The sequence below is a fragment of the Nocardioides hungaricus genome (assembly GCF_054782915.1).
The window spans coordinates 1-55,082 of sequence record NZ_BAAGRO010000006.1; the positions used below are offsets into that span (position 1 = coordinate 1).

The window sequence follows — 55,082 nt, forward strand, 5'->3', positions numbered from 1 at the left end:
TGAAACCAAAGAGGTCCGAACCCACACCTCATGGGTTCGGACCTCCGGGATGTCCTGAGACATCACAAGGGCGCCTCCGGCAGGATTCGAACCTGCGGCACCTGGTACCGGAAACCAGTGCTCTATCCCCTGAGCTACGGAGGCATCGCCCCGCCGTGACGGGGCTGCGCAGAACCCTACAGCCGACCCGCGAGGACCGTGCAATCGGCTGGGGCGTCCCATCGGGGATATCGGTGCGACCGACCGTGAGAGCCGCCGATACCCTGGGCCGGTGACTCCCGAGCAGCTCTCCACCGCGATCGTCGACGTCCTGACGACCCTGTCCGGCGAGGGTGCGATCACCCTGCCGGACGGCGTCCCGGCGAGCGTGACGGTGGAGCGCCCGCGATCCAAGGAGCACGGCGACTACGCGACCAACGTGGCGCTCCAGCTGGGCAAGAAGGCCGGCCTGAACCCGCGGACCTTCGCCGAGCTCGTCCGGGCGAGCCTGCTGCAGGCCGACGGCGTCGAGGCCGTCGACATCGCCGGGCCGGGCTTCCTCAACATCTCGGTGTCCGCCGGCGCTCAGGGCGTCGTGGCGGCGCAGGTGGTCGCGGCGGGCGCGGCGTACGGCGCCAACGACTCCTTCGCCGGCGAGAAGGTCGACCTGGAGTTCGTGTCGGCCAACCCCACCGGGCCGCTCCACCTCGGCGGCACCCGCTGGGCAGCGGTCGGCGACGCGCTGGGCCGGATCTTCGAGATGTCCGGCGCGGACGTCACCCGCGAGTACTACTTCAACGACCACGGCGCCCAGATCGATCGCTTCAGCGGCTCGTTGGTGGCGGCGGCCAAGGGCGAGCCGGCGCCCGAGGACGGCTACGGCGGGCAGTACATCCACGACATCGCCGCGGCGGTCCTGGCCGAGCACCCCGACGCCCTCGAGGCAGCCGATCCCCAGGAGGTCTTCCGGGCCGCGGGCGTCGAGATGATGTTCGCCCAGATCAAGCAGGATCTGCACGAGTTCGGCGTGGACTTCGACGTCTACTTCCACGAGGACGACCTGCACCGGAGCGGCGCCGTGCAGCGTGCGGTCGACCGGCTCACCGAGCTCGGCAACACCTACGAGAAGGACGGCGCGCTCTGGCTCGCCACCGAGAAGTTCGGTGACGACAAGGACCGGGTGATCATCAAGTCCGACGGCCACGGCGCCTACCTGTCCGGCGACCTCGCCTACTACCTCGACAAGCGCGAGCGCGGCTTCGACCGCTGCTTCATCATGCTGGGCGCGGACCACCACGGCTACGTCGGCCGGATGATGGCGATGTGCGCTGCGTTCGGCGACCAGCCGCACGTGAACCTCGAGATCCTCATCGGCCAGATGGTCAACCTGCTCAGCGACGGCGCTCCGCTGCGGATGTCGAAGCGGGCCGGGACCGTCGTCACCATGGAGGACCTGGTCGAGGCGATCGGCGTGGATGCGAGCCGGTACGCCCTGGCCCGCTACTCCACCGACGTGAACATCGACATCGACCTCGAGCTGTGGGCCAAGGCGACCAACGACAACCCGGTCTTCTACGTGCAGTACGCCCACGCCCGCACCTGCCGGATGGTCGAGAACGCCGCCGACCTCGGCATGGCGCTCGCCGACGCGGTCGCGGCCTTCGACCCGGCGCTGCTCTCCCACGAGCGGGAGGGAGATCTGCTGCGGGCGCTGGCGGAGTTCCCGCGCGTCGTCATCGCGGCTGCCGAGCTCCGGGCGCCGCACCGGGTCGCGCGCTACCTGGAGGATCTCGCCGCGGTGTTCAACAAGTGGTACGACACCCGCGAGTGCCGGATGCTCCCGCAGGGCGACGAGCCGGTCGCGCCGATCAACCAGGCCCGGCTGGTGTTGACGGTCGCGGCGCGCACCGTGCTCGCCAACGGCCTCGGCCTGCTCGGCGTCTCCGCCCCGGAGCGGATGTGAACCTCACCCCATGACCCACGAGGCCGGCTGGGCGCACGCGCCCGGCGCGCTGCGCGGCCCGTCGTGGCTGCGCCAGCCGAGCGATCCCAACGCCCTCGTCCCCCAGCTGTGGTCGCAGACCGCGCACAAGGTCGCCGGCGAGCTGCACGTCGGCGGGCTGGCGGTCCCCGAGCTGGTCGCGAACGTCAACACGCCGGCGTACGTCCTCGACGAGGCCGACTTCCGGGCTCGGGCCCGTGCGTTCCGCGAGGCGTTCTCGGCGTACGACGTCTTCTACGCCGGCAAGGCGTTCCTCTGCACGGCGGTCGCGCAGTGGGTGCAGGAGGAGGGGCTCAGCCTCGACGTCTGCTCCGGCGGCGAGCTCACGGTGGCGCTGCGTGCCGGCTTCGACCCGGCGCGGATCGGCTACCACGGCAACAACAAGTCGCCGATGGCGCTGCGCCGCGCGGTCGCCGCCGGGGTCGGGCGGATCATCGTCGACTCCTTCGACGAGATCGAGCGGCTGGAGTCGATCGCGGCGGAGGGGGTCTCGACGGGCTCGACCACCGGGACGGCGCGGGTGATGGTGCGGGTCACCGCGGGCGTGGAGGCGCACACGCACGAGTACATCGCGACCGCGCACGAGGACCAGAAGTTCGGCTTCTCGATCACCTCGGGCGACGCGTTCGAGGCGGTCCGCCGGCTCCAGGAGGCGCCCGGCATCGAGCTGCTCGGCCTGCACTCCCACATCGGCAGCCAGATCTTCGACTCCTCCGGGTTCGAGGTGGCCGCCCGCCGGGTGCTCGCGCTCCAGGCGCGGGTCTCCGACGAGCTCGGCGTGACGCTGCCGGAGCTGGACCTCGGCGGCGGCTTCGGCATCGCCTACACGACCCAGGACGACCCGTCCGACCCGGCGCAGCTCGCGACCGAGATGAGCAAGATCGTCGAGCACGAGTGCCGCGCGCTCGGCATCCCCGAGCCGCGGCTGTCGATCGAGCCCGGCCGCGCGATCGTCGGCCCGGCGATGTGCACGGTCTACACCGTCGGCACCGTGAAGGAGGTGCGGCTCGACGGCGGCGCCGTGCGCACCTACGTGAGCGTCGACGGCGGCATGAGCGACAACATCCGCACCGCGCTGTACGACGCCGACTACTCCTGCACGCTCGCCAACCGCGCCTCCGACGCGGCGCCGGTGCTCTCGCGCGTGGTCGGCTCGCACTGCGAGGCCGGCGACATCGTCGTGAAGGACGAGTTCCTCCCCGGCGATGTGGCTCCGGGCGACCTCGTCGCGGTCCCCGGCACCGGCGCGTACTGCCGCTCGATGGCCTCCAACTACAACCACTTCCTCCGTCCGCCGGTGGTCGCGGTGCGGGACGGGGTCGCGCGGGTCGTCGTACGCCGCGAGACTGAGGACGACCTGCTGGCTACGGACATGGGTGATCGGTGATGGTGTCTCGACAGGCTCGACAACCGGGTGTCGCGCTCAAGGTGGCAGTGCTGGGCTGCGGCTCGGTGGGCTCCCAGGTGGTGCGGCTGCTCGGCGAGCAGGCCGGCGACCTCGCCGCGCGCGTCGGCGCCCCGATCGAGCTGGTGGGCGTCGCCGTACGCCGCCTCGACGCCGCCCGCGAGGTGGAGGTGCCCGAGGGGCTGCTGACCACGGACGCGACGGGCCTCGTCGCCCGCGAGGACGTCGACCTCGTGGTGGAGGTGATCGGCGGCATCGAGCCGGCCCGCTCGCTGATCCTGGCCGCCCTCGAGAGCGGCGCCTCGGTCGTCACGGCCAACAAGGCGCTGCTCGCCGAGGACGGCCCGACGCTGTTCGAGGCTGCCGCGAAGGCCGGCCGCGACCTCTACTACGAGGCCGCCGTCGCCGGCGCGATCCCGATCCTGCGCCCGCTGCGCGAGTCGCTCGCCGGCGACCGGGTCACCCGGGTGCTCGGCATCGTCAACGGCACCACGAACTTCATCCTCGACAAGATGGACACCACCGGCGCCGGGTTCACCGAGGCGCTGGAGGAGGCCCAGGACCTCGGGTACGCCGAGGCCGACCCGACCGCCGACGTCGAGGGCTTCGACGCCGCCGCGAAGGCCGCGATCCTGGCCTCGCTCGCCTTCCACTCGCGGGTGACCGCCGCCGACGTCTACCGCGAGGGCATCACCGAGGTCACCGCCGCCGACGTGCAGTCGGCCGTGGAGATGGACAGCGTCGTGAAGCTGCTCGCGATCGCGGAGCTCAGAGCCGGATCGGGGGGAAACGACAGCGTCGCCGTGCGCGTGCACCCCGCGATGATCCCGCGGTCGCACCCGCTGGCGTCGGTGCGCGAGGCGTTCAACGCCGTCTTCGTCGAGTCCGAGGCCGCCGGGCAGCTGATGTTCTACGGCCCCGGCGCGGGTGGCGCCCCGACGGCGTCCGCGGTCCTCGGCGACCTGGTGACGGTCGCCCGCAACCGGCTCGCGGGCACCCGCGGCGCCGGCGAGTCGGCGTACGCCGACCGCGCGGTGCTGCCGATGGGGGAGACCGTCACCCGCTACCACGTGGCGATCGACGTCGACGACCGCGCGGGCGTGCTCGCCGCGGTCGCGACCGCGTTCGCCGAGCACGGCGTCTCGATCCAGACCGTCCGGCAGGAGGGCCGCGACGACGACGCGCAGCTCGTCGTCGTCTCGCACGAGGCGACCGACGCGCAGCTCAGCGCGACCGTCGAGCACCTGCGCGGCATGGACATCGTCCGCGAGGTCACCTCGGTGATGCGCGTCGAAGGAGCGTCCGAGTGAGCCGGACCCGCCAGTGGCGGGGCGTCATCGAGGAGTACCGCGACCTGCTGGAGATCCCCGAGGGCACGGCCGCCGTCACCCTGCGCGAGGGCGGCACCCCGCTGGTGTTCTCGGAGTGGCTCTCCGGCCGCACCGGCGCCGAGGTCTGGCTCAAGGTCGAGGGCGACAACCCGACCGGCTCGTTCAAGGACCGCGGCATGACCGCGGCCATCTCGGTCGCCAGGCACGACGGCGCCGAGGCGGTCGTCTGCGCGTCGACCGGCAACACGTCCGCGTCGATGGCGGCGTACGCCGCCAAGGCCGGCCTCAAGCCGCTGGTGCTGGTGCCCGAGGGCAAGATCGCGGCCGGCAAGATGGCGCAGGCGATCCTGCACGGCGCCCAGGTGATCATGGTGCGCGGCAACTTCGACGACTGCCTGGCGATGGCCAAGGGGCTGGCCTGGGACTACCCGGTGGCGCTGGTGAACTCGGTGAACCCGGTCCGGCTCGAGGGCCAGAAGACCGCCGCCTTCGAGATCGTCGACTTCCTCGGCGACGCCCCCGACTTCCACCTGCTGCCGGTCGGCAACGCCGGCAACATCTCGGCCTACTGGCTCGGCTACACGCAGTACGCCGACGCCGGCGTCGCCACCAGGAAGCCGGTGATGCGCGGCTTCCAGGCCGAGGGCGCGGCGCCGCTGGTGACCGGCGAGCCGTTCCCCGACCCGGAGACCCGCGCGACCGCGATCCGGATCGGCAACCCCGCCTCGTGGAAGCTCGCCGAGGCGGCCCGCGACGAGTCCGGAGGCCGGTTCGCCTCGGTCAGCGACGGGCAGATCCTGGCCGCGCAGCGCGAGCTCGCCTCCCGCGACGGAGTCTTCGTCGAGCCGGCCTCCGCCGCCGGCATCGCGGGTCTGCTCCAGGAGCTGGCCGGCGGCGAGTCCTACCGCGGCTCGACGGTCGCGATCACCGTGACCGGCCACGGGCTCAAGGACACCGCCACCGCGCTCGAGGGCTTCGCCGAGAGCGGTGGCAGCATCGTCGACACTGTCGTGGACGCCGACGTCGCCGCCGCGGCGGCCGCCGCCGGGCTGGCGTGAGCGCCGCATGAGCAGGTTCGTCGAGGGCCCGGTCCGCGTCTCGGTACCGGCCACGTCGGCCAACCTCGGCCCCGGGTTCGACTCGCTCGGCCTGGCGCTCTCGCTGCGTGACGAGCTCGCCGCTGAGGTCACCGGCGCCGGGCTCGAGGTGGTCGTCCGGGGCACCGGCGCGGGCGCCGTACCTCTCGACGAGTCGCACCTGGTGGTCCGCTCGATGCGAGCCGCCTTCGACCTCGCCGGGGTGCAGCCGCCCGGGCTGCGCCTGGTCTGCCGCAACCTGGTCCCGCACGCCCGCGGCCTGGGCTCCTCCTCGGCCGCGATCGTCGGCGGCGTCGTGCTGGCCCGCGGCCTGGTTGCCGGCGGGACGCTGCTGGTCGACGACGACGCGCTGTTCCGCCTCGCCGCCGAGATCGAGGGCCACCCCGACAACGTGGGGGCGGCGTTCCACGGCGGCCTGGTGATCTCGGGGCGCGAGGACGGGTTCTACGCCGTGCCCTCGCCGGTCGACCCGCGGATCGAGACGGTGGTCTTCGTGCCGCCGAACCCGGTCTCCACCGAGGTCGCCCGCGGGCTGCTGCCCGCCGAGGTCCCGCACGCCGACGCGGCCGCCGACGCCGGGCGTACGGCGCTGCTCGTGGCCGCCCTCGCCGGGCAGCCCGAGCACCTGCTGCCCGGCACCCGCGACTACCTGCATCAGGAGTACCGCCGTCCGGCGATGCCCGAGTCGCTCGCGCTCGTCGACGCGCTCCGGGCCGACGGCGTCGCCGCGATCGTGTCCGGCGCCGGCCCGACGGTGCTGGCGTTCACCGACGCCTCGTCGGCGTCCGGCCTGCGCGACCGCTGTCCGCCCGGGTGGGCGGCGCAGCACCTCGCCGTCGATCGCGACGGCGCGCGGATCCGGTAGCGATCGCGTGTCCCGGCGGGGACGGGTGTATCGTGGGCGCGCGCCCGAGATCCTCGGTGCGCCTCCTCCCTCGCTCAGGTGCGACTGCTGTCGCGCACCCGTGGCTGCCCTTCTGAACGGGTCGTCCCGGTGGGCGGGGAGCTGACCATGGAGCCGCCGGCCCGAGGCCGGTTCGGCTGAGTACGTGGGAAGGACTCACGTGACGGAAACCATCGGATCCACCACCGGCGACGCCGACGCTCCCCAGGAGAGGCCCGCGAAGAGGCGCGGTGGCGGACTCAACTCCATGCTCCTCGCGGAGCTCAAGTCGATGGCCGCCGGCCTGGGGATCCCGGGTGCGGGATCGATGAGGAAGGCCCAGCTGGTCGAGGCGATCAAGGCCCGCCAGTCGGGCGGCGACAAGCCCGCCGAGCCCGCCGGGAAGGGGCCCGCCGAGAAGAGGCCCGCGCGGGAGCCCCAGCAGCGCGAGGACGAGCCCGAGCGCCAGCAGGCGAGGCCGAAGCAGGACAAGCAGCCCCAGCAGGACGAGCAACAGGGCAGGCAGCCCCAGCAGGACAAGCAGCCGGACAAGCAGCCGGACAAGCAGCCGAGCCAGCAGCAGGACGACGGCCAGGAGGGCGACGCCGGCAGCCGCCGCAATCGCCGCCGCCGGGGCCGTGACCGCACGACCGGCGGGGGCGAGCAGCGTCCACGCGGTGGCCGCAACGAGCCGGACACCACGATCCTCGACGACGACGTCCTCGTGCCGGCGGCGGGCATCCTCGACGTGCTCGACAACTACGCGTTCGTGCGCACCAGCGGCTACCTGCCCGGCTCCGAGGACGTCTACGTCTCGCTGTCGATGGTCCGCAGGTACCGCCTGCGCCGCGGCGACGCGATCGTCGGCCAGGTGCGCCAGCCCCGCGATGGCGAGCGCAAGGAGAAGTTCAACCCGCTGGTCCGCATCGACAGCGTCAACGGCGCCGACCCGGAGGTGGCCAAGTCGCGGGTGGACTTCTCCAAGCTGGTCCCGCTCTACCCCGCGGAGCGGCTCCGCCTCGAGACCGGCCCGGACAACCTGATCGGCCGGGTCGTCGACATCGCCGCCCCGATCGGCAAGGGCCAGCGCGGCCTGATCGTCTCGCCCGCGAAGGCCGGCAAGACGATGATCCTGCAGTCGATCGCGAACTCGATCACGACCAACAACCCCGAGGTCCACCTCATGGTGGTGCTGGTCGACGAGCGGCCCGAGGAGGTCACCGACTTCCAGCGCTCGGTGAAGGGCGAGGTCATCTCCTCGACGTTCGACCGCCCGGCCAGCGACCACACGATGGTCGCCGAGCTCGCCATCGAGCGGGCGAAGCGGCTGGTGGAGCTCGGCCACGACGTCGTCGTACTCCTCGACGGCATCACCCGCCTCGGCCGCGCGTACAACCTCGCGACTCCGGCGAGCGGCCGGATCCTGTCCGGCGGCGTCGACTCCGCGGCGCTGTACCCGCCGAAGCGGTTCTTCGGCGCGGCCCGCAACATCGAGAACGGCGGCTCGCTGACCATCCTCGCCACGGCCCTCATCGAGAGCGGCTCGAAGATGGACGAGGTGATCTTCGAGGAGTTCAAGGGCACCGGGAACATGGAGATCCGGCTGCGCCGGGACTTCGCGGACAAGCGGCTGTTCCCGGCGATCGACGCCGTGCAGTCCGGCACCCGACGCGAGGAGCTGCTGATGAGCCAGGAGGAGCTCCAGATCGTCTGGAAGCTCCGCCGGGTGCTGTCGTCGCTGGACGGCCAGCAGGCGCTGGAGCTGCTGCTCGAGCGCCTGAAGAAGTCCTCGACGAACATCGAGTTCCTCATGCAGGTGCAGAAGACGACACCGACGCCGAGCACCAGCCGGGAGGAGTAGGAGGTCCCGCCAGTAGGTGATCGCCTGCTGCGCGCCCTACCGGCGGAACCTCTCAATCTCCGGACGAAGTACGACGGGAAGGGCCGCACCGGCCGGTGCGACCCTTCCGCCTCGCGGGGCGACGGATCGGGGTTACGCTGCGAGTCGCAACATCGATGAAGGGGGACAGCGTGGCGCGGATCCTGGTCGCGGACGACGACGTCGACATCCGCGAGCTCGTGGAGTTCAAGCTCTCGACGCTCGGGCACGACGTGGTGGCGGTGTCCGACGGGGCGGCGGCGATCGACGCGTGCCAGGCCGAGCGCCCGGACCTGGCCGTCCTCGACGTGATGATGCCGGGTGTGTCCGGGCTGGACGCGATCCGGGCGATCCGCGCCGACCCCGCCCTCGCCGATCTGCCGGTCATCCTGCTGACCGCCCGGGCGCAGGAGTCCGACGTCGAGACCGGCTTCGACTCCGGTGCCGACGACTACATCACCAAGCCGTTCAGCCCTCGCGAGCTGGCCTCGCGCGTGCAGGCGCTGCTCACCCGCTCGAGCTGACCCGCCCGGCTGACCCGCTCAGCTGAGCCATTCCCGAGATTCCGGGCCACCTCCGGCGGTACCCTGCCGCGAGGGGGTTGGGCCGCTGAGGGGGGTTGGCGTCATGAATGGAGGGCGTCCGGTCGCACGGCTGGTCTCGCCGGTCATCGTGCGTCTCGGGGCGATGGTGGCCGCGATGGCGGCGATCGCGGTGATCGGCGTGGTCGTGTCGACCATGGCCGTCACCTACCTGACCCGTGAGCTCCAGCCGGCCGCAGCGGCCAACCAGAACGTCTACCAGGACCTCACCGACATGTCGGCCGCCGTCGCGGCGTGGAGCGGCAGCGGCCAGAGGCCCGCACAGGACGACTACGAGCAGGCGCTCACCCGGCTGCCCGCCGACCAGACCGAGGTGCGCCAGTTCGCCCAGGGCGACAACGAGCTCGAGCTGCTCGTCGTCCGCCAGGAGCGGGTCGCCCGCGAGTGGATCGAGGGCTACGCCCAGCGGCTGATGGACGCCGAGGGCGGTACGCCGGCCACGGCCCAACAGGCCCGTGCGGGCAGCCAGCTCTTCGACGGCGTCCGCAGCGCGCACCAGGCGACCACCGCGGCGTTCGACAGCCGGGTGCGCCAGGCGAGCACCGACGCGTCGTTCCGCCTCAAGGGCACCATCCTCGCCGTCATGCTGCTCGCCGGCGTCAGCTGGTACGTCGTCTCCCGCTCGCGCCGCCGGCTGACCGCCGAGCTGACCGAGCCGCTGCTGGCGCTGGAGCAGGTCGTCTCGCGGATGGCCAAGCGCGACCACGAGGTGCGCGCGCAGCTCTCCGGGCCGAAGGAGGTCCGGGCGGTCGCGGCCTCGCTCAACGAGTTCGCCGACGGCCAGGCCCGCGCCCGCGCGGTCGAGGGCCGGATCCAGAGCGAACTGCGCAGCCTCGACACCGCCCGCGACGACTTCGTCTCGAACGTCTCCCACGAGCTGCGCACGCCGCTCACCACGATCGCCGGCTACCTCGAGATGGTCGCCGAGGAGTTCGAGGACGCGATGCAGCCCCGGCACGAGCGGATGCTCGAGGCCACCCGCCGCAACGTCACCCGGCTCAAGCAGCTCATCGACGACCTGCTCGCGCTGTCGAAGGCCGAGGGCCGCAGCAGCGACATGGGGCCGATCGACCTGGCCCTGCTGGTCCGCGAGGTCGTCACCGACGTCCGGATCACGGCCGCCCGCCGGGGCATCCACGTCCGCGTGGACACCCCGGACGACGTCGTACCCGTGATCGCGGACCGCGCCATGCTCCACCGGGCGTTCCTGAACCTGGTCACCAACGCGGTGAAGTTCAGCCGCGACGACGGTGCGGTGGACGTGATCGTCACCGGCTCCGGCGGCACCGTCGAGGTCGAGGTGACCGACCGGGGGATCGGCATCCCTGTCGGCGAGATCGACCGGCTCGGCACCCGCTTCTTCCGGGCGTCGAACGCGGTCTTCAACGAGATCGCCGGCACCGGCCTGGGCCTGCGGATCATGCAGACGATCATCGACCGGCACGAGGGCGACGTCGTCATCGAGTCGGTCGAGGGCGAGGGCACCACCGTCCGGGTCCGCCTCACCCTGCACCCCGACGCCCTGCCCGCCCCGCTCCCGCACGAGCTGGTCGCCGCCGAGGAGGCCGCCGCCGCGCTCGGCGAGGCCGACGCCGAGCTCGACCCGTCCGTGCCGCGGATCGTGCCGGCGTTCCCACGTCGCATGTAACGCCGGGTTATCCCTTGTCCCCACGGTGTTGCAACACCGTGGGGACAAGCAGTAACCCGGCGTTACAGCTGGCGGACGCACCGGGAACAACGCCGATTACCTCGGCGTTCGACCCCGTGACACAATCGTGTGCTGGCTCCGGTTCACGCCGACTCGTCAGGGACGAGGCGACCCGGCGCCGATGAGAGGACACCATGAAGAAGGACATCCACCCGGAGTACGTCGAGACCCAGGTGACCTGCACCTGCGGCGCGTCGTTCACCACCCGCAGCACCGCGACCTCCGGCACCATCCACGCCGACGTCTGCTCGCAGTGCCACCCGTTCTACACCGGCAAGCAGAAGATCCTCGACACCGGCGGCCGCGTGGCCCGGTTCCAGGCCCGCTACGCCAAGAAGGCCGCTGACGCCAAGAAGTAGCTCCCTTCGAGCGCCGGCTCCTGCCCCTCGGGCGGGGCCGGCGCTCGTCGTCTCTCCAGCCGTCGGCACGCAGGGAGGTCCGATGTTCGAAGCCGTCGAGGGCATGCTCGCCGAGCACGCCGAGCTCGAGCAGCGCCTCGCCGCGCCCGAGACGCACGCCGACGCGCGCCTGGCCAAGCGGCTCAACCAGCGCTACGCCGCCCTCTCGTCGATCATCGGCGCCTGGCGCGCCTGGCAGCGGCTGGACGACGACCTCGAGGCCGCCCAGGAGCTGGCCGCCGAGGACACCGAGGACTCCGCGTTCGCCGAGGAGGCCGAGGCGCTGACCGCCCGCCGCCACGAGGCCGAGGAGCGGCTGCGCCGGCTGCTGGTCCCGCGCGACCCGGCCGACGACAAGGACGCCATCCTCGAGGTGAAGTCCGGCGAGGGCGGCGAGGAGTCGGCGCTGTTCGCCGGCGACCTGCTGCGCATGTACACCCGCTACGCCGAGGCGCGCGGCTGGAGGGTCGAGGTCCTCGACGCGGCCGAGTCCGACCTCGGCGGCTACAAGTCGGTCACCGTGGCGGTCAAGGCCAAGGGGGCTGGTCATTCGGGAGGGGCCGAGCCCGGCGAGGCGCCGTACGCCCTGCTCAAGTTCGAGGGCGGCGTGCACCGCGTGCAGCGGGTGCCCGTCACCGAGTCGCAGGGCCGCGTGCACACCAGTGCGGCCGGCGTGCTCGTGCTGCCCGAGGCCGAGCAGGTCGACGTGCAGATCGACGAGAACGACCTGCGCATCGACGTCTTCCGCTCCAGCGGCCCCGGCGGCCAGAGCGTGAACACCACCGACTCCGCCGTGCGGATCACCCACCTGCCGACCGGCATCGTCGTGAGCTGCCAGAACGAGAAGTCCCAGCTGCAGAACAAGGAGCAGGCGCTGCGCATCCTCCGCTCGCGGCTGCTCCAGGCCGCGCAGGACGCCGCCGCCGCCGAGGCCGGCGCGGCCCGACGCAGCCAGGTGCGCACCGTGGACCGCTCCGAGCGGATCCGCACCTACAACTTCCCGGAGAACCGGATCTCCGACCACCGCACCGGCTACAAGGCCTACAACCTCGACCAGGTGCTCGACGGCGACCTCCAGCCGGTCCTCGACTCCTGCGTCGACGCCGACCTGGCCGCCCGGCTCGAGACGCTCGAGTGACCTCGCGCCGGTCGCTCCTCTTCGAGGCGGTCGCCCGGCTGCGCGGGGCCGGCGTCGCGAGCCCCGAGCACGACGCGGCCGAGCTGCTCGCCCACGTCCTCGGCACCACCCGGGCCGGCCTGGCCCTCGTCGACGACGTCGGCCCCGCCGCCGCGGAGCGGTACGCCGCCCTGCTGGATCGGCGTGAGGACCGCGAGCCGCTGCAGCACCTGACGGGCGTGGCGTGGTTCCGCCACGTCGAGCTCGCCGTCGGCCCCGGGGTCTTCGTGCCGCGGCCCGAGACCGAGCTGCTCGCCGGCTGGGCGATCGAGCACCTGGTCTCGACCGGCTCGACCGACGGGGGAGTCGTGGCCGACCTGTGCACCGGGTCCGGCGCGATCGCGAAGGCGGTCAAGGACGAGGTCCCGGGGGCCGAGGTGCACGCGGTCGAGCTGAGCGAGGAGGCCCTCGCCTGGGCCGCGCGCAACCTGGCCGGCACCGGCGTCGACCTGCGCCGGGGCGACCTCGCGACGGCGCTCGACGACCTCGCCGGCGCCGTGGACGTGATCACGTGCAACCCGCCGTACGTCCCCCTCGAGGCGTGGGAGTCGGTCGCGCCCGAGGCCCGCGACCACGACCCCCACCTGGCGCTGTTCTCCGGCGCCGACGGCCTCGACGCGATCCGGGTGCTGGCCGACCGCGCGGCGGCGCTGCTGCGGCCCGGGGGCGTGGTCGGCTGCGAGCACGCCGACGTGCAGGGCGAGTCCGCGCCCGCGGTGTTCGCGGCGACCGGCCGGTGGGCCGACGTACGGGACCATCGCGACCTGGCAGGTCGGCCGCGCTTCACGACCGCTCGACTGGCACGATGACGTCTGTGACGAGCGACCGCTACCCGACCGGCACCGACGAGGAGCGCGAGGAGGCCGTCGAGGCCGCCACGCTGGCCGTGCAGCGCGGCGAGCTCGTCGTGCTGCCGACCGACACCGTCTACGGCGTCGGCGCCGACGCCTTCGACCCGGCCGCCGTCCGCGCGCTGCTCGTCGCCAAGGGCCGCGGCCGCGAGATGCCGCCGCCGGTGCTGGTGAGCTCCGCGACCACGCTCGACGCGCTGGCGACCCGGGTCCCGGGCTACGCCCGAGCGCTGGTCGAGGAGTTCTGGCCCGGTCCGCTGACCCTGGTCTGCCACCAGCAGACCTCGCTCCAGTGGGACCTCGGCGATACTCGCGGCACGGTCGCCGTCCGGATGCCCGACCACGAGGTCGCCCGCGAGATCCTGGAGCGCACCGGCCCGCTCGCGGTCAGCTCCGCCAACAAGACCGGCCTGCCGGCCGCCACCGACGCCGACCAGGCCGAGCAGATGCTCGGCGAGGACGTCGCCGTGATCGTCGACGCCGGCCCCGTGGACGGGCCGGGGGGAGAGGCGTCGACGATCGTCGACTGCACCGGCAGCCAGGGCCGGGTGCTGCGCCGCGGCGCCCTCTCGCTCGAGCAGCTCAACGCCGTCCTCGAACCCCTCGGCGCCACCCTCACCGACGAAGGCTGAGGCGTTGCGCGAGTACCTCCTCGTCTTCCTCGTCTCCGCGGCGGCGACCTACCTCCTGACGGTGATCGCGCGGGAGATCGCGCTGCGCACCGGGGCGGTCGCGAAGGTCCGCGACCGCGACGTGCACGCGGTGCCGATCCCCTACCTCGGCGGCCTGGCGATGCTCGGCGGGTTGGTGACGGCCTACGTCGTCGCCCGCCAGCTGCCGTTCCTCTCGACCAGTCAGCAGTTCGTGTTCCGCGACGCCGGCATCGTGCTGATCGCCGGGGCGCTGATCTGCGCGGTCGGGGTGCTCGACGACCTGTTCGAGCTGGACGCGCTCACCAAGCTCGGCGGGCAGGTGCTCGCCGCCGCCTTCCTCATCGCGTTCGACATCCAGTACTACTTCGTTCCGCTGGCCGACACGACCCAGTTCTCCATCGACCCGGCCCAACGGGCGCTGCTCACGGGCTTCGTGGTCGTGGCGACCGTGAACGCGGTCAACTTCGTCGACGGCCTCGATGGCCTGGCCGCGGGCGTGGTCGGCATGGGCGCCGCCGCGTTCTTCCTCTACTGCTACCAGCTCTCGAGCTCCAACAACCTCTCGCTCGCGACCACCGGCGCGCTGCTGAGCGCCGCGCTGGCCGGCGCGTGCGCCGGCTTCCTGCCGCACAACTTCCACCAGGCCCGGCTGTTCATGGGGGACAGCGGGTCGATGCTCATCGGCCTGGTGCTCTCGGCCAGCGCGGTGACGCTCACCGGCCAGTTCTCGGCCGGCCAGATCACTGCCGGCGCCGCCGGGTCGCAGGCCAGCCTGCTGCCGACGCTGCTGCCGCTGCTGCTGCCGATCTCGATCCTCATCGTCCCGATGCTCGACCTGGTCCTCGCCGTCGTACGACGGACCTGGGGCGGCCGGTCCCCGTTCGCGCCCGACAAGCAGCACCTGCACCACCGGCTGCTCGAGATCGGGCACTCCCACCGCCGCGCGGTGCTGATCATGTGGATGTGGGCCGCCCTGGTCGCCTTCGGCACCGTGCTGATCAGCCTCCACAGCGACGACACGTGGATGTGGGTGTCGCTGTCCGCGATGGCTCTGCTGACCGTCACGACGACGTTCCTGCTGCCCCGGCTGCACCGGCCCGGCGCCCCCGCCGGCGGGCCGACCTCCGGTCCCTGAGCTGCCGGTCGACCTGGACAGGTGGCGTTGGATCGTTCCGTTTTCCGCCCGCCCGGACCTTGTGCTAGTTTTCACAAGCGCTCCCGAACCCGTTCGGGGCCCTGCACCGATCACCAGTAGAAACGGCCGCCGCCATGACGACCGAGACCGCCAGAGCACCCCGGGACCCGGGGACCCGCGCGCTGGTCCGCGCGGCGCTGGTCTCGGCGGCGGTCGGCCTGATGCTCACCCTCGTCGCCGCTCTCGGGCGCGGCTCCGCGGCCGCCTGGGGCGCCCTCGTCGGCACGCTGCTCGTCGTGGCCGTCTTCGCCTTCGGCTCGTTCTCGGTGAACCTCGTCGCGACCGTCCTCCCCTCCGCCGCCCTGCTCGTGGCGCTGCTGACCTACACGCTCCAGGTCGTCGTCATGGGCCTGGTCTTCGTCGGCCTGTCCGGCTCCGGGCTGCTCGACGGCGACCTCGACCGGCGCTGGCTGGCCGGCAGCGTGATCGCCGGGACCGTCGCCTGGCTCGCGGTCCAGATCGGCGTCGCCACGACGCGCCGGATCCCGGCGTACGACCTGCCCGAGCGCGACCTCGCCAGGCTCGGCATCCGCCGAGGGGAGGGGAGTGCGAGATGATCGGCCGCGGCTGCTATCGTCCGGGTCGCCATGAGTCAGCAGGATCCGCCGACTGCTCCTCAGGACGACCGCCCCCGGGGGGATCCGTGGCACGCGTTCGGGTACGTCGTGTCGGGGGTCGCCTGCTACGGCTTCCTGGGGTGGCTGCTGGACCGCTGGCTGGGCACCGGCTTCCTGGTTGCGGTCGGCATCCTCGCCGGAGCCGGACTCGGCATCTACCTCACGTTCGTCCGGTTCAACCGGGCGCAGCCCGACCAGAGCCCCACCACACCGGACCAGAAGTGAACCCGAAGTGCCTGAAGTGAAGGAGAGCCCGTGACCAACGCAGCCTGGGTGGTGCGCGCGGAGGGCGGCGGCTTCACGCCGCCCGGTCCCGCGGACTTCAACCTGCCCGCGATCGGTGGCGGCGGCAGCTCGTACTCCTTCTTCAGCCAGGAGTTCGTCGCCGGCGTCACCAAGCCGATGCTCCAGCTGGTGCTGGCCGCGGTCCTGGTCTTCGGCGTCTTCTACCTGGCCTCGCGCCGCCGCGCGATGGTCCCCGGCAGGCTCCAGTTCGCCGGTGAGGGCGCCTACGGCTTCATCCGCAACTCGATCGGCCGCGAGATCCTCGGCAGCCACGACTTCGCGCGGTTCGTGCCGTACCTGTTCACGCTGTTCTTCTTCCTGCTGCTGAACAACGCCTTCGCGAGCATCCCGTTCGTGCAGTTCCCGACGTTCTCCCGTGCCGGCGCGGTCTACGGCCTGGCCATCATGAGCTGGGTCGTCTACAACGCGGTCGGCATCCGCAAGCACGGCTTCGTCGGCTACCTCAAGCTGCAGACGGTGCCGGCCGGCATCGGCGGCCCGATGCTGCTGCTGCTCGTGCCGCTGGAGTTCATGTCGAACATCCTGGTCCGCCCGGTCACGCTGGCGCTGCGTCTGTTCTGCAACATGTTCGCCGGCCACCTGCTGCTGCTGCTCTTCGCCCTCGGCGGCGAGTACCTCATCGTCGAGATGGGCGGTGCGTACGCCGGCGTCGGCGTGCTCGCCTGGGTCCTCTTCGTCGCCGTCGCCCTCCTCGAGGTCCTGATCCAGTTCCTCCAGGCCTACGTGTTCGTCCTCCTCAACGCCATGTACATCCAGGGCGCGATCGCGGACGAGCACTGACCGCCCCAGCATCACCACGCCCGGCACCACCCCAGATCTCCGCTCAACTCAAGTAGTTACAACCGAAAGGGAAAGTCGTGGAACTCACTGGCTCCATGAACATGATCGGCTACGGCCTGGCTGCCATCGGCCCCGGCGTCGGCATCGGTCTGATCTTCGCCGCCTACATCAGCGGCGTCGCCCGGCAGCCGGAGGCGCAGAGCCGCCTGCAGTCGATCGCGATCCTCGGCTTCGCGCTCGCCGAGGCGCTCGCGATCATCGGTATCGCGCTCGCCTTCGTCCTCTGACCGGTCCGACCCAGCGTTCGTAGGACTCCGGAAGGACCTGCCATGCAAGCATTCATCGCCGAGCCGCTGGTGCGGGCCGAGGCCGGCGCGCCGAACCCGCTCGTCCCGGCTCCGGTGGAGATCGTCCTCTCCCTGATCGTCTTCGGACTGCTGTTCCTCGCCGTCAAGAAGTTCGTCGTCCCGAACTTCGAGACCACCTTCGAGGAGCGGACCCGGGCGATCGAGGGCGGACTCGCCGCGGCCGAGACCAAGCAGGCCGAGGCCGACGCCAAGCTCGCCGAGCTCGAGCAGCAGCTCGCCGACGCCCGCCACGAGGCCGCGCGCATCCGCGAGGAGGCGCGTGAGCAGGGGGCGCAGATCATCGCCGAGATGCGCGACCAGGCCCAGGCCGACGCCGCGCGGATCGTCGAGACCGGCAAGGCGCAGATCGAGGCCGAGCGGCAGCAGGCGGTCACCTCCCTGCGTGCCGAGGTCGGCGCGCTGGCCACCGGCCTGGCCGGCCGGATCGTCGGGGAGAGCCTCGAGGACGACGACCGCTCGGCGCGCGTCGTCGAGCGGTTCCTCGCCGACCTCGAGACGATCTCGGCCGCCGAGGCCGCGGGCACCGGGGCGAGCTGATGGTCCAGCAGCTGAGCTCGCTGCGCGGCTCCTCCGCGGAGGCGCTGCAGGTCCTCGGCGACCGCGTCGACACCGACAGCCGCACGCTGGAGGGGTTCGCGACGCTCGGCCAGGACCTGTTCCGCCTGGCCGACCTGCTCCGCACCCAGCCCGCCCTGCGCCGGGCCGTCACCGACGTCTCGACGCCGGCGGAGGCCAAGGCGGCACTGGTGCGCGACCTGCTCGGCGGCAAGGTCGACGGCGCGGCCCTCGACGTACTCGCCGAGGCCGCCGGGCTGCGGTGGGTCGCCGCCCGCGACCTCGCCGACGCGCTCGAGCACCTCGGCGTCGTCGCCGTGGTCCGGTCCGCGGGCCGACGCGAGTCGGCGCGGCTGTCCGACGAGCTGTTCGTCGTCGGCCAGGTCGTGGAGGAGAACGCCGACCTCCGGATCGCGCTGTCCGACCCGGTCCGCTCCGCCGAGGACAAGCGCGCGATGCTGCGCGGCCTCCTCGACGGCCGGGCCCTCCCGGCGGCGGTGGCCCTCGTCGAGCAGGCCCTGGCCGGCTCGTTCCGCTCGTTCCACGCGGCCATCACCCAGTACCAGAAGGTCGCCGCGGCCACCCAGGGCGAGAACGTCGCCCTGGTCCGGACCGCCCGATCGCTCAGCGACACCGAGCGCAGCCGGCTCGAGCAGGCGCTCAGCGCCCAGTACGACCGGCCGGTGCACCTCAACATCGAGGTCGACCCGGCCCTGCTCGGCGGCATGCGCATCGAGATCGACGACGACGTGATCGACGGGACCGTCGCCGCTCGCCTCGACGACGCCCGACGCAGGCTGGCCGGCTGACCGCGGTCTCGACAAGCTCGACCACCGAACGAGCTCGACCACCGACGAAGACTTCAGAAGACACAAGAGAGTAGGGACAACGATGACGGAGCTTTCGATCCGTCCGGAGGAGATCCGCGACGCGCTGCAGAAGTTCGTGTCGGAGTACCAGCCCGATGCGGCCAGCAAGGAGGAGGTCGGCACCGTCGCCCAGGCGGGCGACGGCATCGCCCGCGTGAGCGGCCTCCCGTCGGCGATGGCCAACGAGCTGCTGGAGTTCGAGGACGGCACCATGGGCCTCGCGCTCAACCTCGACACCCGCGAGATCGGCGTCGTCGTCCTCGGCGACTTCGAGGGCATCGAGGAGGGTCAGACCGTCCGGCGTACCGGCGAGGTCCTCTCGGTCCCCGTCGGCGACAACTTCCTCGGTCGCGTGGTCGACCCGCTGGGCAAGCCGATCGACGGCCTCGGCGAGATCGAGGCGGAGACCCGCCGCGCACTCGAACTGCAGGCGCCGACGGTGATGCAGCGCAAGTCGGTGCACGAGCCGATGGCGACCGGCATCAAGGCGATCGACGCGATGACCCCGATCGGCCGGGGCCAGCGCCAGCTGATCATCGGCGACCGCGCGACCGGCAAGACCACGATCGCGATCGACACGATCATCAACCAGAGGCAGAACTGGGAGTCGGGCGACCCGACCAAGCAGGTGCGCTGCATCTACGTCGCCATCGGCCAGAAGGGCTCGACCATCGCCTCCGTGCGGGGCGCCCTGGAGGAGGCCGGCGCGCTGGAGTACACCACCATCGTCGCCTCGCCGGCCTCGGACAGCGCGGGCTTCAAGTACCTCGCGCCCTACACCGGCTCGGCCATCGGCCAGCAGTGGATGTACGACGGCAAGCACGTCCTCATCGTCTTCGACGACCTGACCAAGCAGGCCGAGGCCTACCGCGCCGTGTCGCTGTTGCTGCGCCGCCCACCGGGCCGCGAGGCCTACCCGGGCGACGTCTTCTACCTGCACAGCCGGCTCCTGGAGCGCTGCGCCAAGCTCTCCGACGACCTGGGCGCCGGCTCGATGACCGGCCTGCCGATCATCGAGACCAAGGCCAACGACGTCTCGGCCTACATCCCGACCAACGTCATCTCGATCACCGACGGCCAGATCTTCCTCCAGTCCGACCTGTTCGCGGCCAACCAGCGCCCGGCGATCGACGTCGGCGTCTCGGTGTCCCGGGTGGGTGGCTCGGCGATGACCAAGGCGATGAAGGCCGTCACCGGCTCACTCAAGGTCGACCTCGCGCAGTTCCGCGCGATGGAGGCGTTCGCGATGTTCGCCTCCGACCTCGACGCGGCCTCCCGCCAGCAGCTCGACCGCGGTCAGCGGCTGATGGCACTGCTCAAGCAGCCGGCCTACTCGCCGTACCCGGTCGAGGAGATGACCGTCTCGCTGTGGCTGGGCACCACCGGCCGCCTCGACCGGGTCCCGACCGACGACGTGCTCCGCTTCGAGCGCGAGTTCCTCGACTTCCTGCGCCGCTCGCACGACGGCATCCTCAGCACGATCCGCGAGACGCTGAAGTTCGAGGACGACACCTCGACCTCGCTCGAGGACGCCTACGACTCCTTCCTCGACCAGTTCGAGACCTCCGAGGGCGGCTCGATCAAGGTGGGCCACGAGCCCGAGGCCGAGGCGCTGGCCGACGAGGACGTCGAGCAGGAGCAGATCGTCAAGCAGAAGCGCGGGTGATCACCGATGGCCGTATCGCTGCGTGAGTACCGCGCGCGGATCAAGTCGACGGAGTCGATGAAGAAGATCACGCGCGCCATGGAGCTCATCGCTGCGTCTCGCATCATCAAGGCGCAGCAGCGGGCCCAGTCGGCCGCGCCGTACGCGCGCGAGCTGACCCGGGCGGTGTCCGCGGTGGCGACGTACTCCAACGTCGACCACCCGCTCACCACCGAGCCGGAGGACCCGAAGCGGGCCGCCGTGCTCATCGTCACGAGCGACCGCGGTCTGGCCGGGGCCTACTCCTCGAGCGTGCTCAAGGAGGCCGAGCGGCTCGCCGAGAAGCTCCGCGACGAGGGCAAGCAGATCGACACCTACCTCTGCGGCCGCAAGGGCGAGGCGTACTACAAGTTCCGCAACCGCCCGATCGTGCAGTCGTGGACCGGCTTCTCGGACCAGCCGTCCTTCGAGGCGGCCCGCGAGATCGGCGAGACGCTGATCGGCGCCTTCCTCGACGAGGAGGGCGTGGACGAGGTGCACGTCGTCTACACCCGGTTCCGCTCGATGCTCACCCAGGAGCCGACCGCGGTGCGGCTGCTGCCGCTCGAGGTCGTCGAGGGGGAGTCCCGCCCGGACGCGTCCGAGGTGCTGCCGCTCTACGAGTTCGAGCCCTCGGCCGAGGCGGTGCTGGACAGCCTGCTGCCGCAGTACGTCCAGAGCCGGATCTTCTTCGCGCTGCTCCAGGCGGCCGCCTCCGAGCTGGCCGCGCGCCAGAAGGCGATGAAGTCGGCCACGGACAACGCGGACGAGCTCATCAAGAAGTACACGCGAATCGCCAACCAGGCCCGCCAGGCCGGCATTACCCAGGAAATCAGCGAGATCGTCGGAGGCGTGAATGCGCTCGCCGACGCCCAAGCCGGGAGTGAGTGAAGACATGACTGCAACGATCGAAGAGACCCAGGAGACCGGCTCCGCTGGCGTGGGCCGCATCGCACGGGTCATCGGCCCGGTCGTGGACGTCGAGTTCCCCGTGGACGCGATGCCCGAGATCTACAACAAGCTCGAGGTGGAGGTCACCCTCGGCGGCGAGACCTCGCGCCTCCCGCTGGAGGTCGCCCAGCACATCGGCGACGGCATGGTCCGCGCCATCTCGCTGAAGCCCACCGACGGCCTGGTCCGCGGCGCCCAGGTGACCGACACCGGCGGCCCGATCACGGTCCCGGTCGGCAACGCCACCCTCGGCAGGGTGTTCAACGCGACCGGCGACGTGCTGAACCTGGAGGAGGGCGAGACCCTCGAGGTCCAGGAGCGCTGGGGCATCCACCGCAAGGCGCCCGCCTTCGACCAGCTGGAGTCCAAGACCCAGATGTTCGAGACCGGCATCAAGGTGATCGACCTGCTGACGCCGTACGTCCAGGGCGGCAAGATCGGCCTGTTCGGCGGCGCCGGCGTCGGCAAGACCGTGCTGATCCAGGAGATGATCGCGCGCGTCGCCAAGGACCACGGTGGTGTCTCGGTGTTCGCCGGCGTCGGCGAGCGCACCCGCGAGGGCAACGACCTGATCGTCGAGATGGAGGAGGCCGGCGTCATCGGCCAGACCGCCCTCGTCTTCGGCCAGATGGACGAGCCGCCGGGCACCCGGCTGCGGGTCGCGCTGTCCGCGCTGACGATGGCGGAGTACTTCCGCGACGTGCAGAACCAGGACGTGCTGCTGTTCATCGACAACATCTTCCGGTTCACCCAGGCCGGCTCCGAGGTGTCCACCCTGCTCGGCCGGATGCCCTCCGCGGTGGGCTACCAGCCCAACCTCGCCGACGAGATGGGCACGCTCCAGGAACGGATCACCTCGACCCGCGGTCACTCGATCACCTCGATGCAGGCGATCTACGTGCCCGCGGACGACTACACCGACCCGGCGCCGGCGACCACGTTCGCGCACCTCGACGCGACCACCGAGCTGTCGCGCGAGATCGCGTCGCTGGGCATCTACCCGGCGGTGGACCCGCTGACCTCGACCTCGCGGATCCTCGACCCGCAGTACATCGGTCAGGCCCACTACGACTGCGCGATCCGCATCAAGCAGATCCTGCAGCGCAACAAGGAGCTCCAGGACATCATCGCGATCCTCGGTGTCGACGAGCTGTCCGAGGAGGACAAGATCATCGTGTCCCGGGCGCGCCGCATCCAGCGGTTCCTGTCCCAGAACACCTACGTCGCCAAGCAGTTCACCGGCATCGAGGGCTCGACCGTCCCGGTGTCGGAGACCATCGAGGCGTTCAACAAGATCGCCGCCGGCGAGTACGACCACGTGGCCGAGCAGGCCTTCTTCATGTGCGGCGGTCTGGACGACGTCGAGCAGAAGTGGGCCGAGATCCAGAAGAGCCTCTGATGGCTGCCGCCGACTCCGGCTCGCACCTGCACGTCGAGCTCGTCGCGGCCGACCGGACCGTGTGGTCCGGCGAGGCCGAGATGGTGATCGCGCGTACGACGGAGGGGGACGTCGGCATCCTGCGTGGTCACGCCCCGCTGCTCTCGGTGCTCACCGACGCGGTCGTCGAGATCTCCACGGTCGAGGACGGCGTCGTCGTCGCGGCGGTCGACGGGGGCTTCCTGTCGGTCGCCGGCGACCGGGTGTCGGTGCTGTCCCAGCAGGCGCTGCTCCCCGAGGAGATCGACGTCGACGAGGCGCGGGTCGAGCTCGAGGAGGCGCGCAGTCTGATCGGTGCGAACGACGAGGCCGAGCGGCGGCTGCGTCGTGCCGAGGCCCGGATCCGCGCGGTCGAGAAGGCATCCTGATCCACCCCGCCCGGACCGGGCGGACCCGTCGACACCCCCCGTGGGGTGCTCCCGCTAGGGTGAGCACTTCACGGGGGTGCGGGCTTGGAGGACGTGGATGCCGGTGTGGCAGTGGCTGCTCGATGCAGCCGGTGCGCTCCTCGGCCTCGTCCTGCTCTTCGGCATCGGCCTCATCGTGCGGCGGCGCCTGCTCGCCCGCCACGGCGGCACCTTCGAGCTCAGTTACCGCGTCCGGTCCACCAAGGCCGGGCGCGGTTGGCTTCTCGGGCTCGGCCGCTATTCCGGGGAGTCCCTGGAGTGGTTCCGCTACTTCTCGCTGTGGCCGCGCCCCAAGCGGGTCCTGCTGCGCTCCCGGCTGACCTACGACGGCCACCGCGACCCCGAGGGGGCTGAGCAGATGTCGCTCTATCCCGACCACGTGGTGATCGGCTGCCGGACGCCCGACGGGCTGGTCGAGCTCGCGATGTCGCCCTCCTCGCTCACGGGGTTCCAGGCCTGGCTCGAGGCCGGCCCCCCCGGAACCGACTGGACCCGCGCCCCCCGCTGACCCCGACGAGTCGGCTCATCTTGCCCACCCAGAGGGTGCGAGTCGGCGCAACTTGCCCACCTTGTCCACAGGCGGGCGGGCAAGACGCGCCGAGTCGCGCCCCTGTGATGGGCAAGACGCGCCGAGTCGGCATTGGGGGTGGTTTGGTGAGCAGCCGCCGATCGGGAAGGCTGAGCCGGTGACGTCGCTCCTCCAGACCCGCAACGCGGTGGCCGCCAGCTTCGCCCTCAACGGGTTCTGCTTCGCCACGCTGGTCTCCCGGCTGCCCGACATCCGCAGCGGGCTGGCGCTCACCAACAGCTCGCTGGGTCTGCTGCTGCTCGCGATCTCCGTGGGCTCGGTCATCGCGCTGCCGCTCAGCGGCCGCCTGATCGATCGGATCGGCGCGGCCGCGGTGACCCGGCTCGGCGCGATCCTGGTCGTCTCCGGCCTGGCCGTCGCGATGACCGGCGTGGCCACGGACCTGACGGTGCTGACCGCGCTCGGCCTCTTCGTCGACGGCGTCGGCATCGCGGTCTGGGACGTCTCGATGAACGTCGAGGCGGCGGAGGTCGAGCGGCGCCTCGGCCGCACGATCATGCCGCGCTTCCACGCGGGCTGGAGCCTCGGCTCGTTCGCCGGCGCGGCCATCGGCGTCCCAATGGCCGCGCTGCAGGTGCCGGTGATCCTGCACGTGCCGGGCTTCGCCGTCCTGGCCGCGGTCGCGACCTGGTTCGCCGCCGGCACCTACCTCACGCCGCCCGAGACGCACGAGGAGCAGGTGACGGCCGGCGGCTCGTGGTCTCCGTGGAAGGAGCCGCGCACGCTGGCGATCGGCGTCATGGTGCTGGCCTTCGCCCTCTCCGAGGGCGCCGCCAACGACTGGCTCTCGCTCGCGCTGATCGACGGCTACGGCGTACGCCACTGGGTCGGCGTCGCCGGCTTCACGCTCTTCGTCTGCTCGATGATGGCCGGCCGGCTCTACGGCCCTGTGCTGCTCGACCGCCACGGCCGCGCGCCGGTGCTCGGGGGATCCGCCGCGGCGGCGTTCGCCGGCATCCTGCTCGTGGTCTTCGGCGGCAACGTCGTGCTGGTCGGGATCGGCATCGTCGTCTGGGGCCTCGGCGCCTCGCTCGGCTTCCCCGTCGGCATGAGCGCGGCCGCCGACGAGCCGCTGCGCGCCGCCCGCCGGGTCGGCACGGTGTCGGCCATCGGCTACTCGGCGTTCCTCGCCGGCCCGCCGCTGCTCGGCCTGCTGGCCGACCGCGTCGGCACTCTCGAGACGCTGCTGGTCATCGCGGCTCTGATGGTCCCGGCGGGCGCCACGGTCTTCGCCGCCAAGGAGCGGCGGGAGCGGGTGCCGGTGTGAGTCAGGCCGACGCCCACCGCCCTACCGCTCGCCCCCCGGCACCCACAGCACGTCGCCGACGGATCGGTTGGCGTGGCGGGCGAGGATGAACAGCAGGTCCGAGAGCCGGTTCAGGTAGGTGATCGCCAGGACGTTCATCGTCTCGCCGTGCACCTCGTACGCCGCCCAGGTGGATCGCTCGGCACGACGGACCACGGTCCGGGCGACGTGCAGCAGCGCGGCGCCGGGGGTGCCGCCGTTGAGGATGAACGACCGCAGCTTGGGCAGGTCCTCGTTGTACTGGTCGCACCAGGCCTCGAGCCGGTCCACATAGACCTGCTCGATCCGCAGCGGCGGATACTCGGGGTCGGCGACCACCGGCGTGCAGAGGTCGGCGCCGACGTCGAAGAGGTCGTTCTGCACGGTGGTCAGGACGGCGGCCACCTCCGCGGAGAGCCCGCCGGTCGCCAGGGCGAGGCCGATCTGGGCGTTGGACTCGTCGACGTCGGCGTACGCCGCGAGCCGGAGGTCGGTCTTGCGGGTGGTGCTCATGTCGCCGAGCCGGGTCTCCCCGCCGTCGCCGGTGCGGGTGTAGATCCGGGTGAGGTTGACCATGACCGCGAGGGTAGCCGGGCATGGCCGGCGAGGGCGCGGGGTACACCGTGGATCAGACATCGGACGCGACACGGCGGAAATATCCGGCCGCGGAGCAACCTTCGGGACTGGTCCGGCGTCATAGTGGGTGACAGGCAGCCATCGACACGGTGGGAGCTACCGGGGATTCTCAGGGCCCCGGAGGACGGGGCAGATCATGGAGATCATCACCGACGGACCGACCATCCATCTCAGCGGTGACTTCGACGTGCGCAGCACGTGGGAGGTCCGCACCGCCATCTACGAGCTTCTCGAGGGCCACGACGCCGACGTCGTCGTCGACCTGACCGACGTGTCCACCATCGACATGACCGCGCTCAAGGTGCTCGCGGTCGCCACCCGCCAGGCCGCCCGCGGGGGCCACCACCTCACGCTGCGCGGCTGCGGTCCGGCGGTACGCCGGATGCTGCACCTGTCCCGGCTCAGCAGGTTCGTGGAGGTGGAGCGCGCCGCCGCCACCGCGTGACCGACGACGGCGGCGTGTCGGATACCCCACAGGCGGTTACCAACAGGTAGCCGCCGCCCTACCCTCGGTCGCATGACCGAGAAAGACAGGCCGGAGAAGGATCGGCCGTGGGTGATGCGGACCTACGCCGGACACTCGACCGCGGCGGCGTCGAACGCGCTCTACCGGACCAACCTCGCCAAGGGCCAGACCGGCCTCTCGGTCGCCTTCGACCTCCCGACCCAGACCGGCTACGACCCCGACTCGCCGCTGGCGCGGGGCGAGGTCGGCAAGGTCGGCGTACCGGTGCCGCACCTCGGCGAGATGCGCCGGCTGTTCGAGGGCATCCCGCTCACGGAGATGAACACCTCGATGACGATCAACGCCGTCGCGATGTGGATGCTCGCGATGTACCAGGTGGTCGCCGAGGAGCAGGCTCGGTCTGCAGGGGGGGAGAGCACGCCCGAGGAGGTCGCCGCGCAGCTGTCCGGCACCACGCAGAACGACATCATCAAGGAGTACCTCTCCCGCGGGACCTACGCGTTCCCGCCGGAGGCCTCGATGCGGCTGATCGCCGACATGATCGCCTACACCGTCCACCGGATCCCGAAGTGGAACCCGATCAACATCTGCAGCTACCACCTGCAGGAGGCCGGTGCGACGCCGACGCAGGAGCTCGCCTACGCGCTGTGCACCGCGATCGCCGTGCTCGACCAGGTCAAGGACGCCGGCCAGGTCGACGAGACCGACTTCGAGAAGGTCGTCGGCCGGATCTCGTTCTTCGTCAACGCCGGCGTCCGGTTCGTCGAGGAGACCTGCAAGATGCGGGCCTTCGGGCAGCTCTGGGACGAGATCACCCAGCAGCGGTACGGCGTCGAGGACCCGAAGATGCGGCGGTTCCGGTACGGCGTGCAGGTCAACTCGCTCGGCCTCACCGAGGCCCAGCCCGAGAACAACGTGCAGCGCATCGTGCTGGAGATGCTCGGCGTGACGCTGTCCAAGAGCGCCCGCGCCCGCGCGCTCCAGCTCCCGGCGTGGAACGAGGCGCTCGGCCTGCCGCGGCCGTGGGACCAGCAGTGGTCGCTGCGGCTCCAGCAGGTGCTGGCCTTCGAGTCCGACCTGCTGGAGTACGACGACATCTTCGACGGCTCGCACGTCATCGAGGCCAAGGTCGCGGAGCTGGTCGAGGGCGCCCGGGCCGAGATCGACCGGGTCCAGGCGATGGGCGGCGCGATCGCCGCGGTCGAGTACATGAAGTCCGAGCTGGTCTCCTCCCACGCCGCCCGCCGCGCGCGGATCGAGTCGGGCGAGGAGGTCATCGTCGGCGTCAACCGGTTCGAGACCACCGAACCCTCGCCGCTCACGGCCGACCTGGACGGCGCGATCATGGCCGCCGACCCCGAGGCCGAGCAGAGCGCCCGCGCGAGCGTCGAGGCGTGGAAGGCACAGCGCAGCGAGGCCGAGGTCGCCGACGCGCTCGCCGCCCTCGCCGAGGCTGCGAAGACCGAGGCGAACCTGATGGGCCCGACGCTGGTCGCCGCCCGGGCCGGCGCGACCACGGGGGAGTGGGCCGGCACGCTGCGCGAGGTGTTCGGCGAGTACCGCGGCCCGACCGGCGTGTCCGGCGCCGTGGTGGTGGAGGCCGGCGCCGAGCTGGCCGCCGTACGGGAGCGGGTCAAGGCGACCGGCGAGGAGCTCAGCGGGCAGCAGGGCGGCCGGCTGCGGCTGCTGGTCGGCAAGCCCGGACTCGACGGGCACTCCAACGGCGCCGAGCAGGTCGCCGTACGTGCGCGGGATGCCGGGTTCGAGGTCGTCTACCAGGGCATCCGGCTGACCCCGGAGCAGATCGTCGCGGCCGCAGTGGCGGAGGACGTGCACTGCGTCGGGCTGTCGATCCTGTCCGGCTCGCACATGGAGCTGGTCCCCGACGTCCTCGCCGGCCTGAAGGAGGCGGGCCTCGACGACGTCCCCGTGATCGTCGGCGGCATCGTCCCCGACTCCGACGGCCGCCGGCTGCGCGAGCTCGGCGTCGCCGCGGTCTACACGCCCAAGGACTTCGGCCTCACCGAGATCATGGGCGGCATCGTCGACGTGATCCGCCGGGCGCACGGCCTGCCGTAGCGCCCGTCACTCGGTGCGGACCTCCTCCGCGCGGAGCCGGGGGGCCGCCACGCTGGTGCACACCGCCCCGACCGCGACGCTGCCGAGCAGCGCCACCAGCCCGAGCCGCCAGGTCTGCGGCCACGGCATGCCGAGGCTCTCGTCCAGGACGAGGTAGGTCGCGCCGCCCAGGGCGCCGAGGCCGACCGCGAGGACCGCGCCCACCGCGACGGGTACGGCGACCTCGAGCCACACCGCGCGCCGCAGCAGCCCCGGGCCGAGGCCGACCAGGCGGAGCGCGACCAGCTCCTTGCGGCGCTGGATCGCCCGGTCGATCGCCGCGATCGCCAGCGCCAGCAGGCCGACCGCGAGGATCACCGCCGCGACCGACCAGATCACCGACCGCATGGTGGCGACGAAGTCGTAGCCGGCGTAGTCGGGGATCGTCATCAGGTTCACGCCCTGCGCCGCCAACAGGTCGGGGAGGTCGCGCCCCGGACCGGCGACGACGACCAGCGCCTGCCGTGTGCTCGGAGACAGCTGTCCCGCCATCGACGGGGGGATCAGGAGGTCGGCGTACACGTCGCCGTACTCCCACCCGGGGCCGAGGTCGATCGTGGGCAGGTCCAGGGGCAGGTCGAGGGCGTCGACCTGCCGCTGGCCGTAGCCGCTGGTCCAGGTGATCTGGGTGGCGCCACGCAACCGCGGGTAGTTCTCGCGCACGAACGCCGGCATCCCCTCGGCGAGCCAGGCGGCCTCGCCCTCCCGGCAGCCGGAGACGTCGGCGCCGAGGCGGGCCAGGTCGGCGCAGGTCGCGACCACGGCCTGCGGGCCGCCCCGGACCCCGATGCCCAGGAGGGGGAGCCCGACCACGTCGCGGACCTCGGGGATGCCGCGGATCCGCTCGGTCAGCGCAGGTGCGCTCCCGACCCGGGCCTCCACCGTGGAGCGCTGCTCGCGCTCGATGGCGCCGGCCGCCGCGACGTACTGCGGAGTGCTCTCGAACGCCACGAGGACGTAGCGGGCGCCGGTGACCAGGAACAGGCCGATCAGGAGCGCGCCGATGATCCGGGCGACGCCGGCCGGCTGTGCCTCGAGCCGGCGGACCGCGATCCGGCCCGCGGCGCCCAGGGGGAGCCCGGTGAGCGCGCGGGCGAGCAGCCGGACCAGGGTGGGCAGCACCAGCACCAGCCCGAGTCCGAGGAGCGCGACCCCGGGAAGCATCAGCGCGACCTGGCGGTTCGTGGCCGTGGAGGAGGTCTGGTGGCCCTGGACGAGCACGGTCCCACAGAGCGCGACGCCGGCCGCCAGCGGCGCGAGCCGCCACCACCCGGGCGGCTTGCGGTCGGCCCGCCTGGCGATCGCGAGCGGGTCGCGTGCCGTGCCGCGGGTGGGCATCAGTCCCGCGAGGACCACGACGGCCGGGACGCCGAGCAGCACGAGCAGCTGCGCGAGCGTGCCGGGCGAGAAGTCCGCGTCCCAGCCACGGCCCGCGGGCGGGTGCGCGACGAGCAGGGGCCGGACCGCGCGGAAGACCAGCCATCCGAGCGTGCCGCCCAGCGCCGCCGCGACCCCGGTCTCCGCGGCGCTGACCAGCCGGGTCTGCGCCGGCGTCAGGCCGATCAGCCGGAGGTTGGCGAGCCGCCGGTCGCGCAGCGCCGCCGAGAGCCGGGCGACCGTCGCGAGCAGCACGGCGCACGGCAGCGCGACCGCCGCCACGACGGCGGTGACCAGGCGGGGCATCTCGGCTTGGTAGGCCTCGGCGTGGCGCAGCTCGAAGCGGCCCGCCGCCAGCGCCGTCAGCAGCACGACCGCCGCCAGGAGCGCGGCGAGCACCAGCAGCGCCGTGCGCAGCCGGGCCGCCCGGGTCAGTGCCAGCCGGAGCCCGAGCAGCAGCGACGTCATGCCCGCGCCCCGGCCGCGATCCGGCCGTCGCGTACGACGACCAGCTCGTCGAGGTGCGACGCGACGACGTGGTCGTGGGTCACGACGACCAGGGCGGCGCCGGCACTCCGGGTCGCCTCGACGATGGTGTCCAGGACCCGCTCGGCGGTCAGGCTGTCGAGCGAGCCGGTGGGCTCGTCGGCCAGCACGACCGCTGGCTGGTGCACCAGCGCCCGGGCCACGGCGGCTCGCTGCGCCTGGCCTCCCGACACGGCGCCGGTACGGCGGTCGGCCAGGTCGGCGACGCCGAGCGCGTCGAGCATCTCGGTCGCGCGCTCGCGCGCGGCCCGGGCGCGGTGGCCGAGCACCTGGAGCGGCAGCATCACGTTCTCGACGAGCGTGAGCTCGGGGACCAGATCGCCGAACTGGAAGACCATGCCCATCCGGGCCAGTCGGCGCCGGCTCCGGGCCGCCTCGCCGAGCAGGTCCAGCCGCTCGTCCTCGAACCACACCTCGCCCGCGTCGGGACGGACGATGCCGGCCAGCGCGTGCACGAGCGAGGACTTGCCCGACCCCGACGGGCCCATCACCGCGGTCCGGGAGCCGGGCAGGATCGCGAGGTCCGCGCGGTCGATGGCGATGGTGTCGCCGTACCGCACCGTCAGGCCGCGCGCCTCCAGGACCGCAGGCCCGAGGGATCTCGTCGTGGTCATCGGAGCTCCTCCAGTCGGGTGCCGGCTTCCTCGATCCAGCGCAGGTCGGCGTCGAGGTGGGCCAGCTCGTAGGTGATCGGCAGCTGCTCGGCCGGGCCGGCGTCGGCGCGCTGCCGGGTCAGCTCGCGCATCCGCGCCAGGTGCTGGGTGCGCTGCCGGTCCAGCACCTCGGCCGCCGAGCGGCCCGAGGTCAGGGCCACGCTGACCCGGGTGCACAGGTTGCTCATCGCGAACTCGGCGGGCTGCTGGGGGGAGTACACCCAGGCGTCGACGGTCTCCACGCCGGTCGGCGTGACCCGGTAGCGCTTGCGCTCGGGCCCCTCGGCCACCTCGACATCGAGGATCTCCGCCCAGCCGTTGCGCTCGAACCGGGACAGGGCGGCGTAGACCTGGCCGAAGGCCAGCGGCCGGGTGCGCGAGAAGCGGTCGTCGTACCGCTGTTTGAGGGTGTAGCCGTGGGCGGGCTCCTGCTCGAGCAGGGCCAGGAGGGGGAGGGCGGCGCTCATGGCCCGAACTATACACAGTGTGAATAGTCGCCCACCATCGACCGCGCGAGACAGAAGTAAGGCTGCCCTAAACTCGTGCTACCGTTCGGGCCGTGGGTAAGAAGCGCAAGCAGCCGAGGGCCAAGCTGCCGAAGACCAAGTGCTGCGAGTCCAAGTCGCGGTGCGGTCGCTGCCCCATCCGGATGCTGAAGGACGGCGCGCTGCCCGCGGGGTATACGGTCAGGAAGCGCGAGCTGGTGCGCCTGGACGGCAAGAAGGTCACCAAGAAGAGGCTCGCCAAGGCCGCCTGACCCGAGATCCGAGGAGCCCCCGTTGGTCGCAGCCCGCTTCGCCGAGCAGCTCAACGTCCAGATCGGCAACGAGTTGGCGGCGCACAACCAGTACCTCGCGTGCGCGGTCCACTACGACGCGCAGACGATGCCCCGGATGGCGGCGTTCTTCTACGCCCAGGCGCTCGAGGAGCGCGCGCACGCGTCGATGATGATCCGGTACCTCCTCGACACCGACAGCGACGTCGTGATCCCGGCGGTCCCGGCACCGGAGAACGCCTTCGCCGACGTCGTCGCCCCGGTCGCGCTCGCGCTGGACCAGGAGAAGCGGGTGACCGAGCAGATCAACACGCTGCTGCGGATCGCGCGCGAGGAGAGTGACTTCGCCTCCGAGCAGTTCATGCAGTGGTTCATCAAGGAGCAGGTCGAGGAGGTCGCGACGATGAGCGACCTGCTGGCCGTGGCCACCCGCAACCGCGACGACATCGAGGACATCGAGGAGTACGTCGCGCGCGAGCAGGGCGGCGAGGCCGACGACCCGACCGCGCCGCGCCAGGCCGGCGTCTGAGGCTGAGCCAGCGCAGGACGGCGGCGCGCATCTGCGCCGCCACACTTCTCCCATCGTGGAGCGGGTGATCGTGGTCGGGGCAGGTGTGGTCGGGCTGACCTGCGCGCTGCGCCTGCTCGAGGCCGGCCACCGCGTGGACGTGGTCGCACGCGACCTGCCGCGGGAGACGACCTCCGCCGTCGCCGCCGCGTTCTGGTACCCCTATCGGGCACTCCCGCAGGACCGAGTCACCGCCCGCACGCCCCTCCACGGGCCGACGTCGCGTACGCCCCCGGCCTCCTGCGTCTGCTGCCGGTCGGCCAGCGCGCGATGGGGAAGATCCTCACAGGCTCGTCGCGACAGCAGGTCGCGCGGTCCGGAGCGCGCCGACCTGGTCGGCGTACCACCGGATCTCGGTGAGGTGCCTGGCGATCTCGCGGAGCGTCCAGCTGTCGCCGCGCGGGACGTCCCACTCGTCCGGGCCGGCGACCGCGAGCCGGAGCGCGAACGTGCGCCCGAGCCGACGCAGCCGCTGCCCGGCCTCGTCGAGGTCGAGCTCGGTGAACCGCGCCCAGTCGGCATCGACGGTGACCACGCTGCCGTGCCAGTGGTCGGGCTCGGTCGGTACGCCGGCCAGCAGCGCCTCGACCTCGGCCAGGTGGTCGACGAGGTGGTCGGCGATCCGGCGGACGGCCTTGTGCGGCGTGTAGATCCGGTCGCCGCCCTCGCTGACCGCCGGGCGGCCGTTCCAGGCGAGCCAGGTGGCCGCCACCTCCAGGCAGTACTCGACGGCGGACTCGACCTGGGCTCCGGGGTTCTCCATGACCACGACGTTAGAGGCGGGACGCTTCGGTGCCGGCCGAACCGTCCGCGGCGTAGCCTCGCCGGATGCACGACACCGACCTCGCCGCCGTCGGGGCGCTCATCGGCGAACCGAGCCGGGCTCGGATGCTCGACGCCCTCATGGGCGGCCGGGCGCTGACCGCCGGTGAGCTCGCCCGGGTCGCCGGCGTCGGTGCCTCGACCGCGAGCGAGCACCTCGCGCGGCTACGTGACGGCGGGCTCGTGGAGGTCGTGGTCTTGGGGCGGCACCGCTACCACCGGATCGCCGGCCCGGACGTCGGCGCGGCCCTCGAGGCGATCTCGCACATCGCACCCCGGCAGCCCGTGCGGTCGCTGCGCCAGGCCGGGCACGCACGGGCGCTCGGCTTCGCGCGCACCTGCTACGACCACCTCGCCGGCGTGTGCGGCGTCGCGCTGCACGACGCGCTGCTGTCCCACGAGTGGCTGACGCCGGCGTACGACGTCACACCAGCCGGAGCGACGGGGCTGGCCGGCTGGGGTGTCGACGTCGAGCTCGTGCGCGCCCAGCGCCGCTCCTTCGCCCGGCCGTGCCTGGACTGGACCGAGCGCCGGTCCCACCTGGCCGGCGGCCTCGCCGCCGCGATCGCCGACGGGCTGGTCGAGCGCGGCTGGTTCGTGCGGCGTACCGCCTCGTCCAGGGCGCTGCGGCTCACCGACACCGGCCGCAGCGGACTGGTCGGGTTGGGCTGCGACCTCGGGTCACGAGAGCCGATGTGACGGGTCGGCCGGCGTGCAGGTCACGAAGGCTCGGGAAGGCGCCGGACGACCTCGGCGAGGGTGCTCTCGATGCGCTCGAGGCGGCCGGTGTGCTCGTCCTGGGTGGACCTGACCTCGCCGAGGGTGCTCTCGACGCGGTCCAGCCGGCCACCGACGCGGTCGAGGCGGCCGTCGACGCGGTCGAGGCGGCCGTCGATGCCGTCGAGGCGGCCGTCGACGCGGTCGAGGCGGCCGTCGACGCGGTCGAGGCGGCCGTCGACGCGGTCGAGGCGGCCGTCGATGCCGTCGAGGCGGCCGGTGTGCTCGTCCTGGGTGGACCTGACCGCGGTGATGAGCTCGTAGATCGACTCGGTGTCGTTCTCGAGCCGGGCCACGCGGCGACTCATGCCGGGATCGCTCGTCATAGCTGTCACCGTATGCCGGGTTCTCGAGAGCCGCCAGCGTCGTCCCGAACGCCTGTGGAGAGCGGGCCGGGCCGCCTGCCGGTCAGAACAGGCGGTCCGTCGGGTCGTCGAGTCCCCGCAGCGCGTCGTAGTCGACGAGGGCACAGGACATGCCGCGATCCTGCGCCAGCACCCTCGCCTGAGGCTTGATCTCCTGGGCCGCGAAGATCCCCCGCACCGGTCCCTTGATCGTGAGCAGCGGGTCGCGGTTCAGCAGCTCGAGGTACCTCTCGAGTTGAAGGACGCCGTCGATCTCGCCGCGGCGCTTGACCTCGACCGCGACCGAGGTGCCGTCGGCGTCGCGGCACATCAGGTCGACCGGGCCGATCGGCGTCGGATACTCGCGGCGCACCAGCGCCAGGCCGGGGGAGAGGGTCGCGGGGTGCTCGGCCAGCAGCTCCTGGAGGTGCCTCTCGACGCCGTCCTTCTGCAGGCCGGGGTCGATGCCGAGCTCGTGGCTCGACTCGTGCAGGACCTCCTCGATGAGGATCCGCAGGGTGTCGTCGGACTTCGGGTTGGTGACGGTCCACTCGACCTGGCCGTCCTCGGTGGTGCCCTCGCGGAGGGTGCACGGCGGCGACATCCAGTTGAGCGGCTTGTAGGAGCCGCCGTCGGAGTGCACGAGCACGGACCCGTCGGCCTTGATCATCAGCACCCGCGTCGCCATGGGGAGGTGGGCGGTCAGCCGCCCGGCGTAGTCGACCTGGCACCTGGCAACGACGAGTCTCACGGGCGCGACCCTAATCGGATCGTCAAGTTACTTGCGAGTGAAGTAGGCCACTGCCGCCGGGCCCACTCCCATGCCACCATGCGCCGCATGACGACTGTGCCTGCGGAGAGCCGCACGTTCTCGACCATCGGCATCATCGGCCTCGGCACCATGGGTGCCGGCATCGCCGAGGTGTTCGCCCGCAACGGGTACGCCGTGGTCGGGGTCGAGAAGGACGACGACGGCCTGGCCCGTGGCCGCCAGCACCTCGAGCACTCGACCGCCCGCGCCGTACGCCGCGAGAAGATGACCGAGGCGGAGCAGGCCGAGCTGCTCGGCCGGATCACCTTCTCGACCGAGCTCGGGGACCTCGCCGACGCCGACCTGGTCGTCGAGGCCGTCGTGGAGTCGCTGGAGACCAAGAAGGCGCTGCTCCGCGACCTCGACGCGATCGTGGCACCAGACGCGGTGCTCGCCACCAACACCTCGAGCCTCTCGGTCACCGAGATCTCGACCGCGAACTCCCACCCGGGCCGCGTCGTCGGCATCCACTTCTTCAACCCGGCGCCGGTCCAGGATCTCGTCGAGATCGTCCGCACGGTCGTCACCGAGGAGCAGGTGCTGGCCGACGTACAGGCGCTGGTCGAGGCGGTCGGCAAGAGCCCCGTCGTCTGCGGCGACAAGGCGGGCTTCATCGCGAACACCCTGCTGTTCGGCTACCTCAACCATGCGGTCTCGATGTACGAGGGCCGCTACGCCAGCCGCGAGGACATCGACGCCGCGATGCGCTTCGGCTGCGGCTACCCGATGGGCCCGCTGGCGCTGCTGGACCTGATCGGCCTCGACACGGCGTACACGATCCTCGAGACGATGTACCGCCAGGGCCGCGACCGCCTGCACGCGCCGTCCCCGATCCTCAAGCAGATGGTCACCGCGGGCTGGCTGGGCCGGAAGACCGGTCGCGGCTTCTACACCTACGAGGCGCCCGACAGCCCGGTCGTGGTCGCCGACGACCAGACGCCGTCCGCCGACGCCAGGCCCGCGCTCAGGCACGACATCTCGCAGGTCGGCGTCGTCGGCACCGGCACCATGGCGAGCGGCGTCGTCGAGGTCTTCGCCAAGGCCGGGTACGACGTGCTGGTGGTCGGCCGGGCGCGGGAGAAGGTCGAGGGTGTGGTCGCGACGATCGCCAAGAGCTTCGACAAGCAGATCCAGCGCGGCCGGGCCACCGAGGAGGCCAAGGCGGAGGTGCTGGCCCGGATCACCGGGTCGATCTCGCTCGACGATCTCGCGTCGGTGGACCTCGTGGTCGAGGCGATCGCCGAGGACCTCGCGATCAAGACCACGCTGTTCGAGAACCTCGACGAGATCTGCCGCCACGGCAACGGCGGGCGGGGCGCGATCCTCGCGACCACGACGTCGAGCCTGCCGATCATCGCCTGCGCGCAGGCGACCTCGCGGCCGCAGGACGTTATCGGCATGCACTTCTTCAACCCCGCCCCGGTGATGAAGCTGGTCGAGGTGGTCTCCACCGTCGTCACCGCCGACGACGTCACCGAGACGACCCGCGCCCTGTGCGACAAGGTCGGCAAGGTCGCGGTCTCCTGCGGCGACCGGGCCGGCTTCATTGTGAACGCGCTGCTGTTCCCCTATCTCAACGACGCGGTGAAGATGCTGGAGGCGCACTACGCGACCGCCGATGACATCGACACCGCGATGAAGCTCGGATGCGCGCTGCCGATGGGACCGTTCGAGCTCCTCGACGTGGTCGGCAACGACGTGTCGCTGGCGATCCAACGCGAGCTCTACCTGGAGTTCCGTGAGCCCGGCTTCGCCCCCGCCCCGCTGCTGGAGCACCTCGTCACCGCCGGCTACCTGGGCCGCAAGACCAGGCGCGGCTTCCGGGACTACTCCGCGCGCTAGGCCGACTCGGCGCATCTTGCCCGCTCAGACGCTGCGAGTCGGCGCGTCTTGCCCGCTGGAGGAGGGCGAGTCGGCGCGTCTTGCCCGCGGCCCGGGCAACTTGCGCCGAGTCGCGCCTCTACGGCGGGCCACTTGCGCCGAGTCGGCCCGGGGTGCGCGAGGATGGGATGGATGATCCGCTCTCGAAGGACAAGTCGGGATGCTGCGGTACCCGGACGACGCCGTCTCGCCACGTGGAGTCACGCGCTCGTCGTACCCGCACTGCTGGCCCTGGTGCCGCTGCCGACCGGCACCGACGTCGACTACCAGCTCGGTGGCGAGCGCCCCGTGCCGGATCGGGTCGGCATCGTGGTGCGTGACCGCGAGGCCGAGCCGGTCGAGGGGAGGTACAACGTCTGCTACGTCAACGGCTTCCAGACCCAGCCCGGCGAGCGCCGGTTCTGGCGCCAGCACTGGCGCCTGGTGCTCAAGCGCGGCGGCGAGCCCGTGGTCGACGAGGCGTGGGGCGAGTGGCTGCTCGACGTACGCACCAAGGCCAAGCGGCGCGATCTCGCGAGGATCGTGAACCGCTGGACGCGCGGCTGCGCGGCGGCCGGCTTCGACGCGGTCGAGTTCGACAACCTCGACTCGTTCACCCGCAGTCGCGGCTTGGTCGAGCGCCGGCAGGCGCTGGCCTTCGCGCGGCTGCTGGTGAAGGGCGCGCACCGCGCCGGGCTCGAGGCCGGGCAGAAGAACCTCGCCGGGTACGACGGCACGCGGATCGGCTTCGACTTCGCGGTCGCCGAGGAGTGCGGCCGCTACCGGGAGTGCGGCGCCTACACGCGGGCGTACGGCGACCGGGTGCTCGCGATCGAGTACCGCCGGGCGGACTTCCGCTGGACCTGCCGGCGGTACGGCGACCGGCTCGCCGTCGTCCTCCGGGACCGTGACCTGACGCCGACGGGAGTGCGCGAGTGGTGCTGAGCACGGGCCTGCACACGACGAGCCTGGGGGAGAGTGGGCCGCTCGTCGCCTTCTGTCACGGGCTCTTCGGGCAGGGCAGGAACTGGACCACGATCGCCAAGGAGGTCGCGGCCGACCACCGGACGCTGCTGGTCGACATGCCGCACCACGGCCGCTCCGAATGGCCGGACCGCTTCGACTACGTCGACGTCGCGGACCGCGTGGCGGCGCTCTTCGACGCCGACGACCCGGTCGCGCTGGTCGGCCACTCGATGGGCGGCAAGGCCGCGATGGTGCTGGCCCTGCGCCACCCCGAGCTGGTCGAGCGGCTCTGCGTGGTCGACGTCGCGCCGGTCGGCTACGCGGGGCGCAGCGAGTTCGCGGGCTACATCGAGGCGATGCTCGCGCTCGACGTCGCATCGCTCGAGCACCGCCGCGACGCCGACGCCGCGCTCGCCGAGGCGGTGCCGAACGCGACCGTGCGCAGCTTCCTGCTCCAGAACCTGCACCGAGGCGGCGGTGCAGAGGACGGCTGGGCGTGGCGCCCGAACCTCGAGGTCCTCGGCCGCGACCTCGACGCGCTCGGCGGCTGGCCGGCCGACGCGCTCGACGGCGTCGCGCCGTACGAGGGCAGGACGCTGTGGGTGGCGGGCGAGACCTCGGCGTACGTCACCGACGACTACGCCCCCGCGATGGACCGCTGGTTCCCGCGGAACCGACGGGTCACGATCAAGGACGCCGGCCACTGGGTCCACTCCGAGCAGCCCCAGGTCTTCACCGAGGTGCTCCGCCGCTTCCTCGCCCAGTGATCAACGCCGAGTCGGCGCAGACTCAGCTGAGTTTGCGCCGACTCGGCGTTGAGTTTGCGCCGACTCGGCGTCAGTCGCGCTGGCGGGCGCGGTAGGCCGCCACGGCGTTGCGGTTGCCGCAGGTGGTCGAGCAGAAGCGCTTCGAGCGGTTGCGGGAGAGGTCGAGGACGACGCCGCCGCAGTCGTCGTCGGCGCAGACGCCGAGCCGGGACATCTCGTCGGCGCGGATCACGTCGACCATCGCCATCGCCGTCTCGACCCGGATCCGGGTCGGCAGGTCGCGGTCGGGGGTGACCGCGTGCACGTGCCAGTCCCACACGTCGTGGCGCACCAGCCGGGGGACCGCGTCGGCCGACGCGAGCATCTGGTTGACGATGTCGACCGCGTCGTCGCGGGACGCCGTGAGTAGGGCGTGCAGGTCGGGGCGGATCGCGCGGACCGCGTCCAGCTCGGCCCGGTCGCGGTCGCGGCGGCCGGTGAACTCGAACGCGGCGTAGAACGCGTCGAGGTCCGCGATCGTCGCCATCGTGTCCGGCTCGAGGGCGGAGTTGGCCAGCGTCACGGCAGCCTGGAGCGAGACCTCGGTGTCATGGGCGAAAACCATGTTGACAGGTTACATGCCCGCACCCTAGTGTCACCTGCCATGACGGCGTTGACCCATGACGAGGTGCGGGTCGGCGCCGGCCCCCGGCTCGCGGGCGGGATCGGGTTCGCCCTGGTGGCGGCGCTCTCGTTCGGCCTGTCCGGCGCGCTGGCCTCGCCGCTGCTCCGCTCCGGCTGGAGTGCCGGGGCGATCGTGCTGATCCGCGTCGGCCTCGGGGCGCTCGTCGTGCTGCCGTTCGGCCTGGTCGCCCTGCACGGGCGCTGGGACGCCGTACGCCGCAACGCCCGTCTGATCGTGGGCTTCGGCGCGCTCGCGGTCGCCGGCGCGCAGTACTGCTACTTCTCCGCCGTCCAGCACATGCAGGTCGGCCCGGCGATCCTCATCGAGTACACCGCCCCCGCGGCCGTGGTCGCGTGGATGTGGCTGCGCCACGGCCAGCGCCCCGGCCCGGTCACGCTTGCCGGTGCCGGCCTCGCCGCGCTCGGCCTGGTGCTCGTGCTCGACCTGCTCTCCGGCGCGGACCTCGACGTCGCCGGCGTGCTCTGGGCGCTCGCCGCGATGGTCGGCGCGGCGACGTTCTTCATCGTCTCCGGCGACGACGACAACGGCCTGCCCCCGATGGCGCTCGCGGCCGGCGGACTGGTCTCCGGCGCGGTCGTGCTCGCGCTCCTCGGGCTGGTCGGCCTGATGCCGATGCGCACGTCCACCGCGAGCGTGGAGTACGCCGGCCAGCCGGTCCCCTGGTGGCTGCCGCTGCTGCTCCTCGGCGTGGTGACCGCGGCGGTGCCCTACACCAGCGGGATCGCCGCGGTCCGCCGGCTCGGCTCCCGGCTGGCGTCGTTCGTCGCGCTGCTCGAGGTGGTCGCGAGCGTGCTGTTCGCCTGGCTGCTGCTCGACCAGCTGCCGCTGCCGGTGCAGCTGCTCGGCGGCGTGCTGATCCTCGTCGGCGTCGTGTTCGTGAAGCTCGGCGAGCGCGCTACCGCTGGTCCTGTCGTCTGACCCAGACCTCGCGCACCAGCATCAGGAGCGAGGCCGCGGTCGGGATCGCCAGCAGGGCGCCGACCACGCCGAAGAGCGCGGCGCCGACCAGCGCCGCGATCACGGTGACCGCGCCGGGCAGGTCGACGGACTTCGACATCACCCGCGGGTAGATCACGTAGTTCTCGACCTGCTGGTAGACGATGTAGAAGATCGCGCACGCCACGCCGACCTTCCAGTCCTCCGCGAACCCGATCGCGGTGACGATGAGCGCGCCGAGCGTGGCGCCGATCATCGGGATCACGTCGAGCAGCGCGACCACGAAGGCCAGCGCGACGGCGTACTGGCCGAGGCCGACGATGAACAGGAAGGCCAGCGAGGAGATGCCGGCGCACATCGCGACGATGAAGGCGCCGGAGACGTAGCCGCCGACGCTGCGGATCACCCGGTTGCCGAGCCGGGACACCCGGTCGCGACGCGAGGCCGGCGCCAGCCGGTAGATCGCGCCCTTCGTGGTCTCCAGCGAGGCGAGGAAGTAGAGCGTCAGCACGACGACGATGAAGCCGTTGAACAGCGCGCCCAGGACGGCGAGGCCGACGCCGAGCGCACCGCCGAAGAGCGCGCCGGCGAAGTCGCCGTTGGTGACGTACTCCTGGACCTTGGCGATGATGCCGTACTCGTCGTCGAGCCGCTGCACCTGCGAGTTGCGCTGCAGCTGGCTGAGCCAGTGCGGCACGTTGTCGGTCAGCGAGCGGACCTGGTCGGTGATGACCGGGACGATCGCGACGACGAAGAGCGCGAGCGCGGCCAGGAACGCCAGGATCACGGTGAGGACGGCGTACGAGCGCCTCATGCCCCGCCGCTCGAAGAACCGCACGGCGGGGTCGAGGCCGGCGGCCAGGAACAGCGCGACGATGATCAGCATCAGCGTCGCGCCGATGGCCTGGATCTGCATCGCCAGCCACACGGCGACGAGCACGCCGGCGCCCCCGACGAAGCCGACGTAGAACGGCGCGTGGTGGTCCAGCGGGGGACCCGGCTCGCCGAGGTAGTCCTCGTCGGTCGGGATCCCCGCGGTCTCTTCCTGCGACTCCTCCGCGGACGCGGAGGAGTCGGTCACTCGTCGTCCTTGGCGAAGCCCGAGATGACCTCGCTGAGCGAGGCGAGCTGGGCGGTGATCGCGTCGCGGCGCTTCGAGAGCCGGTCGACGTCGGCTCGGACCGCGGCGAGCTCGCGCTCGGCGTCGGCGTTGCCGCTGGAGGTGATCGAGTCGGCCTGGGTGCGGGCGGTGGCGACGATCTGCTCGGCCTCGCGGCGGGCCCGGTGGAGCAGCGCCTCGGCCTCGGACGAGGTCTGGGAGCGCTGCTCGGCGGCCTGGGTGGCGGCCTCGCGGGCGCGCTGCTCGGCGGCGGTGGCGCGCTGCTCGGCCTCCTCGACCAGGCGCCGGGTCTCGGCGGTCGCGCTGGCGTGGTGGTCGGTCGCCTCGCGGGCCAGCCGCTCCTTCTCCACGGCCAGGGCGCGACGGGCCTCCTGGACCTCGCGGTCGGCGGCGGCACGTGCCTGCTCGGACTCGCGCTTGGCGGCCGTGCGCAGCTCGTTGGTCTCCTGCTCGGCGGCCAGCCGGAGCTGGTCGGCCTCGCGCCGCGCGGACGCGACCAGGTCCTCGGCCTCGGCCTTCGCGAGCGCCCGCTCCTGCTCGGCGTCGGCCATCAGCCGGGCGCGGTTCTCGTCGAGCTCCTTGAGCTGGACCAGCCGCATGTCCTCGGCCTCGCGGGCGGCGTCGGCGCGGACCGCCTTCGCGTCGCGGGCCGCCTGCTCGCGGATCTCGCCGGCGTCGCGCTCGGCCGTCTCGCGGACGTCGGCCGCCTCCTCCTCGGCGAGGCGCAGCATGGCGCTCGCGCGACCGCCGAGGCCGGCGTACGACGGCTGCTCGTTCTCCTTCAGGCGCCCCTCGAGCTCGCTCACCTGCTCCTCGAGCTCAAGGGCGCGGCGATCGGACTCGGTGAGCCTGCTGCCGAGGCCGGACATCTCCGAGGTCAACTGGCGCACCCGCGCGTCGACGGCGTCCTTGTCGTAGCCGCCGCGGCGGACGACCGGGAAGCCGGCCGGCGTGGCCATCGGCCCCGCGGACGGGCGCGGCGTCGCCGGCGGGATCACCGGCGCCCGCCGCGCCGGTGCCGGCGGTGCGGGCTTCGGCGAGACGACGGGCAGCACCTGGGTGGCGTCGTCCGCAGCGGCCTCGGTCGCGTCCTCGCCCGGCTCGTTGTCGTCGAAGATGGACAGTCCCTGGTCGCTCGTCACAGCGCTAACCCTTCTCGGCAGTCGGTCGTGTGCGACCAGTGTTGCGGATCGACCCAGCCGAGCCCAGACCGCCGGGGACAATTTGCGGAGTCAGACCCCGCGGAAGCGGTTGATCGCGTCGAGGTGCTGCGCGCGCATCGCGTGGTCGCGGACGCCGAGGCCGTCGGTGGGAGCCAGGCAGAGGACACCGACCTTGCCCTGGTGGGCGTTCTGGTGGACGTCGAGCGCGGCCTGGCCGACCTCGGTGAGCGGGTAGGTCCCGGACAGGGTGGGGTGGATCCTGCCCTTGGCGATGAGGCGGTTGGCCTCCCACGACTCGCGGTAGTTGGCGAAGTGGGAGGAGATGATCCGCTTGAGGTTCATCCACAGGTAGCGGTTGTCGTACTCGTGCATGTAGCCGCTGGTGGAGGCGCAGGTGGTGATGGTGCCGCCCTTGCGGGTCACGTACACCGACGCGCCGAAGGTCTCCCGGCCCGGGTGCTCGAAGACGATGTCGATGTCCTCGCCGCCGGTGAGCTCGCGGATCCGCGCGCCGAAGCGCTTCCACTCCCTCGGGTCCTGGGTGGACTCGTCGGACCAGAACCGGTAGCCCTCCTCGGAGCGGTTGATGACCAGCTCGGCGCCCATCGAGCGGCAGATCTCCGCCTTGTCCTCGCTGGAGACCACGCACACCGGCGTCGCCCCGCCGTTGAGCGCGTACTGCGTCGCGAAGCCGCCCAGGCCGCCGGAGGCGCCCCAGATCAGCACGTTGTCGCCCTGCTTCATCGCGCCGCCGTTCTTGCTCACCAGCTGGCGGTACGCCGTGCAGTTGACCAGGCCGGGGGAGGCGGCCTCCTCCCAGGTCAGGTGCGCGGGCTTGGGCATCAGCTGGTTGGCCTTGACCAGCGCGATGTCGGCCAGGCCACCGAAGTTGGTCTCGAAGCCCCAGATCCGCTGCTGCGGGTCGAGCATCGTGTCGTCGTGACCGTCGGGGTCCCCGAGCTCCACCGAGAGGCAGTGCGCGACCACCTCGGTGCCGGGCTGCCACCTGGTGACACCGGGGCCGGTGCGCAGCACCACGCCGGCCAGGTCCGACCCGACCACGTGGTAGGGCAGGTCGTGCCGCTTGGTCAGCGGCGAGAGCCGGCCGTAGCGCTCCAGGAACCCGAAGGTCGAGACCGGCTCGAAGATCGAGGTCCACACGGTGTTGTAGTTGATGGCGCTCGCCATGACGGCGACCAGCGCCTCGCCCGGGCCGAGCTCGGGCAGCGCGACGTCCTCGACGTGCAGCGACTTGCGGGGGTCCTTCTCCTTGGTGGGCACGCCCTCGAACATGTCGACCTCGTCCTTGTGGACGGTCGCCGCGCGGTAGTGGTCGGGGATCTCCAGGCTCGCGAAGTCGTCGGCGGAGGCGCTCCGCGGATCGTCCGAGGCGGCCAGGATCGCGTCGAGGATGTGTTGCACGTCGGCTCCAGGTGGTCGGTAGGGTCTAGAGGGCGGGTCTCGGCGGGACATTACCCATGGGTAACGGAGCGCGACACCCTGGTGTGACCGATCTGGCGCATACTCGGACCAGCGGTCTGGAGAGGAGGCGGCTCGATGGGCTGGACGAAGCGGGTGGCCCGGTGCAACGACACCGAGCGGCTGCTCCAGTCCGGACGCGAGGCCGCGCCGGTGGTGCCGGCGCCCTGGCCGAGCCTCGGCGAGCGCCGGGCCGCGGCGGCGCTGGCCAGTGCGCACACCCGGGTCGACGACGCCCGGCGGCTGCTCGCACCGTTCCGGGACCGGTCCGTGGCCGCACCGCGGCTCGTGGCGGCGTACGCGTCCGTCGACGCCGCCAGCGCCGACCTCGCCGCCGCCCGGCACTGGCAGGCGCTCGCCGCGATGGACCGACGTCGTACGGCGCCGCGCGCCTGACCGGGCCGCCTTCCGATCGGTCCCATCCTGGTCAGTGGCCCGCGGCCGCGGGTTCGACCAACTCCACCAGCACGCCGCCGGCGTCCTTGGGGTGGATGAAGTTGACCCGTGAGCCCGACGTGCCGCGCCGGGGCTCGTCGTAGAGCAGCCGCAGGCCGCGCTCGCGCAGGATCGCGCCGACCGCCTCGACGTCGTCGACCCGGTAGGCCAGCTGCTGGATGCCGGGCCCCTTGGTGTCGAGGAACCTCGCGATCGTGGACCGCTCGCTCAGCGGGGCGAGCAGCTGGATGTGGCTGTGCGGCTGTCCGGGCTCGCCCACGACCATCATCGCCTCGCGGACGCCCTGCTCCTCGTTGACCTCCTGGTGCGCCAGCCGCATCCCGTAGGTCTGCTCGTAGAACGCGATCGCGGCGTCCAGGTCGGGGACCGCGATGCCGACGTGGTCGATCGCGGTGAACAGGTGACTGGGGTCGTCCATGGCGTTCGGGGAGCTCATGGCGCACATCGTCGTACGGCGGGACGGAGGCCGCGAGCGGGTGTGACCTGTTCCACCCTCGCCGGTCGGAGGGAGCGTGGGTAGGGTCGGCAGGGATCGACCCACGAACTCCTGGAGGCACCCATGTCCGGTCCGTCCGTCATCGTCGCCGGGGCGCGCACCCCGATCGGCCGGCTGCTCGGCGGGCTGAAGACCCTCTCGGCGGCTGAGCTCGGCGGGGTCGCCATCAAGGGCGCGCTGGAGAAGGCCGGGGTGCGGCCGGAGCAGGTCGACTACCTGATCATGGGCCAGGTCATCCTGGCCGGCGCCGGTCAGAACCCGGCCCGCGCCGCCGGGATCGCCGCGGGCCTGCCGTGGAGCATGCCGTCGATCACGATCAACAAGGTCTGCCTCTCCGGCCTCAACTCGATCGCCATGGCCGACCAGCTGATCCGCGCCGGCGAGGTCGAGATCGTGGTCGCGGGCGGCATGGAGTCGATGACCAACGCCCCGCACTTCCTCCCGAAGTCGCGCGAGGGCTTCAAGTTCGGCGACGTGACGCTCGTGGACTCGATGGCGTACGACGCCCTCTACGACCAGGCCACCCGGCAGGCCATGGGTGGACTGACCGAGCAGGTCAACGCCGAGGGCATCAAGCTCACCCGCGAGGAGCAGGATCAGTTCGCGGCCGAGTCGCACCAGAAGGCGGCCGCGGCCTGGAAGAACGGCGTCTTCGACGACGAGGTCGTCCCGGTCTCGATCCCGCAGCGCAAGGGCGACCCGATCGTCGTCACCGCCGACGAGGGCGTCCGCGGCGACGCGACCGCCGAGTCGCTGGGCAAGCTGCCGCCGGCGTTCGCGAAGGAGGGCACCATCACCGCGGGCTCGGCCTCGCAGATCTCCGACGGCGCCGCCGCGGTGGTCGTGATGAGCAGGGCCAAGGCCGAGGAGCTCGGCCTGGAGTGGCTCGCCGAGGTCGGCGCGCACGGCATGGTCGCCGGTCCCGACTCCTCGCTGCAGCTGCAGCCGGCCAACGCGACTCAGCGGGCCCTCGACAAGGAGGGCATCGCCGCCGCCGACCTCGACCTGGTGGAGTTCAACGAGGCGTTCGCCGCGGTCGGCATCGAGTCGACCCGGGCGCTCGGCCTCGACCCCGCGATCGTCAACGTCAACGGCGGCGCGATCGCGCTCGGCCACCCGGTCGGCATGTCCGGCACGCGGGTGGTGCTGCACCTGGCGCTCGAGCTCAAGCGCCGCGGCGGCGGCGTCGGTGCGGCGGCGCTGTGCGGCGGCGGTGGGCAGGGCGACGCCCTGATCGTGCGTGTCCCCAAGAGCTGAGCAGGACGTAGCGGGCCTCGTCGAGCGCGCCCGCGCCGGGGAGGCCCGGGCGGTCGCCCGGCTGATCTCGCTGGTCGAGGACCAGTCCCCGCTGCTGCGGGAGGTGATGGCCGCGCTGGCGCCGCACACCGGCAACGCGCAGGTCATCGGCGTCACCGGCTCACCGGGCGTCGGCAAGTCCACCTCGACCAGCGCGCTGGTCACCGAGCTGCGCCGCGCGGGCAGGCGCGTCGGCGTACTCGCGGTGGACCCGTCGTCGCCGTTCTCCGGCGGCGCCCTGCTCGGCGACCGGGTGCGGATGCAGGACCACGCGCTGGACCGCGAGGTGTACATCCGCTCGATGGCCTCCCGGGGCCACCTCGGCGGCCTCGCGTGGACGACCCCGCAGGCGCTGCGTGTGCTCGACGCGGCCGGGTGCGACGTGATCCTCGTCGAGACCGTCGGGGTCGGGCAGAGCGAGGTCGAGATCGCCGGCCTCGCCGACACCACGATGGTGCTGCTCGCGCCCGGCATGGGCGACGGGATCCAGGCCGCCAAGGCCGGCATCCTCGAGATCGGCGACCTCTACGTGGTCAACAAGGCCGACCGCGACGGCGTCGAGCAGGTCCGCCGCGACCTGCGCTCGATGCTCGCACTGGCCGAGCGGCCCGAGGGGTCCTGGAAGCAGCCGATCCTGCTCACCGTCGCCCAGAAGGGGGAGGGGGTCGCCGAGGTCGTCGAGGCGCTCGACCGGCACCGCGCCTGGCTGGAGTCCAGTGGCGAGCTCGGCCGGCGGCGTACCCGCCGCGCTCGCGACGAGATCGAGGCGATCGCGGTCACCGCCCTGCGCGCCCGCTGGGGCGACGTGCACGGCCGCTCCGAGCTGGACGACCTCGCGGCCACCGTGGTGGCGGGGGAGACCGACCCGTACGCCGCCGCCGACACGCTGCTCGACACCTGGGCGGACTGAGCGATGGTGCTCGGTCGGTGGTGGTGCGCGGGTTCACCATGGTCTGTTGTCGAACCTGCACTTCCCACGGTGGGCACGCCATGGGAAGTGCAGATTGGCCCGCGTCCCATGGTGAACCTGTGACGACGAGAGCCCTAGGCTCCACCTGTGACCCTTCCGTTCGACCCGATCGACGAAGCCGCGCGGCAGTGGGGCAGTCGCTGGGACCGGGTGCCGGCGATGCACGCGGTCACCTCGCTGATGCGCGTGCAGCAGCTGGTGATCGGGCGCCTCGACGCGATCCTCAAGCCGCACGGCCTGACCTTCGCTCGCTACGAGGCGCTGGTGCTGCTGGTCTTCTCCTCTCGCGGGTCCCTGCCGCTCGGGAAGATGGGGGAGCGGCTCCAGGTGCACCCCACGTCGGTCACCTCGATCGTGCGCCGGCTCGAGGCGGCCGGCCTGATCGAACGCCGGGCCCACCCCGAGGACGGTCGCGCGGTGCTCGCCGAGATCACCCCCGCCGGGCGCGAGCTGGTCGAACTCGCGACCCAGGACCTGGTCGAGGCCGACTTCGCCCTCGGCGCGCTGTCGGACGCCGACCTGGCGTCGCTGTCCGCGCTGCTCACCCCGGTCCGCAAGGCCGCCGGCGACTTCTGAGACGACCGGGGCCGACCGAGAACGCGACAGGCGCGACGAAACCGGTGGGATACGTAGGGCGGTCGCCACCGGCGGTGGTTTCGAGACGGTTGCTGCGCAACCTCCTCAACCACCGGGGGTCTCGGCGAGCTCGACCGCCGGGATCGCTGGTTTGGGCAATTTAGTAGGACGTCCTACTATTTCGCCATGACCGAGAGTGCACGCACCCGCTGGCAGGCCCGCTACGAGCAGTCCCGGGTCCGCGAGGCCGACTTCACCACGCTGAGCGGGCTGGAGGTCGAGCCGGCCTACGGGACCGCGGAGTCCGAGTGGCCCGGCGAGTTCCCGTTCACGCGCGGGCTCTACCCGACCGGCTATCGCGGGCGGACCTGGACGATCCGGCAGTTCGCCGGCTTCGGCAACGCGCGGCAGACCAACGAGCGCTACCGGATGATCCTGGGCCGCGGGGGCGGCGGCCTGAGCGTCGCCTTCGACATGCCCACGCTGATGGGCCGCGACTCCGACGACCCGAAGTCGCTCGGCGAGGTCGGCCACTGCGGGGTCGCGATCGACTCGGCCGCCGACATGGAGATCCTCTTCGACGGCATCGACCTCGGCGACGTCACGACGTCGATGACGATCAGCGGCCCCGCCGTACCCGTCTTCTGCATGATGCTCGTCGCCGCCGAGCGCGCCGGTGTCGACACCACGACGCTCGACGGCACGCTGCAGACCGACATCTTCAAGGAGTACATCGCCCAGAAGGAGTGGCTCTTCGGGCCCGAGCCGCACCTGAGGCTGATCGGCGACCTGATGGAGTACTGCGCCGAGCACATCCCGGCGTACAAGCCGCTCTCGGTCTCCGGCTACCACATCCGCGAGGCCGGCTCGACCGCCGCGCAGGAGCTCGCGTTCACGCTCGCCGACGGCTTCGGGTACGTCGAGCTGGGGCTCTCGCGGGGCCTCGACGTCGACGTCTTCGCGCCGGGCCTGTCCTTCTTCTTCGACGCGCACGTCGACTTTTTCGAGGAGATCGCGAAGTTCCGCGCCGCCCGCCGGATCTGGGCGCGCTGGATGCGCGACGTCTACGGGGCGACGTCCGAGAGGGCGCAGTGGCTGCGGTTCCACACCCAGACCGCGGGCGTCTCGCTCACCGCGCAGCAGCCCTACAACAACGTGGTCCGCACCGGCATCGAGGCGCTGTCCGCGGTCCTCGGCGGCACCAACTCGCTGCACACCAACGCCCTCGACGAGACCCTCGCGCTCCCCTCGGAGCAGGCCGCCGAGATCGCGCTGCGCACCCAGCAGGTGATCATGGAGGAGACCGGCGTCGTCAACGTCGCGGACCCGCTCGGCGGCTCCTGGTACGTCGAGGCGCTGACCGACCGGCTCGAGGCCGAGGCCACCGCGATCTTCGACAGGATCCTCGCGATGGGCGGCTCCACGCTCACCTCCGGCCAGCCCGGGAAGATCGCCGAGGCGGTCCGGGGCGGCGAGCGGCTGGTCACCCGCGGCCTGCTGCGCGGCATCGAGGAGGGCTGGTTCATGTCCGAGATCGCCGAGGCGGCGTTCCAGTACCAGGTCGCTCTGGAGAAGGGCGCGAAGCGGATCGTCGGCGTGAACTGCCACGGGGAGTCGGTCTCCCACGACCTGGAGATCCTGCGCGTCTCGCACGAGGTCGAGGTCGAGCAGGTGGCGATGCTCAAGGCGCGGCGCGCCGGCCGGGACGAGGGCGCCGTGACGGCGGCGTTGGAGCGGATGGTCGCTGCCGCCCGTACCGACGAGAACCTGATCGAGCCCATGCTCGACGCCTGCCGCGCCGAGGCCACCCTCGGCGAGATCTGCGACGCGCTGCGCGCCGAGTGGGGAGAGTATCGGGAGCCGGCGCGCTTCTGAGCACGTCCCTGCCCCAGCGGTCAGGCGGTGAACTCGCCCACGACGGTGTAGAGACCGGGCCCGGCCGCGGCGATGGCCGCGACCCGGCCGGCGTACGCCGCGGCGGCGGGGTCGGACTGCGTGGCTCGCACGTCCTCGGCGCTCTCCCAATGGGCGAGGTTGACCACGCGGCTCTTGTCGACGCTGGCGAGGAGCGTGACCGAGACGAAGCCGGGACGTCGCGACACGACCCTCTCGGTGCCCTCCTTGAGGAGGTCGATCACCTCCTGCTGCTTGGACGGGTCCACGTCGATGACGTTGACGAACACGGCGGGCTGCGGCATTCCGGCCTCCTCGTTGGCTCTGCTTCCGTGGGACGGCGGCGTCGCCGTCCCGCCGAGTAGACGAGACAGCGCGCTGGAGTGTGCGGCGGGCTGAGAGGATGACGCCGGCGTACGTCGGTCCCCTGCCGGCTCACGCTCGGCGGCGCCGTCTCGTCTACCTGGCGAGGATGGGCGGCCCCGTGCCGGTCGCCGCATCGCCACCGCAACCGCAGAGGGGCACGATGACGAGGAGCGCTCCCGAGGGCGGGGCGGGTCGCCGCGGCGTCGACGCGATCCAGGAGCGCGGCGTGGTCCTCGGCGTCAGCTACCGGCTGCTGGGCTCGTTCGCCGATGCCGAGGACGCGGTACAGGAGACCTACCTCCGCTGGTACCGCTTGCCCGATCGCGAGCGGGAGGAGGTCGCGTCGCCACGTGCCTGGCTGATCCGGACCGCGACCCGGATCGGCCTCGACATGCTCGGCTCCGCCCGCGCCCGACGAGAGCGGTACGTCGGCGAGTGGCTGCCCGAGCCCGTGCCGACGCCCGGGAGGTGGCAGAGCCTTGCGGGGAACGGTGGCCCCGACGACCCGGCGGATCGGGTGAGCCTGGACGAGTCGGTGTCGATGGCACTGCTGATCGTGCTGGAGTCCATGACGCCCGCCGAACGGGTCTCGTTCGTCCTGCACGACGTGCTCCGCTACACCTTCCCCGAGATCGCCGAGATTGTCGGCCGCTCACCGGTGGCCTGTCGCCAGCTCGCGTCCTCCGCGCGCCGCCGGGTGCGGCAGGAGCGGCGCACACCGGTGGCGCCCGCCGAGCGCGCCGAGGTCGTGCGGTCGTTCAAGGCCGCGTGGCAGAACGGCGACCTGGCGACCCTGATCGACCTGCTCGACCCCGAGGCCACGGCGATCACCGACGGCGGTGGCCGCGTCTCCGCCTCGCTCGAACCGCTCCACGGCCCGGAGGCGATCGCCCGCTTCTTCGCCGGCGTACTCGATCGACAGCCCGACCTCGCCGTCCGCGAGGAGCTCGTCAACGGCGAGCCTGGTCTGCTCGCCACCGACGGCGATGGCCGCCCCCTCGCCGTCGTCGTGCTCGCCACGACCCGCGGCGGCAAGGTCGAGAGCGTCTGGGCCGTCCGCAACCCCGAGAAGCTGGGAGCCTGGAGCTGAGCGGACCCAGCCGCCCGGTGAGCACCTTCGTGTCGGCTTGAGCGGATCTGCATCTCACGGCTTGGCGATGCTGCATCACTCGGCCTAGTGGCCCTGCAATCATCGGCCTAGCGGCGGGGATCGCGGCATGGACACGGCTGAGGTGCTCGGGCAGGCGTACCGGTCACGGAACGTCGATCGGGAGCCGGCGCGCCGCTGAGCACTCCATGTCGGCATGAGGCTCTGGCTCGTCGCGCTGCTGCTCCCGTTGACCGCCTGCACCGGGGACGACGGCGATGGCGGCAACTGGTGGGCGGACCCGCCGGCGGGCATGCGCTGGGTGGGGTACGGCGGCGCCGTCGTCGCCGTACCGGACTGGTGGACGACCGGCGAGACGCAGTGCGGGGCACCGGTCGAGGACACCGTGTACTTCGACTCCGGCGCCGTGATCGACTGCGCCGACCCGGTGGATCCGAGGACCGTGCGCGAGGTGTCGTCGCTGGCGATCCTCGACAACGGCAACGACCGGTACCGCGCGGACGACCTCGACGGCGCGTGCGAGGAGTGGTTCCCGGGCGTGTGCCGGCGGCTGTTCGCCCTGCCGGACAGCGAGACGATCTTCGCGGTGACCATCGCCGACGAGGGCGACGGCGACTTCGCGGAGATCCGCGACTCGGCGCGGGAGCTGCCGGACGGCGTCACGACGGTCCCGCTCGCGATCGGCGGCGCCGGTGGCTGGACGCCGACGTGGGGCGCCGAGCCGCCATTCGCCCGCGCGCTCACGAGGGCGATCGAGGCCGCCGGGCTCGAAGCCGAGGTCGAGACCGTCGAGCCGGACCCGAACGGCGACGTCGCCGACCTGCCGCGCGGCTCCCTGCTCGACGTCGAGCCCGCGCCGGGCACGCCGATCGAGGAGGGCGGCAGGGTGAAGGTCAGCGTGATGGGGGACCTCCGGCCCGTGACCCGCTGACCGCCGGTCTGGTGGAATCGGGGCGTGGACCTCGCTTCAGCGCTCGCGGCCCTGCCCCCGAACCCCCGCGTCGTCGTCACCGGCAACCACGCGATCCCGTGGCACACGCTGGGCCTGGTGGAGGACGCGCTCGACGAGTACCGGCTCTGGACGCTCAACGGCCAGCCCGGCCTGCCGGACCGCGACGGGGTGACGCTCGAGACCTCGTTCGTCGGGCCCGGCCAGCGGCGCAGCCCGCGGCTGTCCTACCTGCCCTCGCGGCTCTCGATGGTGCCGAAGCTCTTCGGCACCGCGCTCCCGCCGGACGCGGTCGTCCTGCACACCACCCGGCCCCGCGACGGCAGGGTGTCGCTCGGCGTCGAGGTCAACGTGCTGCCCGCGGCCGTCGAGTCCGCCCAGCGCCGCGGCGGCCTCGTGATCGCCCAGGTGAACGACCGGATGCCCTGGACGTACGGCGACGCGCTGCTCGACCTGGACCTGGTCGACGTCCTCGTGGAGGCCGACGCGCCGCTGCCGAGCGCCCCGGTCGCCGCGATCGACGAGGACTCCGCTCGCATCGGCGCGCTCGTCGCCGACCGCGTGAGCGACGGATCGACGCTGCAGGCCGGCATCGGCGCCGTACCGGATGCCACGCTGCACGGGCTCACCAGCCGCAGCGGCCTGCGGGTGTGGACCGAGATGTTCTCCGACAGCGTCCTCGCCCTCGAGAAGGTCGGCGCCCTGGATCGGACCGTGCCGATCACGGCGTCGTTCCTGTTCGGCTCCCCGGAGCTGCTCGACTGGGCCGACGGCAACGAGCGGATCGAGATGCGCCGCACCGAGGTGACCAACAGTCCGGCGCGGATCGCGCAGAACCAGCGGATGGTGAGCGTGAACACCGCCCTCCAGGTCGACCTCTTCGGCCAGGCCAACGCCTCGCGGATCGACGCCCGGATCCACTCCGGCTTCGGTGGTCAGACCGACTTCTTCGTGGGCGCGATGCACAGCGAGGGCGGGCAGGCGTTCATCGCGATGCGCTCGTGGCACCCGAAGGCGGACTGCTCGACGATCGTGCCGCTGGTCGACGAGCCGGTGACGTCGTTCCAGATGACCGCGGTCGTGACCGAGCAGGGTGTGGCCGAGCTGTACGGCCGCGACCAGCGCGAGCAGGCCCGCCAGCTGATCGAGCACGCCGCCCACCCCAGCGTCCGCGAGGAGCTGTGGGAGGAGGCCGTCGCGCTGGGTCTGGCCTGACGACTACGACGCCGGCTCTTGACATCCCCCTGACCCGGTCTGATGGTGTGATGACCTTCGACATCGGGGCTCGGCGATGTCGACGACCGACAGCATGGAGGGCGACACGTGGGTGGACGCGGGGGGGCCGGCGGGGCGGCGCGCGAAGGCCTGTCGCCGCTTCGGGTGGTCGCGGGTGCCGTGCTGCTGGTGGTGCTGCTGGTGGGGGTCGGGTGCAGCGCCGACCCGGGCCCCCCGGGTCCGCAGGAGGACGGCACGCCGGAGAAGGGCCCGGCCAGGGTCGATCCTCAGGTCCTCGAGGACGTCGCCGCGGGGGCCTTCATGGCGCCCGGGCCCAGTGTGCGGCGGGCGATGCGGGTCAGCAACTTCACGGCTGACTTCGTCACGATCGCGTGTGGCGGCACTCCGCCCCCGCTGGATCGGACCTCGGACCGGATCGAGCAGAGTCGGTTCCCGGACCTGGAGCTGATCCGCCGGCGCGGCTTCGTGGAGCCGGCGGTCTATCCCAAAGGCGAACGCCGCAACTGCGGCGGGAACAGCAAGGGGAACCTCCTGGACAAGGTGCCCTCGGAGCAGAAGTGGACGGGTCTCTCCTTCGCGTGGGAGGACGTGGTGGCCACGGTCGAGCAGGACGAGCGGGTGGTGGCGCTGAAGGTGCCGATGGCGCGGTGCCTGCGGGAGGGCTCGGGTCTGGAGGTGTCGGACGAGGAGCCGGCGCCGTCGTTCCTCGGTGCTGTGAACACCGCCTATTTCGGTGGCCCGATGACCGAGAAGGGGCTGAAGCGGATGGCGGTGCTGTATGCCGACTGCGGTGCGGACTACTTCGGTCTGACGCAGAAGCTCCTGGAGGCGCAGCGGCCGGCGTGGATCGAGCGCAACCGTGAGGTGCTGGTGCAGTTCGCGAAGGAGATCGTCGCGATCGGCTATGTCCCGTAGCCGCCCTGCCGAGGCCGGTGCGGGTGGGCGGCTGAGGGAGCACAGGTTCGCGGTGGTGGTGATCGCCGCCGTGGCGGCCTCGCTGCTGCTCTGGGCGGTCCTCCTGGCGACCGCGACGACACCGACCGAGGCCCGGCGGGCGCGCGCTGCTCCCGACCTGCCGGCTCCGACGATCGCGGTCGAGGAGGGCTCGCGACCAGGGTTGGTCGCGGTGCCGGGCGGCGCGATCGTGACCGACGAGACCGGCCGGAGTCTGGTGATCGTGCACGACGGCGGGGTCCCGCGTCGGGTGCCCGTTCGCGAGGTCGGGGAGAAGGCGCGCAGGCTGGTCGAGGTGCGGGCCGAGGGGCTCGAGGCGGGTGATCTGGTTGAGCTCGTCTCTCTCGCCGACGCGGCCGCCCCTCCTCGATGAGGCACCGGTCCCGCTGGTCGAGCTGCGCGGGGTGGGCATGGAGGCGACCACGCCGATCAGGACGCGTCTCCTGCATCCGCTGAGCCTCGACATCGACGCGGGGTCCGTCGTGGCGATCGTCGGGCCGTCGGGCGCCGGCAAGACGACGCTGGCCTCGATCATCGGCGCGCTGCAGGAGCCGACCGAGGGTGTCTACCGGTTCGCGGGCGTCGAGATGACCGGGCGGTCCCGCACCGCACTCGCGGACTTCCGGGCTCGGGAGGTCGGATTCGTCTTCCAGCACTCGCATCTGATCGACGAGCGGAGCGCCCTGGCCAATGTGGAGCTGGGCGTCGTCGACGACGCCCTGTCGCGAGCAGATCGGGTCGACCGCAGCAGGGCTGCCCTGGAGTGGGTGGGGATGGCGGGCATCGCGGAGCGCCGTAGCGCGTACCTGTCAGGGGGTGAGCGTCATCGGGTGGCGATCGCCCGTGCGTTGGTGAAGGCGCCGAGGCTGATCATCGCCGACGAGCCGACGGCGGCCCTGGACCA

At 72.1% G+C, this 55,082-nt stretch carries 58 protein-coding genes, 1 tRNA gene and 1 pseudogene (1 of these 60 running past the window's edge); 46 read left to right on the top strand and 14 right to left on the bottom strand.

The genetic code is table 11. The features are described 5' to 3' along the window. Positions 1-71: 71 nt before the first annotated feature. Positions 72-144, bottom strand: a tRNA-Arg gene (locus tag ACYVKX_RS02800). Between the two features lie 127 nt (positions 145-271). Here ACYVKX_RS02800 and argS point away from each other — a divergent pair. The 25 genes from argS (at position 272) to ACYVKX_RS02925 (ending at position 24,991) form a co-directional block, all read left to right on the top strand. Then, on the top strand, positions 272-1,942 hold the full coding sequence (gene argS, locus ACYVKX_RS02805) for an arginine--tRNA ligase (RefSeq protein WP_460829028.1): 1,671 nt from the start codon (positions 272-274) through the stop codon (positions 1,940-1,942). Between the two features lie 10 nt (positions 1,943-1,952). Next, entirely contained in the window at positions 1,953-3,368 is a 1,416-nt protein-coding gene (gene lysA / locus ACYVKX_RS02810) for a diaminopimelate decarboxylase (RefSeq protein WP_460829029.1), read from the top strand. After that, a complete protein-coding gene (locus tag ACYVKX_RS02815; protein ID WP_460829030.1) occupies positions 3,368-4,696 on the top strand; it encodes a homoserine dehydrogenase in 1,329 nt (442 codons plus the stop codon). Before lysA ends, ACYVKX_RS02815 begins: the two co-directional genes overlap by 1 nt. Further along, positions 4,693-5,775 carry a threonine synthase gene (gene thrC / locus ACYVKX_RS02820; RefSeq protein WP_460829031.1) on the top strand — a complete coding sequence of 361 codons (1,083 nt, stop codon included), beginning with the start codon at positions 4,693-4,695 and terminating at the stop codon, positions 5,773-5,775. The genes ACYVKX_RS02815 and thrC overlap by 4 nt, the downstream gene beginning before the upstream one ends. 7 nt (positions 5,776-5,782) lie before the next feature. Then, positions 5,783-6,679 (top strand): homoserine kinase, encoded by an 897-nt coding sequence (gene thrB, locus ACYVKX_RS02825; protein WP_460829032.1) that lies wholly within the window; start codon positions 5,783-5,785, stop codon positions 6,677-6,679. A 199-nt stretch (positions 6,680-6,878) separates the two neighbouring features. After that, complete coding sequence (gene rho / locus ACYVKX_RS02830; protein ID WP_460829033.1) at positions 6,879-8,558, top strand: transcription termination factor Rho; 1,680 nt, start codon at positions 6,879-6,881, stop codon at positions 8,556-8,558. Between the two features lie 170 nt (positions 8,559-8,728). Next, positions 8,729-9,100 (top strand): response regulator transcription factor, encoded by a 372-nt coding sequence (locus tag ACYVKX_RS02835; RefSeq protein WP_460829034.1) that lies wholly within the window; start codon positions 8,729-8,731, stop codon positions 9,098-9,100. Between the two features lie 103 nt (positions 9,101-9,203). Further along, positions 9,204-10,826 (top strand): sensor histidine kinase, encoded by a 1,623-nt coding sequence (locus tag ACYVKX_RS02840; RefSeq protein ID WP_460829035.1) that lies wholly within the window; start codon positions 9,204-9,206, stop codon positions 10,824-10,826. Between the two features lie 194 nt (positions 10,827-11,020). Continuing rightward, positions 11,021-11,245: a 50S ribosomal protein L31 gene (gene rpmE / locus ACYVKX_RS02845; RefSeq protein WP_460829036.1), complete on the top strand. Its 225-nt coding sequence runs from the start codon at positions 11,021-11,023 to the stop codon at positions 11,243-11,245. 82 nt (positions 11,246-11,327) lie between these two features. Further along, the gene (gene prfA / locus ACYVKX_RS02850; protein ID WP_460829037.1) at positions 11,328-12,422 is read left to right on the top strand and encodes a peptide chain release factor 1; all 1,095 of its coding nucleotides are present in this window, start codon (positions 11,328-11,330) and stop codon (positions 12,420-12,422) included. Then, complete coding sequence (gene prmC / locus ACYVKX_RS02855; protein ID WP_460829038.1) at positions 12,419-13,270, top strand: peptide chain release factor N(5)-glutamine methyltransferase; 852 nt, start codon at positions 12,419-12,421, stop codon at positions 13,268-13,270. Before prfA ends, prmC begins: the two co-directional genes overlap by 4 nt. Beyond that, positions 13,267-13,944 carry an L-threonylcarbamoyladenylate synthase gene (locus ACYVKX_RS02860; protein WP_460829039.1) on the top strand — a complete coding sequence of 226 codons (678 nt, stop codon included), beginning with the start codon at positions 13,267-13,269 and terminating at the stop codon, positions 13,942-13,944. Before prmC ends, ACYVKX_RS02860 begins: the two co-directional genes overlap by 4 nt. 4 nt (positions 13,945-13,948) lie before the next feature. After that, on the top strand, positions 13,949-15,100 hold the full coding sequence (locus ACYVKX_RS02865) for a glycosyltransferase family 4 protein (protein ID WP_460829040.1): 1,152 nt from the start codon (positions 13,949-13,951) through the stop codon (positions 15,098-15,100). A 134-nt stretch (positions 15,101-15,234) separates the two neighbouring features. Next, positions 15,235-15,717: a hypothetical protein gene (locus ACYVKX_RS02870; RefSeq protein WP_460829041.1), complete on the top strand. Its 483-nt coding sequence runs from the start codon at positions 15,235-15,237 to the stop codon at positions 15,715-15,717. 30 nt (positions 15,718-15,747) lie between these two features. Further along, positions 15,748-16,002 carry an AtpZ/AtpI family protein gene (locus ACYVKX_RS02875; protein ID WP_460829042.1) on the top strand — a complete coding sequence of 85 codons (255 nt, stop codon included), beginning with the start codon at positions 15,748-15,750 and terminating at the stop codon, positions 16,000-16,002. Between the two features lie 30 nt (positions 16,003-16,032). Then, complete coding sequence (gene atpB / locus ACYVKX_RS02880; RefSeq protein ID WP_460829043.1) at positions 16,033-16,863, top strand: F0F1 ATP synthase subunit A; 831 nt, start codon at positions 16,033-16,035, stop codon at positions 16,861-16,863. A 95-nt stretch (positions 16,864-16,958) separates the two neighbouring features. Further along, positions 16,959-17,150 carry an ATP synthase F0 subunit C gene (gene atpE / locus ACYVKX_RS02885; protein ID WP_460829044.1) on the top strand — a complete coding sequence of 64 codons (192 nt, stop codon included), beginning with the start codon at positions 16,959-16,961 and terminating at the stop codon, positions 17,148-17,150. Positions 17,151-17,192: 42 nt separating this feature from the next. Continuing rightward, entirely contained in the window at positions 17,193-17,768 is a 576-nt protein-coding gene (locus ACYVKX_RS02890) for a F0F1 ATP synthase subunit B (RefSeq protein WP_460829045.1), read from the top strand. Next, on the top strand, positions 17,768-18,595 hold the full coding sequence (locus ACYVKX_RS02895) for a F0F1 ATP synthase subunit delta (protein WP_460829047.1): 828 nt from the start codon (positions 17,768-17,770) through the stop codon (positions 18,593-18,595). The genes ACYVKX_RS02890 and ACYVKX_RS02895 overlap by 1 nt, the downstream gene beginning before the upstream one ends. A gap of 82 nt (positions 18,596-18,677) precedes the next feature. Continuing rightward, a complete protein-coding gene (gene atpA, locus ACYVKX_RS02900) occupies positions 18,678-20,321 on the top strand; it encodes a F0F1 ATP synthase subunit alpha (RefSeq protein ID WP_460829048.1) in 1,644 nt (547 codons plus the stop codon). Between the two features lie 6 nt (positions 20,322-20,327). Further along, entirely contained in the window at positions 20,328-21,230 is a 903-nt protein-coding gene (locus tag ACYVKX_RS02905; protein WP_460829050.1) for a F0F1 ATP synthase subunit gamma, read from the top strand. A gap of 4 nt (positions 21,231-21,234) precedes the next feature. Continuing rightward, positions 21,235-22,689 (top strand): F0F1 ATP synthase subunit beta, encoded by a 1,455-nt coding sequence (atpD, locus tag ACYVKX_RS02910; protein WP_460829052.1) that lies wholly within the window; start codon positions 21,235-21,237, stop codon positions 22,687-22,689. Then, the gene (locus tag ACYVKX_RS02915) at positions 22,689-23,096 is read left to right on the top strand and encodes a F0F1 ATP synthase subunit epsilon (protein ID WP_460829053.1); all 408 of its coding nucleotides are present in this window, start codon (positions 22,689-22,691) and stop codon (positions 23,094-23,096) included. The genes atpD and ACYVKX_RS02915 overlap by 1 nt, the downstream gene beginning before the upstream one ends. Before the next feature lie 97 nt (positions 23,097-23,193). Then, a complete protein-coding gene (locus tag ACYVKX_RS02920) occupies positions 23,194-23,643 on the top strand; it encodes a DUF2550 domain-containing protein (RefSeq protein WP_460829054.1) in 450 nt (149 codons plus the stop codon). A gap of 178 nt (positions 23,644-23,821) precedes the next feature. Further along, positions 23,822-24,991 (top strand): MFS transporter, encoded by a 1,170-nt coding sequence (locus tag ACYVKX_RS02925; RefSeq protein ID WP_460829055.1) that lies wholly within the window; start codon positions 23,822-23,824, stop codon positions 24,989-24,991. Positions 24,992-25,012: 21 nt separating this feature from the next. Here ACYVKX_RS02925 and ACYVKX_RS02930 read toward each other — a convergent pair whose 3' ends face one another. After that, complete coding sequence (locus ACYVKX_RS02930; protein ID WP_460829056.1) at positions 25,013-25,585, bottom strand: cob(I)yrinic acid a,c-diamide adenosyltransferase; 573 nt, start codon at positions 25,583-25,585, stop codon at positions 25,013-25,015. 196 nt (positions 25,586-25,781) lie between these two features. Between ACYVKX_RS02930 and ACYVKX_RS02935 the strand changes: the two genes are divergently transcribed. Further along, positions 25,782-26,090, top strand: a complete 309-nt coding sequence (locus ACYVKX_RS02935; protein WP_460829057.1) for an STAS domain-containing protein — start codon at positions 25,782-25,784, stop codon at positions 26,088-26,090. Between the two features lie 72 nt (positions 26,091-26,162). Beyond that, the gene (locus ACYVKX_RS02940) at positions 26,163-28,190 is read left to right on the top strand and encodes a protein meaA (RefSeq protein ID WP_460829058.1); all 2,028 of its coding nucleotides are present in this window, start codon (positions 26,163-26,165) and stop codon (positions 28,188-28,190) included. A 6-nt stretch (positions 28,191-28,196) separates the two neighbouring features. Here the strand turns inward: ACYVKX_RS02940 and ACYVKX_RS02945 are convergent, their stop codons facing one another. The 3 genes from ACYVKX_RS02945 to ACYVKX_RS02955 are packed head-to-tail and all read right to left on the bottom strand — an operon-like array spanning position 28,197 to position 31,272. Beyond that, on the bottom strand, positions 28,197-30,074 hold the full coding sequence (locus ACYVKX_RS02945; RefSeq protein WP_460829059.1) for an FtsX-like permease family protein: 1,878 nt from the start codon (positions 30,072-30,074) through the stop codon (positions 28,197-28,199). Continuing rightward, positions 30,071-30,766, bottom strand: coding sequence for an ABC transporter ATP-binding protein (locus ACYVKX_RS02950; RefSeq protein ID WP_460829060.1), 696 nt, complete (start codon positions 30,764-30,766; stop codon positions 30,071-30,073). Before ACYVKX_RS02950 ends, ACYVKX_RS02945 begins: the two co-directional genes overlap by 4 nt. Further along, entirely contained in the window at positions 30,763-31,272 is a 510-nt protein-coding gene (locus tag ACYVKX_RS02955) for a PadR family transcriptional regulator (protein ID WP_460829061.1), read from the bottom strand. The genes ACYVKX_RS02950 and ACYVKX_RS02955 overlap by 4 nt, the downstream gene beginning before the upstream one ends. A gap of 92 nt (positions 31,273-31,364) precedes the next feature. Here ACYVKX_RS02955 and ACYVKX_RS02960 point away from each other — a divergent pair, with 92 nt between their 5' ends. From ACYVKX_RS02960 to ACYVKX_RS02970, 3 genes and pseudogenes are all read left to right on the top strand, one after another. Further along, positions 31,365-31,562 carry a hypothetical protein gene (locus tag ACYVKX_RS02960; RefSeq protein WP_460829062.1) on the top strand — a complete coding sequence of 66 codons (198 nt, stop codon included), beginning with the start codon at positions 31,365-31,367 and terminating at the stop codon, positions 31,560-31,562. 22 nt (positions 31,563-31,584) lie between these two features. Continuing rightward, a complete protein-coding gene (locus tag ACYVKX_RS02965; RefSeq protein ID WP_460829063.1) occupies positions 31,585-32,109 on the top strand; it encodes a ferritin in 525 nt (174 codons plus the stop codon). Between the two features lie 70 nt (positions 32,110-32,179). Further along, positions 32,180-32,395 (top strand): annotated as a pseudogene (locus ACYVKX_RS02970) (FAD-dependent oxidoreductase); the annotation flags it as partial. A 36-nt stretch (positions 32,396-32,431) separates the two neighbouring features. On the opposite strand, the gene ACYVKX_RS02975 reads toward ACYVKX_RS02970, so the two are convergent. Next, entirely contained in the window at positions 32,432-32,911 is a 480-nt protein-coding gene (locus ACYVKX_RS02975; RefSeq protein WP_460829064.1) for a hypothetical protein, read from the bottom strand. Positions 32,912-32,976: 65 nt separating this feature from the next. Here ACYVKX_RS02975 and ACYVKX_RS02980 point away from each other — a divergent pair, with 65 nt between their 5' ends. Next, a complete protein-coding gene (locus ACYVKX_RS02980) occupies positions 32,977-33,669 on the top strand; it encodes an ArsR/SmtB family transcription factor (RefSeq protein WP_460829065.1) in 693 nt (230 codons plus the stop codon). A gap of 20 nt (positions 33,670-33,689) precedes the next feature. Here the strand turns inward: ACYVKX_RS02980 and ACYVKX_RS02985 are convergent, their stop codons facing one another. Both ACYVKX_RS02985 and nucS read right to left on the bottom strand, forming a co-directional pair. Next, positions 33,690-34,073, bottom strand: a complete 384-nt coding sequence (locus tag ACYVKX_RS02985) for a hypothetical protein (protein WP_460829066.1) — start codon at positions 34,071-34,073, stop codon at positions 33,690-33,692. An 82-nt stretch (positions 34,074-34,155) separates the two neighbouring features. Beyond that, entirely contained in the window at positions 34,156-34,842 is a 687-nt protein-coding gene (gene nucS, locus ACYVKX_RS02990; protein WP_460829067.1) for an endonuclease NucS, read from the bottom strand. Between the two features lie 87 nt (positions 34,843-34,929). Between nucS and ACYVKX_RS02995 the strand changes: the two genes are divergently transcribed. From ACYVKX_RS02995 to ACYVKX_RS03005, 3 genes are all read left to right on the top strand, one after another. Then, entirely contained in the window at positions 34,930-36,744 is a 1,815-nt protein-coding gene (locus tag ACYVKX_RS02995; protein WP_460829069.1) for a 3-hydroxyacyl-CoA dehydrogenase family protein, read from the top strand. Positions 36,745-36,915: 171 nt separating this feature from the next. Beyond that, on the top strand, positions 36,916-37,707 hold the full coding sequence (locus tag ACYVKX_RS03000) for an endo alpha-1,4 polygalactosaminidase (protein ID WP_460829070.1): 792 nt from the start codon (positions 36,916-36,918) through the stop codon (positions 37,705-37,707). Next, entirely contained in the window at positions 37,698-38,495 is a 798-nt protein-coding gene (locus ACYVKX_RS03005; protein ID WP_460829072.1) for an alpha/beta fold hydrolase, read from the top strand. The genes ACYVKX_RS03000 and ACYVKX_RS03005 overlap by 10 nt, the downstream gene beginning before the upstream one ends. Before the next feature lie 70 nt (positions 38,496-38,565). Here ACYVKX_RS03005 and ACYVKX_RS03010 read toward each other — a convergent pair whose 3' ends face one another. Further along, on the bottom strand, positions 38,566-39,099 hold the full coding sequence (locus ACYVKX_RS03010) for a CGNR zinc finger domain-containing protein (RefSeq protein ID WP_460829073.1): 534 nt from the start codon (positions 39,097-39,099) through the stop codon (positions 38,566-38,568). A gap of 39 nt (positions 39,100-39,138) precedes the next feature. Between ACYVKX_RS03010 and ACYVKX_RS03015 the strand changes: the two genes are divergently transcribed. Next, positions 39,139-40,098: an EamA family transporter gene (locus ACYVKX_RS03015; protein WP_460829074.1), complete on the top strand. Its 960-nt coding sequence runs from the start codon at positions 39,139-39,141 to the stop codon at positions 40,096-40,098. Here ACYVKX_RS03015 and ACYVKX_RS03020 read toward each other — a convergent pair. The 3 genes from ACYVKX_RS03020 to ccrA all read right to left on the bottom strand — a co-directional run bounded on the left by ACYVKX_RS03020 (position 40,076) and on the right by ccrA (position 43,821). Next, entirely contained in the window at positions 40,076-41,197 is a 1,122-nt protein-coding gene (locus tag ACYVKX_RS03020) for an AI-2E family transporter (protein ID WP_460829075.1), read from the bottom strand. The two genes, ACYVKX_RS03015 and ACYVKX_RS03020, sit on opposite strands and share 23 nt — an antisense overlap. After that, positions 41,194-42,378: a hypothetical protein gene (locus ACYVKX_RS03025; protein ID WP_460829076.1), complete on the bottom strand. Its 1,185-nt coding sequence runs from the start codon at positions 42,376-42,378 to the stop codon at positions 41,194-41,196. Before ACYVKX_RS03025 ends, ACYVKX_RS03020 begins: the two co-directional genes overlap by 4 nt. A 90-nt stretch (positions 42,379-42,468) precedes the next feature. Next, the gene (ccrA, locus tag ACYVKX_RS03030; RefSeq protein WP_460829077.1) at positions 42,469-43,821 is read right to left on the bottom strand and encodes a crotonyl-CoA carboxylase/reductase; all 1,353 of its coding nucleotides are present in this window, start codon (positions 43,819-43,821) and stop codon (positions 42,469-42,471) included. Between the two features lie 135 nt (positions 43,822-43,956). Here ccrA and ACYVKX_RS03035 point away from each other — a divergent pair, with 135 nt between their 5' ends. Beyond that, on the top strand, positions 43,957-44,274 hold the full coding sequence (locus ACYVKX_RS03035; protein WP_460829078.1) for a hypothetical protein: 318 nt from the start codon (positions 43,957-43,959) through the stop codon (positions 44,272-44,274). A 31-nt stretch (positions 44,275-44,305) separates the two neighbouring features. Here the strand turns inward: ACYVKX_RS03035 and mce are convergent, their stop codons facing one another. After that, complete coding sequence (gene mce / locus ACYVKX_RS03040) at positions 44,306-44,770, bottom strand: methylmalonyl-CoA epimerase (RefSeq protein ID WP_460829079.1); 465 nt, start codon at positions 44,768-44,770, stop codon at positions 44,306-44,308. Between the two features lie 123 nt (positions 44,771-44,893). Between mce and ACYVKX_RS03045 the strand changes: the two genes are divergently transcribed. The 4 genes from ACYVKX_RS03045 (at position 44,894) to ACYVKX_RS03060 (ending at position 49,547) form a co-directional block, all read left to right on the top strand. Beyond that, entirely contained in the window at positions 44,894-46,087 is a 1,194-nt protein-coding gene (locus tag ACYVKX_RS03045; protein WP_460829080.1) for an acetyl-CoA C-acetyltransferase, read from the top strand. Beyond that, a complete protein-coding gene (gene meaB, locus ACYVKX_RS03050; RefSeq protein ID WP_460829081.1) occupies positions 46,071-47,036 on the top strand; it encodes a methylmalonyl Co-A mutase-associated GTPase MeaB in 966 nt (321 codons plus the stop codon). The genes ACYVKX_RS03045 and meaB overlap by 17 nt, the downstream gene beginning before the upstream one ends. Before the next feature lie 147 nt (positions 47,037-47,183). After that, a complete protein-coding gene (locus ACYVKX_RS03055; protein WP_460829082.1) occupies positions 47,184-47,672 on the top strand; it encodes a MarR family winged helix-turn-helix transcriptional regulator in 489 nt (162 codons plus the stop codon). Positions 47,673-47,858: 186 nt separating this feature from the next. Beyond that, a complete protein-coding gene (locus ACYVKX_RS03060; RefSeq protein WP_460829083.1) occupies positions 47,859-49,547 on the top strand; it encodes an acyl-CoA mutase large subunit family protein in 1,689 nt (562 codons plus the stop codon). A gap of 20 nt (positions 49,548-49,567) precedes the next feature. Here ACYVKX_RS03060 and ACYVKX_RS03065 read toward each other — a convergent pair whose 3' ends face one another. Then, positions 49,568-49,870: an antibiotic biosynthesis monooxygenase family protein gene (locus ACYVKX_RS03065; protein ID WP_460829084.1), complete on the bottom strand. Its 303-nt coding sequence runs from the start codon at positions 49,868-49,870 to the stop codon at positions 49,568-49,570. Positions 49,871-50,091: 221 nt separating this feature from the next. Between ACYVKX_RS03065 and sigJ the strand changes: the two genes are divergently transcribed. From sigJ to ACYVKX_RS03095, 6 genes are all read left to right on the top strand, one after another. Then, positions 50,092-51,021 carry an RNA polymerase sigma factor SigJ gene (gene sigJ / locus ACYVKX_RS03070; RefSeq protein ID WP_460829085.1) on the top strand — a complete coding sequence of 310 codons (930 nt, stop codon included), beginning with the start codon at positions 50,092-50,094 and terminating at the stop codon, positions 51,019-51,021. Between the two features lie 214 nt (positions 51,022-51,235). Further along, complete coding sequence (locus tag ACYVKX_RS03075; protein WP_460829086.1) at positions 51,236-51,970, top strand: PASTA domain-containing protein; 735 nt, start codon at positions 51,236-51,238, stop codon at positions 51,968-51,970. 24 nt (positions 51,971-51,994) lie between these two features. Next, positions 51,995-53,203 carry an acetyl-CoA hydrolase/transferase family protein gene (locus tag ACYVKX_RS03080; RefSeq protein ID WP_460829088.1) on the top strand — a complete coding sequence of 403 codons (1,209 nt, stop codon included), beginning with the start codon at positions 51,995-51,997 and terminating at the stop codon, positions 53,201-53,203. A gap of 180 nt (positions 53,204-53,383) precedes the next feature. Then, positions 53,384-54,139 carry a hypothetical protein gene (locus ACYVKX_RS03085; protein WP_460829089.1) on the top strand — a complete coding sequence of 252 codons (756 nt, stop codon included), beginning with the start codon at positions 53,384-53,386 and terminating at the stop codon, positions 54,137-54,139. 55 nt (positions 54,140-54,194) lie between these two features. Then, the gene (locus ACYVKX_RS03090) at positions 54,195-54,551 is read left to right on the top strand and encodes a hypothetical protein (RefSeq protein WP_460829091.1); all 357 of its coding nucleotides are present in this window, start codon (positions 54,195-54,197) and stop codon (positions 54,549-54,551) included. Then, positions 54,508-55,082, top strand: partial view of an ABC transporter ATP-binding protein gene (locus tag ACYVKX_RS03095; protein WP_460829092.1) — the 5' portion only. 154 nt of this gene lie beyond the right edge of the window; the window shows 575 of its 729 coding nt (coding positions 1-575); the start codon lies at positions 54,508-54,510; the stop codon falls past the right edge of the window. The genes ACYVKX_RS03090 and ACYVKX_RS03095 overlap by 44 nt, the downstream gene beginning before the upstream one ends.

What these genes read in the sequence shown, in the direction of transcription:
- lysA (WP_460829029.1), top strand. Translation starts at nt 1,953, where the DNA reads ATGACCCACGAGGCCGGCTGGGCGCACGCGCCCGGCGCGCTGCGCGGC.
- ACYVKX_RS02815 (WP_460829030.1), top strand. Translation starts at nt 3,368, where the DNA reads ATGGTGTCTCGACAGGCTCGACAACCGGGTGTCGCGCTCAAGGTGGCA.
- thrB (WP_460829032.1), top strand. Translation starts at nt 5,783, where the DNA reads ATGAGCAGGTTCGTCGAGGGCCCGGTCCGCGTCTCGGTACCGGCCACG.
- ACYVKX_RS02840 (WP_460829035.1), top strand. Translation starts at nt 9,204, where the DNA reads ATGAATGGAGGGCGTCCGGTCGCACGGCTGGTCTCGCCGGTCATCGTG.
- rpmE (WP_460829036.1), top strand. Translation starts at nt 11,021, where the DNA reads ATGAAGAAGGACATCCACCCGGAGTACGTCGAGACCCAGGTGACCTGC.
- prfA (WP_460829037.1), top strand. Translation starts at nt 11,328, where the DNA reads ATGTTCGAAGCCGTCGAGGGCATGCTCGCCGAGCACGCCGAGCTCGAG.
- ACYVKX_RS02860 (WP_460829039.1), top strand. Translation starts at nt 13,267, where the DNA reads ATGACGTCTGTGACGAGCGACCGCTACCCGACCGGCACCGACGAGGAG.
- ACYVKX_RS02870 (WP_460829041.1), top strand. Translation starts at nt 15,235, where the DNA reads ATGACGACCGAGACCGCCAGAGCACCCCGGGACCCGGGGACCCGCGCG.
- ACYVKX_RS02875 (WP_460829042.1), top strand. Translation starts at nt 15,748, where the DNA reads ATGAGTCAGCAGGATCCGCCGACTGCTCCTCAGGACGACCGCCCCCGG.
- atpE (WP_460829044.1), top strand. Translation starts at nt 16,959, where the DNA reads ATGAACATGATCGGCTACGGCCTGGCTGCCATCGGCCCCGGCGTCGGC.
- ACYVKX_RS02890 (WP_460829045.1), top strand. Translation starts at nt 17,193, where the DNA reads ATGCAAGCATTCATCGCCGAGCCGCTGGTGCGGGCCGAGGCCGGCGCG.
- ACYVKX_RS02895 (WP_460829047.1), top strand. Translation starts at nt 17,768, where the DNA reads ATGGTCCAGCAGCTGAGCTCGCTGCGCGGCTCCTCCGCGGAGGCGCTG.
- atpA (WP_460829048.1), top strand. Translation starts at nt 18,678, where the DNA reads ATGACGGAGCTTTCGATCCGTCCGGAGGAGATCCGCGACGCGCTGCAG.
- ACYVKX_RS02905 (WP_460829050.1), top strand. Translation starts at nt 20,328, where the DNA reads ATGGCCGTATCGCTGCGTGAGTACCGCGCGCGGATCAAGTCGACGGAG.
- atpD (WP_460829052.1), top strand. Translation starts at nt 21,235, where the DNA reads ATGACTGCAACGATCGAAGAGACCCAGGAGACCGGCTCCGCTGGCGTG.
- ACYVKX_RS02915 (WP_460829053.1), top strand. Translation starts at nt 22,689, where the DNA reads ATGGCTGCCGCCGACTCCGGCTCGCACCTGCACGTCGAGCTCGTCGCG.
- ACYVKX_RS02920 (WP_460829054.1), top strand. Translation starts at nt 23,194, where the DNA reads ATGCCGGTGTGGCAGTGGCTGCTCGATGCAGCCGGTGCGCTCCTCGGC.
- ACYVKX_RS02930 (WP_460829056.1), bottom strand. Translation starts at nt 25,585, where the DNA reads ATGGTCAACCTCACCCGGATCTACACCCGCACCGGCGACGGCGGGGAG.
- ACYVKX_RS02935 (WP_460829057.1), top strand. Translation starts at nt 25,782, where the DNA reads ATGGAGATCATCACCGACGGACCGACCATCCATCTCAGCGGTGACTTC.
- ACYVKX_RS02940 (WP_460829058.1), top strand. Translation starts at nt 26,163, where the DNA reads ATGACCGAGAAAGACAGGCCGGAGAAGGATCGGCCGTGGGTGATGCGG.
- ACYVKX_RS02945 (WP_460829059.1), bottom strand. Translation starts at nt 30,074, where the DNA reads ATGACGTCGCTGCTGCTCGGGCTCCGGCTGGCACTGACCCGGGCGGCC.
- ACYVKX_RS02950 (WP_460829060.1), bottom strand. Translation starts at nt 30,766, where the DNA reads ATGACCACGACGAGATCCCTCGGGCCTGCGGTCCTGGAGGCGCGCGGC.
- ACYVKX_RS02955 (WP_460829061.1), bottom strand. Translation starts at nt 31,272, where the DNA reads ATGAGCGCCGCCCTCCCCCTCCTGGCCCTGCTCGAGCAGGAGCCCGCC.
- ACYVKX_RS02975 (WP_460829064.1), bottom strand. Translation starts at nt 32,911, where the DNA reads ATGGAGAACCCCGGAGCCCAGGTCGAGTCCGCCGTCGAGTACTGCCTG.
- ACYVKX_RS02980 (WP_460829065.1), top strand. Translation starts at nt 32,977, where the DNA reads ATGCACGACACCGACCTCGCCGCCGTCGGGGCGCTCATCGGCGAACCG.
- ACYVKX_RS02985 (WP_460829066.1), bottom strand. Translation starts at nt 34,073, where the DNA reads ATGACGAGCGATCCCGGCATGAGTCGCCGCGTGGCCCGGCTCGAGAAC.
- ACYVKX_RS02995 (WP_460829069.1), top strand. Translation starts at nt 34,930, where the DNA reads ATGACGACTGTGCCTGCGGAGAGCCGCACGTTCTCGACCATCGGCATC.
- ACYVKX_RS03000 (WP_460829070.1), top strand. Translation starts at nt 36,916, where the DNA reads ATGATCCGCTCTCGAAGGACAAGTCGGGATGCTGCGGTACCCGGACGA.
- ACYVKX_RS03010 (WP_460829073.1), bottom strand. Translation starts at nt 39,099, where the DNA reads ATGGTTTTCGCCCATGACACCGAGGTCTCGCTCCAGGCTGCCGTGACG.
- ACYVKX_RS03015 (WP_460829074.1), top strand. Translation starts at nt 39,139, where the DNA reads ATGACGGCGTTGACCCATGACGAGGTGCGGGTCGGCGCCGGCCCCCGG.
- ACYVKX_RS03035 (WP_460829078.1), top strand. Translation starts at nt 43,957, where the DNA reads ATGGGCTGGACGAAGCGGGTGGCCCGGTGCAACGACACCGAGCGGCTG.
- mce (WP_460829079.1), bottom strand. Translation starts at nt 44,770, where the DNA reads ATGAGCTCCCCGAACGCCATGGACGACCCCAGTCACCTGTTCACCGCG.
- ACYVKX_RS03045 (WP_460829080.1), top strand. Translation starts at nt 44,894, where the DNA reads ATGTCCGGTCCGTCCGTCATCGTCGCCGGGGCGCGCACCCCGATCGGC.
- ACYVKX_RS03060 (WP_460829083.1), top strand. Translation starts at nt 47,859, where the DNA reads ATGACCGAGAGTGCACGCACCCGCTGGCAGGCCCGCTACGAGCAGTCC.
- ACYVKX_RS03065 (WP_460829084.1), bottom strand. Translation starts at nt 49,870, where the DNA reads ATGCCGCAGCCCGCCGTGTTCGTCAACGTCATCGACGTGGACCCGTCC.
- sigJ (WP_460829085.1), top strand. Translation starts at nt 50,092, where the DNA reads ATGACGAGGAGCGCTCCCGAGGGCGGGGCGGGTCGCCGCGGCGTCGAC.
- ACYVKX_RS03075 (WP_460829086.1), top strand. Translation starts at nt 51,236, where the DNA reads ATGAGGCTCTGGCTCGTCGCGCTGCTGCTCCCGTTGACCGCCTGCACC.